Source organism: Dyella japonica DSM 16301 (assembly GCF_001010355.1).
In the GTDB taxonomy this organism is placed as follows: Bacteria; Pseudomonadota; Gammaproteobacteria; order Xanthomonadales; family Rhodanobacteraceae; genus Dyella; species Dyella japonica.
Window position 1 is genome coordinate 1 of the sequence record NZ_JPLA01000022.1, and the last position, 57671, is coordinate 57671.

General features: G+C 59.1%; 33 protein-coding genes, 1 tRNA gene and 3 pseudogenes. 22 read left to right on the plus strand and 15 right to left on the minus strand.

Annotation, left to right across the window (positions count from 1 at the left end):
- The 6 genes and pseudogenes from Y882_RS08180 to Y882_RS08205 form a co-directional block, all read left to right on the plus strand.
- The coding region (locus Y882_RS08180) for a YadA family autotransporter adhesin (RefSeq protein WP_046971426.1) at window positions 1–1563 on the plus strand (1563 nt) is incomplete at its 5' end.
- Window positions 1564–1631: 68 nt separating this feature from the next.
- Window positions 1632–2690, plus strand: a complete 1059-nt coding sequence (locus tag Y882_RS08185) for an OmpA family protein (RefSeq protein WP_046971503.1) — start codon at window positions 1632–1634, stop codon at window positions 2688–2690.
- A 238-nt stretch (window positions 2691–2928) separates the two neighbouring features.
- Complete coding sequence (locus tag Y882_RS08190) at window positions 2929–3177, plus strand: GlsB/YeaQ/YmgE family stress response membrane protein (RefSeq protein ID WP_046971427.1); 249 nt, start codon at window positions 2929–2931, stop codon at window positions 3175–3177.
- A gap of 13 nt (window positions 3178–3190) precedes the next feature.
- Window positions 3191–3673 carry a hypothetical protein gene (locus Y882_RS08195; protein WP_046971428.1) on the plus strand — a complete coding sequence of 161 codons (483 nt, stop codon included), beginning with the start codon at window positions 3191–3193 and terminating at the stop codon, window positions 3671–3673.
- Window positions 3674–4059: 386 nt separating this feature from the next.
- On the plus strand, window positions 4060–4758 hold the full coding sequence (gene aqpZ, locus Y882_RS08200; RefSeq protein ID WP_211259147.1) for an aquaporin Z: 699 nt from the start codon (window positions 4060–4062) through the stop codon (window positions 4756–4758).
- Window positions 4759–4948: 190 nt separating this feature from the next.
- Window positions 4949–5221 (plus strand): annotated as a pseudogene (locus Y882_RS08205) (IS3 family transposase); the annotation flags it as partial.
- A gap of 78 nt (window positions 5222–5299) precedes the next feature.
- Here Y882_RS08205 and Y882_RS08210 read toward each other — a convergent pair.
- Entirely contained in the window at window positions 5300–6043 is a 744-nt protein-coding gene (locus tag Y882_RS08210) for an FkbM family methyltransferase (protein WP_082121010.1), read from the minus strand.
- Between the two features lie 18 nt (window positions 6044–6061).
- On the minus strand, window positions 6062–8524 hold the full coding sequence (locus Y882_RS08215) for a hypothetical protein (RefSeq protein WP_156171366.1): 2463 nt from the start codon (window positions 8522–8524) through the stop codon (window positions 6062–6064).
- A gap of 1239 nt (window positions 8525–9763) precedes the next feature.
- Between Y882_RS08215 and Y882_RS08220 the strand changes: the two genes are divergently transcribed.
- Window positions 9764–10447, plus strand: a complete 684-nt coding sequence (locus Y882_RS08220; protein ID WP_052949796.1) for a hypothetical protein — start codon at window positions 9764–9766, stop codon at window positions 10445–10447.
- Between the two features lie 5 nt (window positions 10448–10452).
- On the plus strand, window positions 10453–10593 hold the full coding sequence (locus tag Y882_RS19980; RefSeq protein WP_156171367.1) for a hypothetical protein: 141 nt from the start codon (window positions 10453–10455) through the stop codon (window positions 10591–10593).
- Window positions 10594–10786: 193 nt separating this feature from the next.
- Here Y882_RS19980 and Y882_RS20955 read toward each other — a convergent pair whose 3' ends face one another.
- Window positions 10787–11068 carry a bactofilin family protein gene (locus tag Y882_RS20955; RefSeq protein ID WP_162207405.1) on the minus strand — a complete coding sequence of 94 codons (282 nt, stop codon included), beginning with the start codon at window positions 11066–11068 and terminating at the stop codon, window positions 10787–10789.
- Here Y882_RS20955 and Y882_RS19985 point away from each other — a divergent pair.
- From Y882_RS19985 to Y882_RS08240, 3 genes are all read left to right on the plus strand, one after another.
- Window positions 11049–11135, plus strand: a tRNA-Thr gene (locus tag Y882_RS19985). The two genes, Y882_RS20955 and Y882_RS19985, sit on opposite strands and share 20 nt — an antisense overlap.
- Before the next feature lie 1812 nt (window positions 11136–12947).
- Window positions 12948–13604, plus strand: a complete 657-nt coding sequence (locus tag Y882_RS08230; protein ID WP_046971433.1) for a hypothetical protein — start codon at window positions 12948–12950, stop codon at window positions 13602–13604.
- A gap of 816 nt (window positions 13605–14420) precedes the next feature.
- Window positions 14421–15332 (plus strand): hypothetical protein, encoded by a 912-nt coding sequence (locus Y882_RS08240; RefSeq protein WP_046971435.1) that lies wholly within the window; start codon window positions 14421–14423, stop codon window positions 15330–15332.
- A 187-nt stretch (window positions 15333–15519) separates the two neighbouring features.
- Here Y882_RS08240 and Y882_RS20960 read toward each other — a convergent pair whose 3' ends face one another.
- From Y882_RS20960 to Y882_RS19990, 3 genes are read right to left on the minus strand one after another with little or no spacing between them, the layout of a single operon-like run.
- Window positions 15520–15720, minus strand: coding sequence for a pyocin activator PrtN family protein (locus tag Y882_RS20960; RefSeq protein ID WP_156171368.1), 201 nt, complete (start codon window positions 15718–15720; stop codon window positions 15520–15522).
- Window positions 15717–15842 (minus strand): hypothetical protein, encoded by a 126-nt coding sequence (locus tag Y882_RS20965; RefSeq protein WP_425479423.1) that lies wholly within the window; start codon window positions 15840–15842, stop codon window positions 15717–15719. The genes Y882_RS20960 and Y882_RS20965 overlap by 4 nt, the downstream gene beginning before the upstream one ends.
- Window positions 15843–15846: 4 nt before the next feature.
- A complete protein-coding gene (locus Y882_RS19990; RefSeq protein ID WP_156171369.1) occupies window positions 15847–16302 on the minus strand; it encodes a hypothetical protein in 456 nt (151 codons plus the stop codon).
- A gap of 762 nt (window positions 16303–17064) precedes the next feature.
- On the opposite strand from Y882_RS19990, the gene Y882_RS08250 reads away from it, so the two are divergent.
- On the plus strand, window positions 17065–18120 hold the full coding sequence (locus Y882_RS08250) for a site-specific integrase (RefSeq protein WP_052949798.1): 1056 nt from the start codon (window positions 17065–17067) through the stop codon (window positions 18118–18120).
- 65 nt (window positions 18121–18185) lie between these two features.
- Here the strand turns inward: Y882_RS08250 and Y882_RS08255 are convergent, their stop codons facing one another.
- On the minus strand, window positions 18186–18335 hold the full coding sequence (locus Y882_RS08255; RefSeq protein WP_156171370.1) for a hypothetical protein: 150 nt from the start codon (window positions 18333–18335) through the stop codon (window positions 18186–18188).
- A gap of 312 nt (window positions 18336–18647) precedes the next feature.
- On the opposite strand from Y882_RS08255, the gene Y882_RS08260 reads away from it, so the two are divergent.
- Window positions 18648–19208 (plus strand): Tc toxin subunit A-related protein, encoded by a 561-nt coding sequence (locus Y882_RS08260; protein WP_046971438.1) that lies wholly within the window; start codon window positions 18648–18650, stop codon window positions 19206–19208.
- Between the two features lie 133 nt (window positions 19209–19341).
- On the opposite strand, the gene Y882_RS08265 is transcribed toward Y882_RS08260, so the two are convergent.
- From Y882_RS08265 to Y882_RS08285, 5 genes are read right to left on the minus strand one after another with little or no spacing between them, the layout of a single operon-like run.
- Window positions 19342–19821 (minus strand): hypothetical protein, encoded by a 480-nt coding sequence (locus Y882_RS08265; protein WP_046971439.1) that lies wholly within the window; start codon window positions 19819–19821, stop codon window positions 19342–19344.
- A gap of 2 nt (window positions 19822–19823) precedes the next feature.
- On the minus strand, window positions 19824–20321 hold the full coding sequence (locus Y882_RS08270) for a hypothetical protein (RefSeq protein ID WP_046971440.1): 498 nt from the start codon (window positions 20319–20321) through the stop codon (window positions 19824–19826).
- 15 nt (window positions 20322–20336) lie between these two features.
- The gene (locus tag Y882_RS08275; protein WP_052949800.1) at window positions 20337–20840 is read right to left on the minus strand and encodes an HAD domain-containing protein; all 504 of its coding nucleotides are present in this window, start codon (window positions 20838–20840) and stop codon (window positions 20337–20339) included.
- Between the two features lies 1 nt (window position 20841).
- Entirely contained in the window at window positions 20842–21171 is a 330-nt protein-coding gene (locus tag Y882_RS08280) for a hypothetical protein (RefSeq protein ID WP_156171371.1), read from the minus strand.
- A gap of 7 nt (window positions 21172–21178) precedes the next feature.
- Entirely contained in the window at window positions 21179–21643 is a 465-nt protein-coding gene (locus Y882_RS08285; RefSeq protein ID WP_046971442.1) for a hypothetical protein, read from the minus strand.
- Between the two features lie 357 nt (window positions 21644–22000).
- Here Y882_RS08285 and Y882_RS08290 point away from each other — a divergent pair, with 357 nt between their 5' ends.
- The 4 genes from Y882_RS08290 (at window position 22001) to Y882_RS08305 (ending at window position 29091) form a co-directional block, all read left to right on the plus strand.
- Window positions 22001–22807: a hypothetical protein gene (locus tag Y882_RS08290; protein ID WP_156171372.1), complete on the plus strand. Its 807-nt coding sequence runs from the start codon at window positions 22001–22003 to the stop codon at window positions 22805–22807.
- Window positions 22808–23058: 251 nt separating this feature from the next.
- Entirely contained in the window at window positions 23059–24612 is a 1554-nt protein-coding gene (locus tag Y882_RS08295) for a class I SAM-dependent DNA methyltransferase (RefSeq protein ID WP_046971444.1), read from the plus strand.
- Window positions 24602–25960: a restriction endonuclease subunit S gene (locus Y882_RS19225; RefSeq protein WP_082121013.1), complete on the plus strand. Its 1359-nt coding sequence runs from the start codon at window positions 24602–24604 to the stop codon at window positions 25958–25960. The genes Y882_RS08295 and Y882_RS19225 overlap by 11 nt, the downstream gene beginning before the upstream one ends.
- On the plus strand, window positions 25957–29091 hold the full coding sequence (locus tag Y882_RS08305; protein WP_046971445.1) for a type I restriction endonuclease subunit R: 3135 nt from the start codon (window positions 25957–25959) through the stop codon (window positions 29089–29091). Before Y882_RS19225 ends, Y882_RS08305 begins: the two co-directional genes overlap by 4 nt.
- 200 nt (window positions 29092–29291) lie before the next feature.
- Here the strand turns inward: Y882_RS08305 and Y882_RS08310 are convergent, their stop codons facing one another.
- Both Y882_RS08310 and Y882_RS20775 read right to left on the minus strand, forming a co-directional pair.
- The gene (locus tag Y882_RS08310) at window positions 29292–30266 is read right to left on the minus strand and encodes a site-specific integrase (RefSeq protein WP_244466294.1); all 975 of its coding nucleotides are present in this window, start codon (window positions 30264–30266) and stop codon (window positions 29292–29294) included.
- 2020 nt (window positions 30267–32286) lie between these two features.
- A pseudogene (locus Y882_RS20775) lies at window positions 32287–32518 on the minus strand (IS110 family transposase); the annotation flags it as partial.
- A 1025-nt stretch (window positions 32519–33543) separates the two neighbouring features.
- On the opposite strand from Y882_RS20775, the pseudogene Y882_RS20970 reads away from it, so the two are divergent.
- A pseudogene (locus Y882_RS20970) lies at window positions 33544–33663 on the plus strand (ESPR domain-containing protein); the annotation flags it as partial.
- A 150-nt stretch (window positions 33664–33813) separates the two neighbouring features.
- Window positions 33814–45906: an autotransporter-associated beta strand repeat-containing protein gene (locus tag Y882_RS20005; protein WP_244466296.1), complete on the plus strand. Its 12093-nt coding sequence runs from the start codon at window positions 33814–33816 to the stop codon at window positions 45904–45906.
- Between the two features lie 715 nt (window positions 45907–46621).
- On the opposite strand, the gene Y882_RS20975 is transcribed toward Y882_RS20005, so the two are convergent.
- Window positions 46622–46939, minus strand: a complete 318-nt coding sequence (locus Y882_RS20975; protein ID WP_211259148.1) for an NUDIX hydrolase — start codon at window positions 46937–46939, stop codon at window positions 46622–46624.
- Between the two features lie 358 nt (window positions 46940–47297).
- Between Y882_RS20975 and Y882_RS08325 the strand changes: the two genes are divergently transcribed.
- From Y882_RS08325 to Y882_RS18830, 3 genes are all read left to right on the plus strand, one after another.
- Complete coding sequence (locus Y882_RS08325; RefSeq protein ID WP_046971447.1) at window positions 47298–47573, plus strand: hypothetical protein; 276 nt, start codon at window positions 47298–47300, stop codon at window positions 47571–47573.
- A gap of 27 nt (window positions 47574–47600) precedes the next feature.
- Entirely contained in the window at window positions 47601–55190 is a 7590-nt protein-coding gene (locus Y882_RS18825) for an autotransporter-associated beta strand repeat-containing protein (RefSeq protein WP_211259149.1), read from the plus strand.
- 780 nt (window positions 55191–55970) lie between these two features.
- Complete coding sequence (locus tag Y882_RS18830) at window positions 55971–56825, plus strand: YdaU family protein (RefSeq protein WP_052949803.1); 855 nt, start codon at window positions 55971–55973, stop codon at window positions 56823–56825.
- Window positions 56826–57671 lie beyond the last annotated feature (846 nt).

Consider the following 57671-nt stretch of genomic DNA (forward strand, 5'->3'; position numbering starts at 1 on the left):
AGCGCCGGTATCAACGCCAAGCTGGCCGACGCCATCAACGGCAAGGACGGCAAGGACGGCATCGATGGCCTGAACGCCAAGATGGCCGATGCGGTCATGTACGACACGCCGGTGCACGACAAGGTCACCTTCAACAAGGGCGGCACCGCCGTGGTGCTGGACAACGTGGCCAATGGCAACGTGGCGGCCGGTTCGCAGCAGGCGGTGACCGGTGACCAGCTGTTCCAGACGGAGCAGAAGATCAGCTCGGGCGAGATCGGTCTGGTGCAGCAGGCGGCGAAGGGTGCCAACCTGACCGTGGGCAAGGCCACCGACGGTACGGCGGTGGACTTCAAGGGCACGGCGGGTGATCGCAAGCTCACTGGTGTGGCCAAGGGCACGGAGAACAATGACGCCGTCAACGTGTCACAGCTCAAGGACACGGGCCTCATCGATGAACAGGGTAACTCCAAGGCGGTGGTGACCTACGACGATGCTGACAAGTCCGCTATCACGCTGGGTGGTCTGGGTGCCGACGGCAAGCCGTCGACCAAGCCGGTGAAGATCAAGAACGTGGCCGATGCCACCGAGGGCGACGAAGCGGTTAATCTGGGCCAGCTCAAGGATGCCGGCCTCTTCGACAAGGATGGCAAGGCACTCGATGCCGTGGTCTATGACGCAGGCTCCAACAAGGCTTCCGTCACGCTTGGTGGCGCCAACGGCACCGTGCTGAACAACGTGGCCGATGGCCGCATCGAAGCCGGCAGCCGTCAGGCCATCAACGGTGGTCAGATTGCGGCGATCCGTGACGCTCTGCAGGGTCAGATCACCAACATCGACGGTCGCGTGACCAAGATGGAGCAATATGGCACGGGCGGTGGTTCGGCACCGTACATTGCAGCCAACGGTGCGCCGACGCCGCTCAAGGCGGATGCGGGTACCACCCCGGGCGTGGCGGTGGGCTACAACACCGTTGCCAGCGGCGACCAGGCCTCGGCGATTGGCGATAGCGCGGTGGCTTCGGGTGCCAACTCGGTGGCCTTGGGCAATAGCTCGGTGGCCAATCGTGACAACTCGGTCTCGGTTGGCTCGCAGGGCCACGAGCGCCAGGTGACCAACGTGCAGGCGGCAACGCAGGAAACCGATGCGGTGAATCTGTCGCAGCTCAAGGGTGTAGCCACCACCCTTGGCGGTGGCGCCACGGTTGACAGCAGCGGCAACGTCACGGCGCCGACCTACAGCGTGGGCGGCCAGAGCTACTCGACCGTGGGTGACGCCTTGAGCGGTATAGACAGCAAGTTGAACGATAGCTTCGATCAGCTCAACTCCCGTATCCATCAGGTAAACCGTCAGGCCAACCGGGGTATCGCTTCGTCGGCGGCGTTGATCAACAACATGCCGTACATGCCAGGTCGCACGACCATCAATGCGGGTGCCGCCAACTACCGTGGCGAATCGGCATTGGGCGTCGGTATCTCGCGTTGGAATGAAACTGGTCGTGTCAACTTTAACGCCGGCGTGTCGGCAGCGAAGGGCGACGCTCCGATCTTCCGCGTGGGCGTGGGCGTGGTGCTCGGCGACTAAGTTCGCTCAGTCGCATGGATGAATCGCGGGGCCACGTGCCCCGCGATTCGCTAGAGAAGGAACAAACAGTGAAACGTTATCTATTGACAGCGGGGCTGGTTGGCCTGCTAGGAGGCTGCGCGAGCCACTCCGCACGCGACAGCCTGAATATTCAAGATCCAACGGTCTTGCAGGCGGGTTTTGATGCGCAGCAAGGCATGGCTGCGGGGGCGCCAACCAAAGAGTGGCTGGATCAGTACGGCCACATGGACGCAGGCACCATGTTGCCCCGACTTCAAGAGCGATGGAACGCATTGGGGCCCAAGGACAACAGCTATGCCCGCGCCAAGGCGCAATGCTGGATTGACACCACCAAAGACGAAAGGGCGAAGCACAACCAATGGGGATTCGTGCAGGAGGCCATGGGAGAGGCGGATCGTCTCATCACGGGTATGGAGTCCGGTAAGGACAATAGCCGTGACAACACCAAACTTCGCACGGCCGCCATCATTCGCCCCGATCTGTGGAAGCAACTGAGGTCCGACGAAAGAAGCGTCAAGGACGAGGACGACTGTGGGCAGGTGGAGCGCATACTCGCCTGCCAGGAAGTTGAGCTAATGCATGCCGGGCACGATGCATGGCGGCGCAGTTTTGATGCGGCGGAATCTCGTGCAAACAAGGTCAAGCAAACGCTCGATGGTGTCACTTCGACGGTCAGGTCGTGTTCGGCCAAGAAGACGGGGGGCGCCGACGTAGCCAGGGCAGTCAGCATCAAGCACTTCAAGGTCGACGCGCTGTTCCGCTTCAACAGCGGCGACGAGGCGGGATTATTGCCCGAAGGCCGCGCTGAGCTTGATCGCTATTCGCGCGAACTTGGCGGCAAGGTCAGTAGCATCGACCGCGTTGAAGTGATTGGCTACACGGACCGGCTGGGTGGCCCGGCATACAACCAGAGCCTGTCCAATCGCCGCGCCGAAACCGTGGAGAGGTATCTGCAGAAACAACTTGCCACGCCGCTTCCAATCACGCATCGTGGCGAAGGTGCGAGCAATCCGATGGTGAGCTGTACCGATCGAAATCGGGATGCATTGATCAAGTGCCTGGCACCGAATCGTCGCGTAGATGTCCACGTGTACAGTGCGGAGTAGCAGATAACGCCTCAACGTAGCCATAGTCGAAGAAATTGGAAAAAAAGAAGCCCAGTCGTCGCAAGACGCCTGGGCTTCTCTCGTTGTGGAGTCAACCGTAACCAAACACGAATTTGCGGTTACACCTTCCCGCTTCGCATTGGTCGCGCCGAGGGTGCCCTTTTAGGAAACCGCTGATATCGCTGCACAGATGCAATCCGTAACATTAACGACTTCATCGTAGCTGGGAGTTGAAGTGATGCATCTCATCTGGACCATTTTTATCGGTTTCATTGCAGGGCTTGTTGCGCGATGGATCACACCAGGGCGCGGCGCGTCCGGCTTTTCAATTACGGCAATCCTGGGTATTTCGGGAGCGTTTCTGGCGACGCTCGCGGGTCAGGCACTGCACTTTTATCAGCCTGGCGAATCCACTGGATTTATCGGCGCAGTGATTGGCGCGGTGATCCTTCTCGCCGTTTTCCATCTGGTTGCAAAAAAGAACTGAAAGGGACATCACCATGGGCTTGATGGATACGTTGTTGCAGCAAGTCACCGGCGCCATGAGTGCCGACTCGGTGGAGCATCTTCAGAACGCCCCCACCGGCACATTGGGCCAATGCATCACTGCTATGTTTCACTCGGACCAGACGCCGCCGTTCGCCGACATGGTAGGCCAGTTGTTCGGTCAGTCCAACGATGCCCAGCGCGCCGGCATGTTGAACCAACTGCTGGCCGCGGCAGGGCCGGCACTGCTTGCACAGGCGGGCGGTGCGTTGGGAGCGTCGTTACCGCCCGGCACGACCGAGCTCACGCCCGAGCAGGCCAGTCAGTTCAGCGCGACAGATGTGCATGCCATGGCCGCCCAGGTGCAGCAGGCGAACCCCGGCGTGGTCGAGGCAATCGGGCATTTCTACTCAGAGCACCCCGCGCTGATCAAGACTCTGGGAAGCGCTGCGCTGGCCATAGGCCTGGCCAAGCTGCGCGAACATCAGCAGGCCTGATCCAGAACTCTCCCCTTGACTGAGTAACTCTCTGGGTGCTCGCAGAGGAAGTTGCATCTCAGTGCACCAGGACGCGCCAATGGACAAGCGCGTGAGCGCACCGCGGCGATTTGCGCTCACGAAAAAGGGATTGGTCTGATAGCAAGCGATAAGTCAAGTCGCTATGTTGCCTGTCTTCTCGGGGACGCTTGACGATCCGGCCCCTTTGGAAACGCAATGGCTCCGAGCAAATCCTTGTCAGGTGACACGATCGGGCGTGGCGCTTCTGTGCGGCTGGAAGGAAGCATGGGGCACGCTTATCTCGCCAACGACTAGTTGGAGGCGAAGCGCGTGATTCAGCACTGTAATTCCCAACATGAATATCAAAATGACTAAGGGGTAGTTGCGTGAATTTGGTTAAACGACTAAGTGCCGAGTTCATCGGTACCTTTTGGCTGGTGTTTGGTGGTTGTGGCAGTGCGTTGTTGGCGGCGGCTTTTCCCGCGTTAGGTATCGGTTTTGTCGGTGTGTCGCTCGCGTTCGGCTTGACCGTGCTCAGCATGGCTTATGCGGTGGGTCATATTTCGGGCGGTCACTTCAATCCGGCCGTGACGGTGGGTCTATACGTCGGCGGCCGTTTCCCCGCCAAGGACGTTTTGCCGTACATCGTTTCGCAGGTCGTCGCCGCCGTCGTAGCGGCCCTGGTGCTGTATGTCATTGCCAGTGGCAAGGCTGAGTTTGACCCGTATGCGGGCTTCGCGGCCAACGGCTACGGCGCGCATTCGCCCGGTAGCTATGACTTGATGGCCTGTGCCTTGGTCGAGTTTGTGCTTACCGCGTTCTTCTTGATCGTGATTCACGGTGCCACAGATCAGCGTGCACCTGCGGGATTTGGTCCGCTGGCCATTGGACTCAGCCTGACCCTGATTCACCTCACCAGCATTCCGGTTACCAACACGTCCGTGAATCCGGCACGCAGTATCGGCGTGGCCCTGATTCAAGGTGGGTGGGCGCTCGATCAGCTGTGGCTATTCTTGTTGGTGCCGCTGGCCGGTGGTGTCCTCGGTGGCCTTATCTATCGGCACATGCTGGAAAGCCAGCGCTAGGCCGCTCCCGAGACTTCCATTCCCCATGCTCTGGCTTGTCCGACGTTCACGCGAGGGTGATACGTTCTTCGCGTGAGCGCCAATTTTTCTCTGTGGAAAGCGCTCGCGATTATATTCGGTGTTGTTGCGAGCATGACTAGGCGAAGCGATGGGCGTTGTGACGCGTTTGTCGTCATTGGTGTCGCCCGGTCGCGAACACGTGTTGGAGGTTTGCATGAGCCGTCGCGGCAACTGCTGGGAACGTGACGGCCGCCATCGGGGGCATGACTCCGTGGCGGGATCGTTCTTCAGCAGCCTAAGGAAGGAGCGTGTGCGAGGGCGCGTCTACGGCTGTCGCGAGGATGCGCGCGGTGGCGTGTTCGATTACATCGAAGTTTTCTACAACCGGCAATTTCGTCATGAGCATCTGGGTGGCCTAGCGCCAATGATGTTCGAGGCGGCTAACTTAAGATCCAGCGCCTAACCATGTACGAAAGTGTGCGTGCCAGCAGTAAAGATGACATTGAGCGAAAGAAAAGCCTGCAAATGCAGGCTTTTTTTATCAGATCTCGTGTAGATGTTCGAACGCCAGTCTACCTTCAATCGGTGCTGCGATGACGTTCTGGAATGCGCGGCCGGGAAAGATGTTGTCGCCGAGGTCGGCATAGTTGCTCTTGTTGAACAAATAGGGCATGTGCGACCAGCAACGATAGCCAAGATCCTTGATGGCCTTGATTTCGCCGAAGGAATGTTCGGCGGTGCCAAGGCGGAGGTAGATCACGGGACGATGCTTGCGCACGATATCGTCGGCGCCTGCAAGAACCGCCTCGACTGTCCCAGGCTGATTTATCTTGAGCAGATGCAGCGCCTCCAGCCCGAGGCTGTCCACGTTGGCGATGCGGACGCGTTCGTCGCTTGCCTCGTCAATGCCCGAAATCAATTCGGTGAGTTGCGTGAGGCCACTTTGGCGACCCAGCCACACCGGCAGGGTATGGACATTGAGAAGACCGTTGAGGGCGAGGTTGGCGCACAGCTGCTGGAAGACGAGGCGGCGCGGTTCGGCAGTGTGCACTTCACCCTTCGCACCTACTGCGCGCGACAGCCAAAGCGTGTGTGCACCGTACTCCGCACCAAATTCGACAATGGTTTGCCCCTCTTCGACGAAGGTGCTGAGCAGGTCAAGTTCTTGCTCCATCCATTCGCCAAGCTCGGTGAGCGAGCGAACGACGAGGCTATCGGCGCTAATGGCGTTGATTACGCCATAGCGTGTGTTCCACATGCGTTGAGATGTTTTGGCGGCGTTCATCAGGTGTCTCCAGGGATATCAGTGGTTATAGGTGGCTATTGCGCAAGTTGTCTGACCCGTGCTCTGCAGGGTGCGTATGCACTGATTCAGTCGTTTCCATTGCGGTTGATTCTGTACGGGTAGGCCCGCTTCACCGCGCAAGGTCTCCTGCCAAATGCTCAGCAGTCGGGCGTCGCGGCAGCCAGCATCCCAGGCTGCATCGCACAGGGTGACGGCTTCGGCATGGCGACCTGCCGTGAAGAAGGACGTTGCCGCCAGGTGCAAGGCTTCTGCGTCGCTCGGTGACATGGCAATCAAGCGGTTGGCGAGCGACACCAGCAGGTCACGCTCCTCCTGCGATGCAGAAACGGTGTCGAACCTGATGAGTCGTGCCGTGATGCCACACGTCAGCGCATGCGCCAGGTTGTTGTCTTTCGCGTCGATGGACATATCGGCGAGACGAATCGCCTGTTCCAGTGCCACAAGGCGCTCCCGCCCATCAACCAACTTGGCCCGCGCGATGGCTATTTCGGCGCGTTCGAGTGCGATGGTTTCAACGGTCAGCAGGGACGACCGCGCGTCGGTCAACAAGGTACTTGCATCATCCAGCGTTTGCAGCGCAGCGCCGATTGGCTCGTGAGAAGAACGCATGCGAAGGTAGTAGGCGCGCGCGAAATGGATGGAGCCAATGTCATCTGGTGCAAGTGACTCGATACGTACGAACAGCGGCTCCATTTCCTCCAGCTTGGCGCGAGCGGGACGCTCACTGAGCATGGCTGCCCATTCGCGTAGTACCTGAATCCATGACAGCAGCGGCTGCATGGAATGTGCTTTCGCCAGCATCAGTTGATAGGTGTCGCGAAGCTGACGCAGACGCATAAGACGCGCCGCGGCATTGCATCGACGAAGGCGCACAAGCTCCACATCGATCACGCGCGCCAGCCACGTATCGACCATGTTGGGGGCGGCGTTGTTGAGTGCGTAAGTCAGGGCTTCGGTGGCGCGCGCAAGTAGTTCATCGACGGCGCGGCCCTTTGCGCTTTCGGCGCGGGCCATCCACAACGAAGCTAGCAAGCAGAGCCTGTCGTCGTCGAGCGCGTGCTCGCGACTTCCAGACAGCAACCGCAGAGCTTTTTCTAGAAGCAGGGCGCGTTCTGGCAACGGCGCGAGTAGGGCTCGCTGATAGAGGGCATGTGCATGCTCCGTCACGAGCTGGTCGTCGGCGGCGCGCTGCTCTCCCATATCGCCACCCATGAGGCGCAGTGCGGCATCAAGACTCTCCGCACGGGCTTGGCCCTCCAGATGATCAGCCATGAACAAGTAGCAGCGAACCAACGCGTCGCCGAGCATCGATTCGCGATCAGGCTCTGCTTTCGCGGCACGCTGGAAAGCCGCAACGGCCTGTGAGACAGCTTCCACAGGGTTCTGCCCGTTATCGCGTGCGATGCGCCACCAGCACCAGCCGATGACGGTCCATGCCTCGCCGGACACGTATTTAGCAAGCATGATCGGCGCCATTGCTTCAAGCGCCTTCTTCGGATAGCCCGCCGTCAGTTGCTTTTTGGCCTCAGACACCGCCTGGTCGGCATCGCGTGGTGCTTTGCCATCGGCGGGCTTTTGCTCGTTTTCAGGGCGCGGAAATTCAGTACGGCTGGCGTAGGGGGTGCAAGCGGTACCGGGGGCAACAGAGTTTCCCGCGCCTGAAACGATTGCGTTACCAGGTGTCGATGCCAACGCCTCAAGCCGCCGCGTTCGATAGTCCGTCGTGAGTGGCTTCTTGTCCTCAGCTAGAGGCTGCTCGTTATCTCGCGGCGCAGTGTGATGGGCCGATCTGCGCCGTGATTCTGGTTCCAACGATGCGCAACGGCTGGCGTGGTCCGTGTTCGCGATATCTCGGACGGTTTCACTAACCGATGGCTCAATATCCTCGGCTTCAGACGCTGCGTTCGCGCCCACATTTGTGGAAAAGGGCGTGTGGCCGCCCGCAACTGCATTTGCTGTCGCAGTGATGTCAGTCTCGGCTACCCCCGACTCTGCAGCACAATCGGCCACTGTTCTTTGTTCTTTGAATTCGCCATCCTGTTCGAACAAGCGCGAGATCTTACTGGCGTGAAGAAACGCGCCTTTCTGAAGTGAGAACTCCACTTTCGGCGGGGGAGGGCTCATCTGCCCGTGGCGACCATCGGTCGCGGGCTTGGAAGACTGCGTACCGGCCACGTGGATCCAGTCGCAAACCTCCACGCGACCGATCACCCACGGTTCACGAGGCCTCGCTCGCTCAGTGCCAAAGAACGGTGTATTCGCGCCTGGCCATGTGCCGCGGTACCGCCAGTCTTTCCAGCCAATGATCGTGTGGGCGGGCAGAGCTGCTTCGCGCGCGCGACCGCGGCGGCGGGCCATGACGAGGAGAACGATCATCGCGATCACTATGACGAACGCGATCGAAATCTTCCCGGGTTGCCAGTAGGTGGGATTCGACACGGCATGCGCTTGTATCGTCATGGAGACGGTCGCGCTGGGGGCCAATTGCGCTTGCGCCACGATCTCCGTGGAATCGCTAGGCACGATAGGTGCCTCAGACTGGGTACTTTGGGTGGGCATTGACGAATTAACGGTCTCCCTGGACTCCCTCGTATCAGGCGACATGGATGCGGTGCCGTGAACTGCCATGTGGATCGGTATCGTTGATCTGTCCTTATCCGACGGGCGTGGCGGCAGGCTTGCTCGCCCTACCTTCGCTCGTGTATGTCCTCCATCCGGGGCCATGGCCGAAAGAGACATGTTCGTGGGTGATAGAGAGCGAGGTGCATCATGGATCGCACCGGACGCAAGAGGGGCTTGCTGTCTGGTCACGTGGCGACACGAAGCCATCGACAGACTTGCAAACACCATACTGATCGAGCGCATGGATGACGTCGCCTGGGTGGACGCCCTATCAGGGTAGGCGCGCGCTGTGCCGGATGCATTGCTCCTAATGGTATGTCCAAGCGTGTCAAGGACGCGCGCTGGCGAAAGGTGAAGTTGACATTTCGCGCGAGCATCTTTTCCCGGCGCTGTGTGCGAGACATTCAAACTGGTCATGTCGTCGCTCCCAGATACTGAAAAGTAGCAAAGATAGGCCGCCGGCGACACGCTGGGAATGAGAAAATTCGGAAAGGACAGGCGATTCCAGGCTTAAGCGCTTTCCAATGGCAGATGAGTCAGGACGAGCGCGTTTCCAGCGGAAGATCAGCCTGGAAGCAATGCAGGGAGCCAGGGACTGACGCGCCGAATGGCGGCGTGCCTCGCGTCGGTTGATCATCAACCTGGATGATCATCAGGTTGGACGAATCACGAATCCGCACCATTGGGCAGGCACGCGCTATTTTGGATGGCACTCGTCCCCTGACTTGGCTGCTGCAGACCGGCACGCGCGTAACGGGTGGATAGTCTCCGTGCTGGTGCGGTCGGGCTACCGGCAGGTCAAGCGATCCGACCGCGGCTTGGCCTAGCGCTACTTGCAGCTCTTGAGTGGCTTCAGCCGCGCGCAAGTCACGCGTGCAGTGCAGCGTTTGATGCTTGCTGATTGTAAATAGGACTTGTCTGATAGGGGCGGCCAGGCGGACAGAGAGCACTGTCCAACGGGAAGTGAGCCTGGACGAGCGCGTTTCCAGTGGAAGATGAGCCTGGTGGCAAGCTAGGAAGCCAAGGATTGACGCGCCGATGGGCGGCGTGCCTCGGGTCGGTTGATCATCAACCAGGATGATCATCAGTTTGGACGAATCACGAATCCGCACCATCGAGCAGGTGCGCGCCGTTCTTGACGGCACAGGCACGCTTGACCTGGCCCCGGCTGGAGACCGGTACACCCGTTATGGGTGGATGGCCACCGTCTTGGCGCGCCTGAGCTACCGGCAGCTCAAGCGGTCCGGCCGTGGTTGGGTCCGACGCTTCTTGCAGCACCTGAGTGGCTTCAGCCGTGCGCAAGTCGGTCGCGCCATGCAGCGATGGCTGACATCTAAGCCGTTATGCCTCGCCCGTCGCAGGCCATCGAACGCCTTCGCGCGGCGATACACCGAGGCGGACCTGGACGCCTTGGCGGAGGTCGAACAAGAATACGGACGGCTGTCAGGCCTGGCAACGGTCGTCGTCTTGCGGCGCATGTACCGAGAGCATGGAGACGAGCGGTTCGTGCGCCTGCAGCACGTGTCCTCGTCACACCTATACAATCTGCGCCGCTCAGCTTCCTATCAGCTGCGGCATACCGTGCGGACCAAGACCCGGTCGAACCGCAAGGCGGCAGCTATTGCCGTGCGCCGCGCGCCGGCGCCGGACAATCGGCCCGGCTTCATCCGGATCGACAGTGTCCACCAGGGCGACTTCCGCGGCCGCTGGGGCGTGTATCACATCAACGCGGTTGACTGCGCCACCCAGTGCAGGTCGTGACCACCGTGCCGTCACTCAAGCGCGAACACGTCCTGCCGACGCTGCGCGCAATGCTGGCCCAGTTTCCGTTCGAGATACGCGGGTTCCACTCGGACGGCGGCAGCGAGTACGTCAACAATGAGGTAGCCGCCATGCTCGAACAGTAGCACATCGCCTTTACTCTCTCGCGCCACGGCGCTGAAATGACAACGCCCTGGTTGAGGCTAAGAACGGTGTCGTGGCACGCCGCCAGTTCGGTTACACCTATGTCCCGTCTGAGCGGGCCGAGCAGGGCTGCGTTTCCGGGTGATGCACCTCGATTCGACGCGTGGTCGACTAACTCTATGTCTAGAGTTACAGCTATTTGTCAGGCGACGCCGGCCGATCGTTTACAGCCCCGCTGACCACATGGTAAAGCCTTCCGTCCAGAGGAGCGCCCGTGGCTACGATCAAAGTGCGGTAGTACACATCTCCGATGATTCGCGCCGGCGCACCGAGGTCCAAGCACTCATTGCAGTTCATATCCCCGAGGACCCTTCCGCTAAAGACGTCGCGCGGCACTCGAATGCTTCCCTCGACCGCTCCAGATTCACCGATAGTCAAAATCGTTCCATCCTCTTCAGCCGAAACCGTGCCAGTCACTTTGCCGTCGAGATGGATCGCACCGGTAATGCGTAGGTCGTAGGTTTGATTCCTATTTCCGGCACCATATTCTTAAGTTAAAACAGCGCTTTACGCCTTGCGGTGTATTGCGCTGTTTTGCTTTGGATTGCGCGAAATTGTGGCTCAGGTGCACCAAATTTGTACCAGCCTTGGAGTCGAGGGCGCGTTGGTGCACCGAGGCCAACGCACGCTTGCACACCCTTGCGCAGTTTTGAGCAGCTGGCTATCTTGGTGCTACGCGCTGGTAGTGGCTCCGTGAGCCATGAGCCCGGCATTTCGCCAAGCTAAAGCGGAAAGGCTTGGAGAAAGAAGAATGGGTCGCCTACAGCGACCGCCCGAGACCCGAGCGGGTCGAGAGCACGAGGCAACGGTCATGATGAGGCCGATTGCTCCGCCGCCGGGATAGCGAGCGAACGAGGGGAATTGCACTCCTGCCTATATCGTCTCAGGCACTACCTCGCGAGACGGAATGCATAGGCTACCGCGGACTCATCGCCAAATGTCGTGCCCCGCACGACGTTGCTTTAAGGCTGCGCGATGTCCAAGATACAAGATTTGCTCACGGTTGATGATTTGGCGGCGCTTTTGCATCGAGCCCCGGCCACGATTGTCACGGCACGCACTCGATACCCACATTCACTCCCTCCTGCGTGCAAGGTGCCCGGGACGCGGCGAGTGCTTTGGCGTAGGTCTGATGTCGAAGCGTGGCTTGCGCACCATGTTTCGTCGTCGCCGATATCACCATCCAGTGTTGCCTCTCCTGGCACCTCCCGTCGTGGCCGGCCGACCAAGGCTGAGCAACGTCAGCGCATGATTCGCGGACTGGAGGGGCGTTCCGATGGCTGAGAACAAGGATCGCAATCCTCTCATCGAGTTCAGACAGGTTGGGGACCGGAGTGGAGGGTTCACGATGCTGTGGCATCACGAACTCTGGAGTGACCCCTATAAGCGTGTTTCGAATCGACTGGACACTCTCGGCGCTTGGTGGGTCCTGCGGTCACTGCCACCCCAATGGAAAATGCGTGAGCGACAAATGTGCCAAATGCTGGGTCTCGGCGTTGGGAGATTGCGTCGCATAGCGGCGGAACTGGAGGGCTCAGGACGACTTAGTAGAGAGAAGGTCCGGGACAAGCAGGGGCGATTCCTGAACACCTCGTGGACCCTCTTTTGCGGTGAGCTATCGTCAGAATCATCCAAGCCGGCTTTGCGCCACGCGTCAAATTTCCCAGCGATGGATAACTCGCCGATGGACAACCCATCGTTGGATCGCCCAGCTACCGCAGATGCCCCCCCCTTTAATAAGACTGATAAAGGCTCTAAGACTGAAACTACTACTACTGAGGTGTCTCCAGGTCTGCAGTTACCACCATCGCTCGATCCCGATCAAAGAGCCGTAGTAGGAGAGATGTTGGGTGGGTCCGGCTTAGAGCAGGTCATGCAACAGCAAATCGCGGACGAGCTTGGATATTCGATGGAGCAGCCCCGGGGAGTTGCTCGGCCTGCTGCTTACACTGCAAAGCTTATCGAACGAGCGTTAGGCGGAGAATTCAACCCTGACGGGGCGCTGATATTCGCCGCGGAGCGGCGCAGATCGATAGCGATGGAAGAGCAGCGGAGAAGCGATGCTGAGCGACGGCGACGGGCAGAAGAAGAGCGCATCGCGAAGCTCAATGATCCAGCTGCCCAGGCACGAATGGACGCTGCGGTAGCCCTAGCAGCCAAGACGCTTGGAATCCGAAGGGAAGGATAGACAGACTTCATGATCTAGTCTGATCATGAGGGTGATTTTCGTAGTGGAGTCGGTGCGAGTAGTAGCTCGCACCGACGCCTGATCAAAACTGCTCATAAGGAAGCGATCATGGCTCACGACATTTTGCCGGAGTCACTGCTAGTCGATTTGATTTGGGAAGTCAGTGGCATTGATTGGGACGATCCGCACGAAACAGATGGGGGGCGGGCAGAACTTGCAAGACTCGCGGACCAGCTTCGCGCGCCGATCAATCGGGTATTGACCGCCATTGTGGAAAGCTCCTGGGAAAAGGGAGTGTCCCCCGATGTGACAGACCTTTTCAAACATGACGTCGCTGCTGCCTTGGAGCCCATTCGGCTAATGAATACGCTCCCAGTAGAGGTCCAGCGACAATTGATGCTGGAATTCGCCACCGTATTGAACGGTCCACGTCCGCCCACGCATCCACCGGGCTGGCTACGTGGACTGGTCGATGCCGCGCGCCGTGGAAGCTACTGGCCTCGACAAATCCCGGTCCGTGAAGCTTCAGGCGGTGTCGTTGAGGAAATGCGAGCACAGCGCCGTCAGAAACTTTCACGAAGCGCGAGAAAGTTTTTTCCGAGATCGTCGAAGCGAGCCGTCCGATACGTGGCAGATAGCAGGCGGTCGAGGATCGATCGAGTCATGACGGCTATGGCCCAAGGTGCAGTCGAGTTGGCCGGGAGCGACATAACTTATCGTGCCTATATGAAGTTTCTTGTCGACGTTGAGGGTGGGGTGGAGTAGTCCCTGGTACTTTTCAGCCCCCAGGTGAACGATGCCCGGGGATTGGATACCCACTTCTTGCTGGAGTTGCAGGCCGGGGTGCTACCAATGATCCAAAGCGCTTGTTTGCAAGCATTCAAGGGCAAGGCTGTAGCAGGCATGCTGCCGCCTGAGAGTGCACCAGCCGCAGGGCGTGGCCAGAGAGGTTGGTTTCCGCGACTTCCCTGGTGACGAACTTCCTGTGAGCTGCTTCCGCGTTCAGTCGGTGGCCCTGACCCAACCCTTGGAATGGAACGATTTCAGGCTTCTCACCGTCAAGGTTGCGAGTCGGTACGAGATGCGGGCACCCAGGGGCGGTGGAGATTTCTCGGAGCAGAAGTGGACCAAGCAGGGCGAAGGTTTCACGCTCAGGCTCAATTCGATGTTCTCCGGAACCCCTAAGGTCTGCTTCTGACTGCGGACTCAACCGGTCATTCGTAACGCCTCAATCCCGCTCGTCCAACGGCTGTGCGGTAAAATATTAATCATGCGTAACCTCAATCGAAATGACTTTAGTCTATTGACGGCGTCTATGATGGGTCGACCGATCTAATAAATCCTTATTTGGCTTGTGGTTAGGTCGGCAAGCAAATTTTCCTAGCACTTTTGTTGCACTTCGCGTTTTCAGCGAGCCGGTGAACGGCGCCTCGAGGCGGGGTGGATGCTGAGCAATTTCGTATCGTTCGTGGTCCACCTAAAGCCGGCGAAAGCCAGGCCTGCCTAAGTCATACAGCCTAGTTTTAAGCTCAAGGTCTGCTGATAGCATCGGCTCGTTCAGTCGTGTCTGAGGAGTGCACGATGAGCGTGAATTTCGGGGCGGTCGGGGGAGTCACCACGGTTTTTGGCGCTTTGGCCGCCATTGCGTGGGCCTTCTACAACACCCTTGGCCGGCAGCACAGCGACCGCTTCGGTCAAGTGCTTGGCGCGCTAGTTGCCGTGACGTTGGCTGGGGCTGCTGTATGGGTTGCCTATGCAGTGACCTCGCCGCGAAATGTTGGCTCAGAGGTTGATCACCGACAGTCGCAAAAAACCACCGCGCCCGTCACAGAGGGTGCTGACCACGGAACTTCAACTTCCGTGTCCCCGGCGAGTACTGCTCATTCCGTTTCCAACACTGATCCGGTACCGCAAGTTCCACCGCCTCGGACGAGTGCGCTGGCTGCTTCAACGACTTCAGCGGTCGTTCCCGAGGCACACACGGATGCGGTCGAACGCTTCGACTGTGGTGACGTTGGCACTTTCGAGTTTGACCAAGATGCCTATACGGTCTGGCAGCCGTCCGATAGAAATGCCAGCGTAGCCGACGCAGTTCCCTACGCTACGGAGATCGTGGGGGATAACGGAGACAGTCGTGAGTTTCAGTTTTGGATTTGGTCCCAGGACTCACTGCGCAGCTACTTCATGCGGGGAGGCATCGGCTCCCCGCACCGAGGTATCCGTGTTGCCTGGGACGTAGCCATGCGGTTGAACCACTACGAGGATCTCGTCGTCCAGGTGAAGCGTCAAGCTGGCCCCTCCACCGGAGCGCTGCAGAATGTGAAGGCGCATCGGCAGGAATACGGCATTGACTACTTTGGCGTGTTGTCTCGGCTCGTGGAGTACTACGTCGCTCACACCGAGGGCGTTGGCGGTAAAGTGGAAGTGACCGAACCTCTATTTCACGGTCGGTCGTGCATCCAAGTGGCAGTACGGCCGGCAGTAGGGCACTGATGGTTTCGGCATGCGGCAGAATTCTGCCGGCGCGTCCAGCAAGGCTACCGTGAAAATCATCATCGCGGCATGTCTATGGACGTCGTACGCGGTTGTTGAGGTGCCGAACAGCTGAGCAGAAGGAACCGCTTAGTTTTGACCGCCGTGAATGCGAACCCTGTCATCGGTTGCCTCCGCCTTGAGTCTGTCAAGGTATTCGGCGAGCGTCGAAGCATCTAACAGCCAGGGGGGACTTCTGGCTTCCTGCTCGAAATGCGGGCACCGGCAGCGTTTGCCGGTTTGCTCGTTTCGCTGCCTCTTCGGGCGCCAGGCCAAATAGGTGCGCGCACTTGTCGAGAGGAATGTGGCTGGTGCCATATTCGGCCATCAGAGCAAAAAATGTATTCATGAGTTCCGTCTCGTTTCGCTGCTCTCGTTCCACCAGGTCGAGCGAGTGCGCCACTGCTCGCGCATATCCCCCCGCAACTGTTCCGCAGCGCGATCACCGCGCTTGGCGTCGACGCGTCGCACCAGGTCATCGACCGCCGCGCACGTGGGGGAGTGTGTGCACGCCCATACCTCCGAAAACCAAGGGGAGGGTCGCGTATTCGTTGAGAAAGGCGAGGCCGAACTCAAAGAAACCTCCCATGCCTTCCGGTTTGGCCGATTCCCATAGGGAGTTGAAGGCATTCGTGTTGGTCGGGAGGCGGAAGGGAAATTTTGGGTCCGCCACCAATTCAACGGTTCGCAGCGTGCCGTATCTTGGCTGAAGATAGTTCGCATGCACCTGAATGGTGGTGAGTGGGTGGACACGGAGACGCTTCCCAGTGACTTGTGCGATACGGGCCTTGGCATAGCCGGGTGTCCTGGCACCCTTCTGGACATGGGTAAAGTAGACATTGACGAATGGCTCCCCTGTGCCCTTGCAGCGCCCCTTCTTAAGGACGAGGTATCCGCCATCTTGAGGGCGCTGTGTTGGTCTTGGTGGCATCCTGCGGTCTCCGTCATCTTGCCTGCCTACCCGAGGGTCCCTATGTTCCCTCAGCTGCCAATGGGCAGGGATACGGGCCCGCCCAGCGCCATGATATCGGGAAGGAAGGTTTTGACGGCCGGATAGTGGGCCACATTTGGTCCAGTCTGAGCGGCAAGATGGCCCGATTGGGCCCATGGGCAGTCACGCCGGGCCACCGTTGGCCCAGCGCAATGGCGTTGCCGAAGTAATTGGGCGGCCGTTGACTCAGTCGGATCGCCGAGCTGGGCCGGATTTGGACCACAAACTTTCATGCTGGGTCACCGTTGACCCAGCGCAATGACGTAGCCGAATTAAGTGGGCCACCGTTGACCCAGTCAAGTCGTCAAGCGGGGTCAGATTTGGCCCACGAACGTGACGCTGGGCCAACGTTGGCCCAAGGCAATGACGTTGCCGAAATATGTGGGCCATTGTTGACCCAGTCGAATCGTCAAGTTGGGCCAGATTTGGCCCACCAATGTTCAAACTGGGTCAACGTTGGCCCAGCGCAACGACATCATCGAAGTAAGTGGGCCACGGTTGACCCATTCGCTTCCATTTCTGCGTGAAATGTTTTCGCAGATGATTCGTTCGGTGCCAGATGAAGAGCGTTACTTATGCGAGTTCTACAAGCATAAGTAACGTGGGGAGCAGATATGATTCTTCGGCACCAAAAATGCTTTCAGAAAACGAGTATGTTCTATCGTCAGCGGACATGGCCAAGTACGAAACCAGGCAGGAGCTATGGCAGCGAATCGGACTGCGAAAACAGCTGACGACTATCGGCGCCGGGTAGATCAGATTCGCCGTCAGGTGGCTAAACCACTTGGCGTCAAAAACCCACGATTGGTGTCACTTCTGACGCTCGTTGAACACTTGATTGATCGTCGGGAGGCAAGTCGGGATCTGGCTTCGAAATCGGTCAGGTCCGCCGGACGGGAGCTATTCCGCCATCTGGAGAAGAAGGCCATTTCGCGTGGTACTTGGCGCCAATACAAGAGCTCGCTTCTGTTTGTGCTCGAAGAAGAGCGCGAGGCGGCGATCGAGGGTGTTGTGGCTGAGGAATTGGACGAGGCGATCGCGAGGCTACGAGCGGAGAGCCAATCAGGCTGCCTGAAACAGAGTGATCGGACGTCAGGTCAGAAGGCGAAAGCCTTTTCTTCTGCAGATTTCGAGATCGTTGCCAACTATTTGGAGTCGCGTATTGGCGGCAAACGTGGTCACCGACATGCCAATGCGTTGCTGACCTTTTTGAGGGCGAATCGACTGGTAGGACTGCGCCCTGCCGAGTGGGAGTCGGCCGGTCTTGTCGACCTCCAAGGTGGTCTTGCCCTCAGAGTCGGTAATGCGAAGCACACCAATGGCCGAGCCAACGGGTCGCACCGTCACCTTCTTTTGGATGGGCTATCGCCGGAGCAGATCGGCCACCTAGACGAGATGCTGCGCATGCTCGTGAACTTTGAGAGCGATCCTGAGTATGACTTCGATCGCCATATGCACCAGCTTCGCTTGTATATGGGCAAGGTGGTGCGGCGCTGCCTTGGCAAGCGCAAGCGCTACCCATCCATGTATAGCTTTCGGCATCAGTTTGTGGCCAATGCGAAGTCTGGATCACGCTCGCAAGAGGAAATCGCTGCCTTGATGGGCCATGGCAGCAATGCGACGGCAAGCCAGCACTACGGCCGCAGGGTCGTAGGTGAGGGCGACGTGGGCGTTACTGCCCTGGCTAGCGAAGTGGCTACAGTTCGGCATAACCCCAAAGCCACCGGCCATCGGCCGGCACTGCGCCTGACTCGTTGAGCTCAAAACCAAAATCGAGTTATTGGACGCACAAATCGCTTCCAATGCCCACATGCCCCAAAGGCTCAGGTACGCGGCTCGCAAAGCCTCTGCGTCGACTTTGAGGTGGTGACGCCGCGATTGAAGTTCTGGGTGCCGATGCTGGCCGTGTTGAGCTTCTGCAGCACGCGGCTCAGGTCCGCGTGCGTGGCGGTGGGCCGGCGATGCGCTTGCACGGAGTGCCGGCACCGCGAGCGCTTCAGCATTCAAGTTCGACCACAGAGCTAGGTACCAGATCCTTTACTCTCTGCGTCATCAATTTGCCGCAGACGCAAAAGCCGTTGGGTGTTCGAGGGCTGAGATTGCGGCCGTGGTGGGCCACGGAGTTGAGGAGACCGCGACCACGCAATATGGGCGAAAGGGCAGTGGGAGGGGGCCGATGAAGGTCAAGCCAGTAGCAGTAGAAGTTGCTGCCGTTCGTCACGATAAAAGGATCGGACAGCGGCTGAGCCGCGCTGTGCCTGCTTGAGGCCGCGATTATCTGGCTGTTGCTGAATCGGGAACGTTACCTGCCATTCGAGGGCGCCGGCGTTATCAGCGCGTTGTCTTTAAAGCTGCTCGGTCAGCCACCGTCGTTCGATTACGACACGATGGCCGACGTTGTGCTCACCGTCCGCTATACCGCACGACCGGACGGAGATCGCGCGGAAGCCGAAATGAGCGCCACACAGTGGCTAAAAACGCACGCTGCACGAGTCTTTTCGATGAGGCAAGAGTTCGGCGCTGAATGGGCGGGGTTTAAGCGTCCGCGTTCGGAAGGTGACGGCCCCGCAGTCTTGAAATTCTCGCTCACGCCCGATCAGTTCCCTTTCCGGATGGAGGCGGTTACCGACAAGCCGAAGCGCTTGCACCTGTTCTTTTCAGGAAATGCCGATGGAGATGTCGAGCTGCGACGAAACGGCACCAAACTGGGCAAGACCGCCTTGGTGAACGAGATGACTTTCGCGTCGAACGACCTGCAGGTGAGTGGGGAGTACGAACTGCAATTCGACTCCAACATACTTGAGGATCTGTGGCTTGTAGTCGATTGGCAAGCCGAGGACGCATAAGTGGATATCTGCCACGATGTGACCTCGGTTGGGCATTGCCGCAAAGCCGCCGGCCATCGGCTGGCACGGCGCTTGACTCGCTGAGCACAAAGCCAAAATTGAGTTGCGGGGCGCGCATGCCGCGCCCCAATGCTCATATACCACAGAGGCTCAGACAGGCGGACCGCAGGGCGTGCGCGTCGACAAGTGCATGGTGACGACGCGCCTGCTCTTCGGGATGACTTCCCCACCATCGGACCATAGGTTCACGCATGTCTTCGAAAAATTGCCAGCGTAAGTCCGCCGGAACCGGCTCGTCGGGCTTGGACGTTTGAAAGCCATTGATGACGTATTGGCACAAGGCGCGATCGGCGCCGAAGTCGTAGCAAATCCGGGGGCGCTCCACGCTGGCTAGGAACTTACGAAGCTGGCGCGTCATCACCGCCTCGCTCATGGCCGTGGGTCCCCGATCGAGCAGCGGATAAACCACGGTCTTCACCCACGGCGTCGGGTCGACAGGCAAAGGATCGCGCTCGGCGTAGAAAACGTGCTGGAGATCCAAGCTGACAAGAGCCAGCGAAACCAAATCCGAGGCGAGTACGTCCGCCCACTCGCAATCTAAGAATAGATCCACGACTACGTCCTCCCTGTGCTGTTGCGATCCATCCACGCCAGCCAGCCCGCACGATGCGCTAGGGCGTCGTGCAGGGCGTGATGCCACGGATGGGCGGGATGCCCGTGGTAGCGAGCCACTGCCGTGTCGTACACGGTCGTATCAATCAGCGTGCGAAGGTCATAGAGCACCGGGTTCACGTTGGCCGGCAGGGTGCCGCCCATGGCCATCAGTAGCAGGTCGCGGTCGATGGCCGAATCACTGGCCAACTGCACACGACGTGGCAATACCTGAAACCAGGCGTGCAGCCGGTGGCCAAGCTCCGGCCGGGTGCAGAGCGCCCCAGCGTCTTCGCCCAAGTGTGGCAGCACGTTGGCCACGACGAAGTGGTTGCACGAGGTACGCAAGAAGTCGGTGCGCTCCAGATAGATCGAGCGCTGCCCATCCTCGGTGACCATGCCAACGCTCACCAGCTCGCGCCGGTATTCGTCGGTGTATTCGGTATCGAGAAAGATCAACATAGCGGCGCAGGTCTGTCAGCGGTTCTTGGACATCCGGGCCAACCGATGTTCGAGCGTCATCCGGACATCAGGTTCGCTCAACCCGAGGATTGGGTTGCACGTAATCAGGTGACGTTTGGCTTCCAGTGGCCAGCCTTCGGCATCGTCATCGATCGCCAGCCAGTCTTCAGGCATGCGGTGGCGGACGTCTTTGATGATCTGTTCGTACCGGGTCGAGTGATTCAACCACCAAAAGAGCAGTTCATCGTCCCCGGTCATTTTGCTGTGCCACGTCGCGCCAATGACCCGACTTCGCAACCCTTCGGGAAGTCGATCCGCGGCGTATTGAAAGCCTTTGACTCTTACCCAGCTTGTCGACAACACAATCTTGAAGTCGGGGTAGGGCGACAAAATGCTTTCGAGTCGCGATGCGTACTCGAATAGCGTGCCCACGCCGCGGAGAACGGCTCGGTTGCGTTGGTCGAGATAGACGTCGTAGTGGTGAAGGACGCCATCAAAATCGAGGTAGATGATCACCACGTCAGAGTCCCAGCCGGCTCAGGTAGGGGTACTCCTCGGCTGGAATATGCCGAGAGCTTTGCTCAGCGATTTCAATGATTTCATCTGCCCTTGCATCCGTCCCGTCCGCACAGATTCTTAACTCCTTGTGCTTTTCCTTGACGTCAGTGATGGTCACAGTGAGTCCTGTGGCTCGGATGTGCTCAAGCAGTTCTTTGCTGAATTCGTGGAGCAGTGGAGCCCAGCTGTCCGGGCAAGCAAATGCAAATTGGGCGCCGTAGAGCTCGGGATAAGCCGCGCAGAGGTGCTTGCTGTTTTCCTCGTTCATAAAAGCCGCCTGTTCTGGAATCACGGTGAGCTCAGGTCGAGGAGCGCCGTAACTCCTGCGACATGGCCGTGGCAGGCAGTCGCAGGGCCAACAGCCTTGCCGCCCAAATCCAAAGCAGCAATCCAAATCCATAAAGCGGCAGCAGGAACAGGCCATAGAAAAGCAGCTTGAACGCTTCGACCTTTTGCTGTGACACCAGACGACAGCTTTGTTCGACAGCTTCTGTTGTGCGGCCCTCACTTTGGACGGCATAGAGCACATGTCGCTTGACGCTCCCAAGGAATCGAGGAAAGCGGACTTCGGTGAAGAAGAAAGTTTGGGTCCCGCGATTCCGGAGTAGGGAGTCGAGGACGGGTAACGTCATCACGCCCTCGCAGTAGCCGTCGCTTCCGCTTTCGGTGTTGAAGCGCAGATACGAGTAATGCCTGGCGCCGTTCTGGTTTTCCTCAATAGAACCCCAGCTAGCCAGATGACCGGTGATTGTGCGGAGTGCCATTTCACGCCCCTAATTCACAGCTGTCCCATTGGTTGACGCGATCACTGGCATGGTCGCGTGAGTTCCCTGGTGCGAACCAGGTGATCGGCAATTTATCACCATCATTACAATCAAAACAATCATTGATATTGACGGGTTCGTGGTTGGTTCAGGCAGACGAGGTTGAAGGCAGGGATTACACTGATGGTATTGATCGCTTTGAGGTGGTTTATGGGAGGCGCCGGCAGCGCACGTGGCGAAGGACCAACGGCCGGGCCTGACTCGGGTCTTCCGCCCCTGACGCTTCGTTCGAGATCCGACCATCTATTGGTGGTCGTCTCAGGGCGCCTGTCTCGGTCCGGACACTCGCCACTCCAGGTGGCCATTCCTCAAGAGCTTCTCGGCCGCCTGCGGTTCGAAACCATCGGCAGCACTAATCAGGTCCTTATCGCTCTTGTTCGCCAAGCCATTGCCTGGCTGGACGGCAACGGCCTAACGTTGCTCGCCGATGTCCATGAAGGGCCTGTCCCAGCGTCGCTGACGGCGACCAGGGCCATCCCAGGTCATCTCGTGGGGCAGGCGAAGCAGGATTTCATCCAGTCCCTGGATGACCTTTGGCCCAATGCCCGCCTTAGTTCAGTGCCGCGGGACGGACATTTGCTTGCCGTCCAGATGGAGCGACAACCCAGAGCGGACGCTCAGCTCACTCAGATTTCCATTCCCAACGAAGTCCTGATACGCCTGCAGCGCGATGGTGTTGGTGCAGTCAGTCAGTTGGTTATTTCGCTCGCTCGCTATGCCATTCGTCGATTGGACAACGAGAAGCTTTCTTTGGATGTCGCAGCAGAATCAGCAGCTCAACCGATCTCAACGGATGAGCCAAATGCGAAGCAATCTACTGGTGGCTTTAATGGGGCTCCCCAAGCGGCGGAGGGTATGACAGTCGCGGCTTTGATGAACGCGCTCTCAAAGCTCCCCAAAGACGCGTATGTCGCGTTCGGCGAAGGTGACAGACGCTGGTGGGATATAGACCGAGTGGAATTGGCTAATGATCATGCGTGCCAGCGCCCCCCGGGGCGTCAGAAAATCCCCACAGAACAAGGTGCGGCTGTTGTATTGCTCCGGGGAAGCCCATCTGACGTCTACGAATTTGACGCCAGCGAGATCGACGACATTGGGGACTAGGTCGGGCTGGCGAAAGTACTGTACTAGCTGGCAAGAAGAGCCGATGGTGATAGGTGTTGTAGAAAAAGCCGAGACTCAAGCCCGCTGCCAAACGTCCGATTTAGTGACCAGAAGATCAAACTGGTGAGCAAAAAGTGCTGATGGTGATGGTGTTGGTTGTAAAGCAGCCTGCATAGGCTGACAAAGCCACACTCATGAAGACAAAGTTCAAACATGCTGTCCAGTAACGCACACGGAAAAGCGAAAAGCTAATGATCGAAGATATCAAAAAGACACTCTGGGCCGCTGCCGACAAGCTGCGCGCCAACATGGACGCCGCCGAGTACAAGCACATCGTGCTGGGTCTCATCTTTCTCAAATACATCTCCGATACGTTTGCTGGGTGCCGTGCGGAGCTGACCAAGCGTTTCGCTGACGAAAACGACGAATACTTTCTGCACGACGCCGACGAGAAAACCTTCGCCGACGAGCTCGAAGATCGCGATTACTACAAGGCCGTCAACGTCTTCTGGGTGCCAGAGAACGCGCGCTGGGAAAATTTGCGAAACGCCGCCAAGCAGACCGACATTGGCAAGCGCATCGACGAAGCCTTGGCTGACATCGAAACCGAAAACCCCAAGCTCAAGGGCATCCTCGACAAGCGCTACGCCCGTGCTCAGTTGCCAGATGGCAAGCTCGGCGAGCTGGTGGACCTCGTCTCCACCATTGGCTTCGGCGAGAACGCCAGTCAGGCGCGCGACGTGCTGGGGCAGGTCTACGAATACTTCCTTGGCCAGTTCGCCAGCGCTGAGGGTAAAAAGGGCGGACAGTTCTATACGCCGGCCTCCATCGTGAAAACGCTGGTCGCGGTGCTTGCTCCGCACCATGGCAAGGTCTACGACCCCTGCTGTGGCTCGGGTGGCATGTTCGTGCAGTCGGAGAAATTCATCGAAGCCCACGGCGGCAAGCTTGGTGATGTATCCATCTACGGGCAGGAATCCAACCCCACCACGTGGCGATTGGCGGCGATGAACCTCGCTCTTCGCGGCATCGACTACAACCTAGGCAAAGAGCCCGCCGATACGTTCGTGCGCAACCAGCACCCGGACCTGCGCGCCGACTTCGTGCTGGCTAATCCTCCGTTCAACGTTAGCGATTGGTGGCACGGCAGTCTGGAAGGTGACCCTCGCTGGGTCTACGGCACACCGCCGCAGGGCAATGCCAACTACGCGTGGCTACAGCACATGCTGTATCACCTCAAAGCCAACGGTCGCGCGGGCATTGTGCTCGCAAACGGCTCGATGAGTTCCAGCCAGAACTCCGAAGGTGACATTCGCCGCGCCATGGTGGATGCCGACGTGGTGGAGATCATGGTGGCCTTGCCCAGTCAGCTCTTCTTCAATACCCAGATTCCCGCCTGCCTATGGTTCCTCGCCAAAGAAAAGACCGCGCGCAAGGGCGAGGTGCTGTTCATCGACGCTCGTAAGGTCGGTACGATGATTAGCCGTGTTCAGGCTGAACTCACTGACGAAACTATTGAGCACATCGCTGGCACCGTGGCGGCTTGGCGCAGTGAAGAGGGCGCTAGCGACTATGCGGACATTCCCGGCTACTGTCGCTCGGTTAAGGTTGTCGAGATTGGCGAACACGGCCACGTGTTGACGCCAGGGCGCTACGTCGGTGCCGAGGAAGTCGAGGACGACGACGAAGCCTTTGGGGAGAAGATGCAGAAGCTCACCGAGAAGCTTGGCGAGCAAATGGCCAAGGGCGCGGAGCTGGACCAGTTGATTCGGCAGAAGCTGGGGGGGCTGGGGTATGAGTTCTGATAGCCCCGCATGCGTTGAACTTCGTCAACGGGTTCCGCCGAGTTGGGATGTTCAACCACTATACGCCGTTACCGATTTCCAGGAGGGGCCGGGAATCCTTGCAAAGGACTTCAAGGATTCTGGAGTCCCACTCCTGCGCCTAAGAAACATTGAGGGCTCAACGGTGCAGTTGGCCGGTTGCAACTATCTCGATGAAGAAAGGGTGGCTTCAAAGTGGAAGCACTTTGAACTCAAGCAGGGTGACCTCCTTATAAGTACCAGTGCCTCACTTGGCCGAGTCAGTGTTGTTGGGGCTGAAGCAGTCGGGGCTGTCGCCTACACGGGGATTATTCGATTTCGCAGCAACAGCGGATTCTTACACCATGAGTACCTGCGGGCATTCCTATCCTCCCGCGCTTTTGTTGAACAGGCTGAAAGGATGGCGACCGGAAGCGTCATCAAGCATTTCGGTCCGTCGCACTTGCGACAGATGGCAATCACGTTGCCAAGCCTACGAGAGCAAGTGCAGATAGCGGAGCTGTTTGATGCACTCGACGAACGCATCATGGTCCTGCGCGAAACCAATGCCACCCTGGAAGCCATCTCGAAGGCGCTGTTCAAGTCCTGGTTCGTCGATTTTGACCCCGTCCGCGCCAAGCAGGAAGGCCGCGCACCTGAAGGCATGGACGAAGGTACGGCCGCATTGTTTCCGGATGGATTTGAGGAGTCGGGGCTAGGGTTGGTGCCGAAGGGGTGGCGGGCTGGGTCCGTGTATTCGTTGGCGAATTTCATCAATGGTGCGTCGTACAAGGCCTTCGAGCCGAATGCAGAACGCCGTGGCCTGCCGATTGTAAAAATCGCAGAGTTGAAATCTGGGATAACTGCTCAGACGGCATTTTCTGATTTGGAAATGCCCGAGAAGTACCAATTGAATTCGGGCGATATCTTGTTTTCTTGGTCAGGAAATCCAGGCACGTCGATTGATACTTTTGTTTGGTCGCATGATCAAGCGTTGCTAAATCAACATATCTTCAAGGTCGTGCCAAGTACCATTGAAGATAGGTCATTCGTCCTTCTAGCGTTGAAGCACCTCAAGCCTGTTTTTACCGAGCTTGCTCGCAACAAGCAAACGACTGGGTTGGGACATGTCACAGTGGCTGACTTGAAAAGACTGCAAGTCGTTAAACCGGATTCGGGCCTTTTGGCGGTTTGGAACGAAGTCATATCTACAATCGTTGACCAAGCCTTTGCGGCGATGCAGCAGGCCCATACCCTTTCCGCCCTGCGCGACTCCCTGCTACCTCGTCTAATTTCCGGCCAACTCCGCCTCGCCGAAACCGAAGCCGTCGTTGCCTTAGGGCCCACATGACCGAAGACCAACTCGAGCAGGAGGCACTGAGCTGGCTGGCCGACGTCGGCTATACGTGTCTGTTCGGACCTGATCTCGCACCAGAGGGAGTCGACGTCGAACGGGCTGACTATCGGCAGGTGCTCTTGCCTGAACGTCTGCGCAGTGCGATAGCTCGCCTCAATCCGTCCATTCCGCTGCAGGCGAGGGAAGACGCCTTGCGGCAGGTGCAGGACATGGGCATCCCAGTCTTGCTATCGGCTAACCGCCGTTTCCACCAGTTGTTGGTGGGTGGCGTGCCGGTGCAATACCAAAAGGACGGCGAGACGCGCGGCGATTTCGTGCGCCTCGTCGACTGGGCGAATCCAGGTGCCAACGAGTGGCTGGCGGTGAACCAGTACGCCATCAAGGGTGCACAGCATTCCCGTCGCCCTGATGTTATCTTGTTCGTCAACGGCCTGCCGTTAGTGGTGCTGGAGTTGAAGAACCCAGCCGACCAGAACGCGGATATTTGGAAAGCCTACGACCAAATCCAGACATATAAGGAACAGATTCCAGACATCTTCCAGTACAACGAAGTGCTGGTGATATCCGATGGCTCTCAGGCGCGCTTGGGCTCGCTTTCTGCTGATGCCGAACGTTTTATGCAATGGCGTACCATGGATGGCGTTACGCTCGATCCGTTTGGTCAGTTCAACGAGCTGGAGACATTGGTTCGTGGTCTGTTGGCACCTGCCTACCTGCTCGACTACCTGCGCTTCTTTGTGTTGTTCGAGGATGACGGCAAGCTGGTGAAGAAGATCGCAGGCTACCATCAGTTCCATGCCGTGCGCGCTGCAATTCAGCAGGCGGTGTCGGCGTCGAGACCCGGCGCAAATCACAAGGGCGGTGTGGTGTGGCACACGCAAGGCAGCGGCAAGAGCATCACCATGACCTGTTTTGCCGCGCGGGTGATGCAGGAGGCGGCAATGGAGAACCCGACTATTGTCGTCATCACGGACCGTAACGACCTGGACGGGCAGCTATTTGGCGTCTTTTCGCTGGCGAAGGACTTACTGCGCGAGCAACCGGTGCAGGCGACCACCCGGCAAGACCTGCGCGCCAAGCTAGGCAACCGACCTTCGGGTGGCATTGTGTTCGCCACCATCCAGAAGTTCATGCCGGGCGAAGACGAGGACAGCTTTCCCATGCTGTCGGATCGTACGAATATCGTGGTGATTGCCGACGAAGCCCACCGGACGCAATACGGTTTTGAAGCGCAGGTGAAAGCGCTCAAGGCGCCACGGACGGCTGCCATCGACGGCCAGATGCAGCAGGTCGCAGAGCCAACTGTGGTTTACCAGGTGGGCTATGCCCAGCACCTGCGCGACGCGTTGCCCAACGCCACCTTTGTGGCGTTTACCGGTACGCCGGTATCAAGTGAGGACCGTGACACACGCGCCGTGTTCGGCGACTACATCCATGTCTACGACATGCAACAGGCTAACGAGGATGGCGCCACCGTTGCCATCTACTTTGAGTCGCGCCTGGCCAAGATTGCGCTAAAGGCTGATGAATTGCCGCATATTGATGCGGAAGTGGACGAACTGGCCGAGGATGACGAGGAAGGTCAGCAAGCAAAGCTCAAGAGTCGTTGGGCTGCGCTGGAAAAAGTGGTTGGCTCGGAACCCCGCGTGGCTGCTGTAGCGTCCAATCTCGTGGCGCATTTTGAGGAGCGCAGTAAGGCACAGAGCGGCAAGGCTATGGTGGTGGCGATGAGTCGCGATATCTGCGTCCATCTCTACGATGAAATCATCAAGCTGCGCCCGGATTGGCATGATCCGGACCCGGAAAAAGGCGCCATCAAGATCGTCATGACTGGTTCGGCCAGCGACAAGGCGCTGCTGCGACCCCATATCTACAGCGGCCAGGTTAAGAAGCGCCTGGAGAAGCGCTTCAAGGATCCGATCGATCCATTGCGCATAGTGATCGTGCGCGACATGTGGCTCACCGGTTTCGACGCGCCTTGCGTGCACACGCTGTACGTAGACAAGCCCATGAAGGGCCACAACTTGATGCAGGCAATCGCCCGCGTCAACCGCGTCTTCAAGGACAAGGAGGGTGGTTTGGTTGTCGATTACATCGGCATCGCCAATGAACTTAAGAGCGCATTGAAGGAGTACACCGCCAGCAACGGCCGTGGCCGCCCCACAGTCAATGCCGCCGAAGCGTTTGCCGTGCTGGAGGAAAGACTCGACGTGCTTCGCGGTATGCTACATGGCTACGACTACAGCAACTTCCTTACTGGCGGACACCGCTGTTTAGCGGGCGCGGCCAATCACGTTCTCGGCGTGAAAGATGGCAAGAAGCGCTTTGCCGATACGGCCCTCGCCATGAGCAAGGCGTTCAGTCTTTGCTGTACCTTGGACGAAGCCAAGGCAGTTCGCGAGGAAGTGGCCTTTATGCAGGCGGTAAAGGTCATCCTCACCAAGCGCGAGTTAAGCGACAAGAAGAAGACAAACGAGGAGCGCGAGCTTGCTGTCCGTCAAATCATTAGCTCCGCGGTGGTGTCCGACAAGGTTGTTGACGTATTCGAAGCGGTAGGTCTAGACAAACCCAATATCGGCATCCTCGACGATGCCTTCCTCGCCGAAGTGCGGAACCTACCGGAGCGGAACTTGGCAGTCGAGTTGCTCGAGCGTCTGCTTGAAGGTGAGATCAAAAGTCGCTTTGCCGGGAATGTGGTGCAAGAGAAGAAATTCTCCGAACTACTCGCGAACGTTGTGACGCGCTACCAGAACCGAGCCATCGAAACGGCCCAGGTAATTGAAGAGCTGATCGACATGGCCAAAAAGTTCCGAGCTGCCGCGAGCCGTGGCGAGGGACTGGGCCTTAGTGAAGACGAGATCCGGTTCTACGACGCACTGGCCAATAACGAGTCCGCGGTGCGTGAATTGTCGGACGAGATGCTTAAGAAGATCGCCCACGAATTGACCGATAACTTGCGCCAGTACATCACCGTGGACTGGTCCGCTCGCGAGAGCGTGCGCGCCAAACTACGACTAATGGTCAAGCGCATTCTACGCAAATACAAATATCCGCCGGATCAACAGGATGGAGCTGTGGAACTAGTGCTTCGGCAGGCCGAAGCGCTTGGAGAGGCTTGGGCCTGAAGTAGCTCAAGCCGTCTTGGGTAGACCTTTGCTCGTAGTAAAGAACCAGATTTTCTATATTTAGACACAGAGGGGGGAGTGGCTCGACTAGGGGGGGTGTACCGTTTGCTGAAGGGCAAGCAGTTGTGTACACAGCACCGTTCAATGATGCGCAATGGAACTGAGTCGACATTACACCGTTGTCCCGGCGCGGTACCCTTTCACCCTAACCGTTTCGCCAGTTCTCCAACGTCGGGGTGGTAATAGCGAAGCAACATTCGGGTATCGCGGCGCCCCGTGATCTTTGCAAGTTTGTGGAGCTGGGACTTTGATGCCAGGCGTGACGTCGCCTCATGTCTCAGATCATGAAACCGTAAATCGCGGAGGAACGCAGGAAGAGGGCGCGTCATGCTTGCCTTGCATTGGTCTTCGTACGCGGTTCGGTCGCGACGAAGGGCCTGCTCAAAGGCTTGAGGGATTCCGTCAGGGTGAACCGTCAATACCGGACCATTCAAGGCTGATGGGACAGCTGGCATCTTGCGCCTGCCTGCCGCGCTCTTCCCCGGCGGCGGCGCGGCAAGAGAGTGCACGGCAACTTGTGAGAGCGGTACCTCTCGGGAGTTGCCATTCTTGGTTTCCGGGAGGTATGCAACGCGGCGATCAAGGGCGATGTGCTCCCAGCGGAACGCGGCGATTTCGCTGGGCCGCATCGCTGTCTCGACAGCGAGGGTGATGACCGTCGGCAAAAGGTGGGATTCGCTGGCCGCGATGACGAGTTCAAGCTCGTTTGCTGTTCGATCATCTCGGCGGCGGTTAGGGGCATCAGCACCAACTCGCCGTGTCCTGGCATTTGCCACGGTTGGTTTGCATAGATCCACAGGAATTGAGAGGATCTCCATCTGCCATTCTCTTCTGGTGGATGTTGAAGAGGTGCGAAAGTCTAGCGAGGCGCCGCAACTCGGTCGCAGGGGCCAAACCGTCGTCGAGCCAGCTGTCCCGTTGCCGCGCAATATCTCCACTTCGATAGTTGCCACGATGCGGACAGCCAATGAAGTCTGGCGCCAAAGGTGCAGCACCGACTTCTCACGTATGGCCCCCTTCAGGGCCGGGATGATCTCGGTCTCGTAGCGATCAAGCAATGAGTGTAGGGTGGTGCTCTCCGCCTCGCTACGATCGAGCCATACACCGCGGTTCATCCCGGACTGGATCGTGGCGGCCAGGCCTCCGCACCCGCCTTGGCGTCGAAGGTCTTGGTCTGTGATGGCCATCCAGGTCGCCTAATCTGTGCTTCCCACGAATACCGGCCGCGCTTCCGAAAGGTAGCCATGCCACGGCCTCGTCGTTGGTGTGGCAATTATGTGGCATCAAAGTCATTTAATCATATAAATTGTTGATTAAAATAACTTCAATAACGCATTCGTAAACGGGGGCGCCGCTGACCGTAACGCCTTGTGCAAGAAAACTGATGCGTGGCGCCGCCGGCTGGTCGGGCCTCCTTTGCTTACGACTGAACATGGCGATCTGTGGATAAGTGGAGGGGGCAGTGATGCTGAAATCTAGCGTTCGCCGGTCAGATATTTATGCATGGAGGCGAGACTTGACACAAAAATAAGGTTGATGAAATTCGTTACCGCCAAGAGCCACCACGAGTAGCGGAGCGTCGTAGAAGAATCTGCGGCTGACCACTATGAATACGATCGCCGAAATGAGCGCCATTAAAATGATGGCCCGCGGCGTTCCATAGCGCACGGCGGCACCGCAGCCCGCGCGTTGCTCAATTACTCGTTGGGCTACAAGATGGCAATGTGGGTAGATAACGTGGCGAGCTTTCATGCATGTCTGAAGCCGAATCGGCAGAAGAGGCCTGGGTCCAAGCGTCCCAAAAAAGCGCGAACCGGAACGTGAAGCAACCGCGAGGCAAATTGGCACGGTACCAATAGTGCGCAGAGGGAAACATCAGGCGCGTCGGATTTTTCGGGCACTCGGATGGAACCTCCAATTCCGGCCATTGAAAACTGTGTCTATTGGTGGAGTACGCCATGGTACTCGTGTGACGATCAATCCCATGCGGGCAGACCGTCATCTCAGAGCCGCCAATGTGGGCACAAGTTTGACCGCCCTGGGGTTGAGGCGACGCCGAGCAAGGTCCGATCGCAGGCCCTGCTCAGAGAACACGAGCATTTCGAGCTCGCCCTCAGGCAGGCGAGGTTACACTACCTTTTGATGCGCCACAGGATCACTCATTTGCATGCCACTCACGCTGGTATACCGCGGATACGCGGGCGACTTGCATGGCGATGAACCACCGTCGACCAACCCAACTCGTCGTGCGTACGGGTCGGCTGCGCACGTGAAAGCCGGCTGTCACGCCTTGGCCTCCGTCCGGATCGTGAGCCATGGCCACACCTTATCCCTCTGATGGTTCGATGTCGGGATTGTCACGTCGGCGACTCGCGTGGCCAACAAAGCGAATCCGAAAGGAGGATCCTTCTCGTTGCTGTCTCCGTCACAAGCTTCCTCGCTGGCATGAGGTTTGCCGGCCGTTCCCCAGCCTTTAACGCCGTCTTCAGTCCGGCCGCCTGCGCGGCGAGTACTTGGTGCGTTTGCGGGGCATGGGTGTCCGCCGTGCTCTCACACGGGCGGGACGGCAGCCAGCGCGTGTTGCATGTCACTCTTGTCATTGGCTCGCCCGTTCGCCACAACTCAGCCTGGGTATCGGCGGCGATCGGTTTCGCGTCGCGTCATGATGTTTAGGAGCCGGCACAGACATCCTTGGCTACAGCCGCGCTCCCTTTCCGTCAGTTTGGCTGGTAAAACTTGCCCGTACATGCCAGCCTTTCGTTGTACCCGGCAACGAAGGTCAACGGTTCTCCACTGAGCCAGGCCGACTCGACCGCACACACAGTGAAACATAGACCACATGCCTTGCAGCCACATACACCATCACAGCCTGGTGGGCACGTCGATTCGCACAGGCACGGAATGCGTTCGACCGGGTGAACGTCTCTGAATACGTAAAACCCGCCGGTGCCCGGATAACGGTGGCGGCCCTCGTCGGAAGGCTGGCCCGTAAGGGTGGGCGCGTCGAAAGTGTCTGAATTGCTCATGGTGGGGCCAATGTCGTACATCGTAGTAGTTTACTGCCTGACGACAATCGCGAGTGCCAAAGACCGCTTGAATCAGACGTCTCCTAGCAGGCAGGTGGGAGTTACTCGCGCGCACGCGGTGCATGGCCTGAAGATCTTGTTGCGCAATGCTCTTTACGCTCACAAAGCGCATGCTCCGTCGACTCATCGCCTCGGAGATCGCCTCCGCATCCCTGGTATCACTCTTAATTGTTCTTTACATACGGCTTCACACACTACAGCGTGATCAACTTCACCTCGTAGCCCGGCGCCCGTAGCTGGCGTGCCCAATGGTGCGCACTGCTGCACGCCTCCATCCCGATCTCGCAGCCCGGCGCGGCCACCTCTTACACAGCGCTCAGCCAACGATCTCGCGGCAGGCGACGACGCCAAATCGGTTGCTCTTGTCGATCAACCCCGTGGACCTGGAAAACCTGTTTGGCAACGTCTACTCCCACGCGCGTGAGCTTCATGGGTGGACTCCTCTTCGCCGACGACTGGTTCCAATCGCGTCCAGTCTGGCATTCGATGCCGAAGACGGAAAGGAGTCCATCTCATCCGCTCTGAGGGCCCCTTGTCATCAATATGAACAATGGATATGGACCGGAGAATTCCGGCTAGCCCCATGACTTGTAATTAGAGGCTGCGACACTAGCCAACAGGCATACGGCAAAAATGCGTACTGCAAGAGTACTGTTCATCCTTAACTTGTCTAAGAATGGAGATAACAAGAGCGCGCGCATTCATGGGTGGTGATCGAAGCTGCAAATTTACTGCGTAGTTTTACCTAGAGACGAGTTGCGCCGAGAGGCGCGCCAGGCATGCAATACCCCCAATACAGCATGGCCGCATCATTGAAATACGCAATTTTACGCACTCATCCTTGGTAATTATTCCGACGATCAAGAGCCACGTACCGTGCTGTGATACCTGCGCCTCACATCTCGGTGGAGGCTCTTAACAGCAGGGTACGCGTTTCGATCCAATCGTTGGGCAGCAGACTTCCTCAAGCGGCGAGTCGCAAGTGGCACATTGATGAACGCGGATGGCCAATGATGACTTTGGCAAACACATGAGTCTCACCATCCTGGAGAACATACTTGTCGCCACGATATGTCGATGGCGCGAACAAGGCTGCGTGATCATATAGATCATGAAATGGTTGGCAACCCGCATTGGCCGGCTTCACATGCCGAACAAAGAATTGCCTTTTGATTTTCAGCGAAGTCATCGCGTCCGTTGTGCGAGTAACTGAGGTTGCATAGGCGCCAGGCGGAAAGTTGAAACTTGCTCCACCGTAGCGTGCCGGAGCACCCCTGGTTCCCATATTCAAGGAGCGGGGATTGGCATGAACAGGGTCTATCTCATCGTATGGAGTCGCGTTCGCCAAGGCTGGATTGTGGCAAGCGAATTGGCTAGGCATCGCGGAAAGACAGGCTCCTCCGCTACATCCTGTCATTCTCGAAACGAGAGGAGGCTAGCAAGTGAAGACATAAGGCGCACTCCAATTGTGGGCGCCACCTGTCTTCGCCGATCCGGCGGCCTGATGCGTTCACCCAAACGCGTTGACAGTGATCGGCTTGGTTTGGTGCACCGATGTGTCCTATGTGCCTTCTCCTTGCTGTTGGCTGACTCGGTCATGCCGGCCAGGGCCCAAACGGCTCTGGCCGCGGGACAGGACATTTATACCAACGGTCTCAATCTTGGTTTGTACAACCTACAACTTGGGGGCGATGTCACTTGGCTGACGAACTTTGACGTCAACTCGGTAGCCAGAAGCAACATCACTATCGATGGGGCCGGCCATGTCATCACCGTTGGGCCGTCGAGCGGCCAGCGAATGCTGAGCCTCTATCAAAACAACACCAACATCGCCATCACCAATGCCACGATCACTTCGCAGCCGTTTACCGGTCCACGGAATGGCTTGTTTTTGTTCAATAGCTCCAACGTTACGACCAATTTGAATCTGACCGGATCGACCATTCAAAACATTGGCCCTACCGATTTCAACACTTACGCCTCGGCGGATTACGGGCCGTTTGTTTCGATGCGAGGTGGTGCGAACTCGGTGTTGAACATCAACGGCGGCGCGACGGGTGTCACGTTCACGGGCAACCATGGACTGGCTGACCAGCCTGGCGTCATCGGTCTCTATGGAAGCAATACCCTCAATTTCACCGGCAACGTGACGTTCAACGGGAACTGGACGGCCAATTACGGTGGTGCACTGACCATCTACGAAGCCACCGGCGAAACGATGAATTTCGCCGGGCCGACGGTCTTCAGTAGCAACCATTCCTCTGTATTTGGAGGCGCCATAGATTTCTGGGGTGGCGCTTCAACGCTGACCTTCAACGCTCCAGTGACATTCAGTGGCAACTATGTCTACGGCGGCACCACGTTTTCCGCCACCTATCCCAATCACGTAACTGACCAGCACAGCAGAGGCGGTGCGGTCAATATCGGTTACCTCAGCCCGGGCAGCGGCAGCGTCAATCTGGTGACCAACAGCACAGCGCTGTTTGACGGTAACTTCGTCATCGAAACCAAAAGCGGACGTAACGCTCTCGGCGGCGCAGTGAGCGCTTACGGCAACGGCAGCAGCTACAACTACTTCATGAATTTTAATGGTCCAACGACCTTCAGCAACAACTACGTTTATTCAACGACAGGATCGGGTTTTGGTGGCGCGGTCTATTACGACTCGGGATCTGCCGCTGTACTTAATCTTGGCCCCGGCTCCAGCGTCATCAATAACTACGCCGAGACGCTCGGCGGCGCGATTTATCTGCAAACCGGCACCATCAATCTGAAGGCAGATGGCGGTGACATTACGTTTCAAGGTAATCGCCAGGGTGCCTCCTTTACATCCATCGCGGGTGGGTTGTATGCACCAGTGGTTGGCTCGGGCACACCCAATGCCATATATCTGAACAGCACAGGCAGTCTGAATCTGGATGCCACCGTCGGCAATTTCATCCAGTTCTATGACCCGATTGCCTCGACTGCTGGCGCGTCCGTTACCGTCAACAAGACCGGTGCAGGTACGGTCATTTTTCATGGAAACAGCAGCAACCCCGGTGACCCGACTTATAACTCGACCGTGCTGACCAATACCAACGTCAACGGCGGCACCTTCGCGTTCACCGATGGGGTTTCCTATGGAGGAACGAGTTCCGGCGTGTTCACCGTCAATAACGGTGGAACGGTGCAGGGAGACGATGGAAGCACGTTGCTTTCCGGGACCATCGCCGTCAATGCCGGTGGCACCGTTGCAACGAATGGAGGCATTTTCAACCTCAATGCAGGCACTGGCGGCATCACTTCCACGGCGGGTCGCTTTACCGGGTTTGGCAGCATCACCGCACCGAGTATTTCGTTGAGCAGCTCGGCCGCCAATATTTCCACAGCTGATGTCGCTGGCGGCAACACACTGTCACTCAACACTGTACTGACCAATGCTGGCGGATTGAACAAGACAGGTGCAGGCACACTTGTACTGACGGGGGCCAATACGTTTACCGGCGGCACGACAATCAGCGGTGGCGCGTTGTCTGTTTCCAGTGACGCCAATCTTGGCGGTGCAGCGGGAGGACTGGCGTTCAATGGCGGCACGTTGTTGACGACGACGGGTATTTCCAGCGCGCGCCCGGTCAATTTGATCGGAAACGGCACGATCGATAACGGAGGTAATGCGGACACCTTCTCTGGCGTGTTTAGTGGCGCAGGCTCACTGACATCGTTGGGGGCGGGCACGTTGGTGCTCGCCGGCGACAGCACCTATACGGGCGGTACGACGATCAGCGCCGGCACGTTGCAGCTCGGTAACGGCGGCACCACTGGAAGCATCGTCGGCAACGTCACCGATAACGCGGCGCTGGTAGTCAATCGCAGCGGGAACCTGATGCTGACCGGCATCATCTCGGGCACGGGCACCTTCGCGCAATCAGGGCCCGGAACCGTGATCCTTACCGGTGACAACACCTATACCGGCAACACGTTGATAAGTGCTGGCACGCTGCAACTGGGCAGCAACGGTACCAGCGGCAGCATTGCCGGCCCGATCACCGACAATGCGGCCCTGGTGATCAAACGCAGCGACAGCGTGACGCTGCCTGGCGCGATTTCTGGCACAGGATCGTTCACCCAATCAGGGGCCGGCTCCACCATTTTCACTGGCAACAATACCTACGCGGGCGGCACAACGATCAGTACGGGTACGTTGCAAATCGGCGCGGGAGGCACCACGGGTAGCGTTGCTGGGGATGTCACGGACAATGCTGCGCTGGTTTTCAATCGAAGCGATGCGTTGACCTATGCAGGGATCGTCAGCAGTTCGGGCACGCTGACGCAGGCGGGCACTGGCACACTTACGTTGAGTGGTGCCAATAGCTACCGAGGCGGCACGTTCCTCAATGCCGGTGTATTGAGCGTGAGCAGTGATGGCAACCTGGGTGCGACCAGCGGTTCACTCACGTTCAATGGTGGCACCTTGCAATTGGGTGCAAGTTTCAACACCGCAGCCACTCGCGCGGTTGCCCTCAATGGCAACGGCACAATCGACACCAACGGGTTTTCCGGCACGGTTCCCGTAGGCATCAGCGGTGCAGGCGGTCTGACCAAACTCGGTGCCGGTACGTTGACGCTGACCGGCAACAGTATTTATACGGGCGACACCGTCATCAGCGCAGGCACCTTGCAGCTGGGCAATGGCGGTAACGCTGCCAGCGTGGCGAGTGCGATCGTCGACAACGCAGCGCTCGTCATCAATCAAAGCAATATCGTGACGTTGCCAGGTGTCATTTCGGGCACGGGCACGCTGACGCAAGTGGGCACGGGTGACACGATCCTCACCGGCAACAGCACCTACAGCGGAGCGACCACCATCAGTGCCGGCAAGTTGCAGCTTGGCAACGGCGGCACGAATGGGAGCATCACCGGTCCCATCGTCGACAACGCTGCACTGGCTATCGACCGCAGTGACAGCGTGACGATGCCTGGAGCGATTTCCGGCACGGGCACGCTGACACAATCGGGTTCGGGAACCCTGATACTCACCGGCGCGGATACGTACACGGGCGCGACCGCAGTAAACGCCGGTACGTTGCGCGTCAACGGCTCCATCGCCAGCCCGACCACGACGGTGGCGAACGGGGCGACGCTGGGTGGCAGCGGCACCATCGGTGGCGCGGTAACGATTCAAACCGGCGCTCACCTGTCACCTGGCAACAGCCCTGGCACCCTGACCGTCAATGGCAATCTGGTCTTGATGGGCGGTTCGTTCCTCGATTACGAACTGGGCCAGGCGGGTGTCGTCGGTGGACCGCTCAATGACCTGACGTCGGTGGGCGGCAATCTGACACTAGGCGGTTCGCTCAATGTCAGCGTGTCCTCCGGTGGCACGTTTGGCCCCGGCGTCTATCGCCTGATCAGCTACGCCGGCACGCTTACCAACAACGGCCTTGGCTTCGGCACGGTGCCCGCGGGCTTCACGCCGAATGTGGATCTGCTCGTGCAGACGGCGGTGCCGCAGCAAGTGAACCTGATCAATGCACAAGGTCTGGGGCCGTTGACGTTTTGGGATGGCGGCAACCAGGCATTGGCGAACAACAACGTGGTGAACGGCGGTGCGGGTACCTGGGTGACCTCGGTCAGCGATACGTCGTGGACCGACAGCGCCGGTGCAGTGAATGGATCATGGCAGCCCAATGGCTTCGCCATCTTTCAGGGCACACCGGGCACGGTGACCGTCGACAACAGCGCGGGTGCGGTCACCTTCAGCGGTGCTCAATTCGCGGTGAATGGCTACACCATCACTGGCCAGCCACTCACCACGACGACTGCCGATACCATCGTACGCGTGGGTGACGGCACGGGTGCGGGCGCGGCGATGACCGCGACGATCGGCTCGGTCATTCAGGGCAGCGGTGGTATTGACAAGACCGATCTTGGCACGCTCGTACTCAGCGGTGCCAACACCTACACCGGTGGAACGACGGTAGCCAGCGGCACACTGTCTATCGCCAGCAATGCCAACCTGGGCAATGCGGCGGGGGCGCTCACCTTCAACGGCGGCACGCTTCTGACCACCGCCGGTCTTGCGTCGGCACGCACGGTGAATTTGGCGGGTAGCGGCACGATCGACAATGGTGGCAACAGCGATACATTTTCCTCCGTGATCGGCGGTAGCGGTGCATTGACCTCAGCCGGAGCAGGCACGCTGATTCTTTCCGCCGACAACACCTATACAGGTGGCACGACAATCAGTGCCGGTACGCTGCAGCTTGGCAGCGGTGGCACGACAGGCAACGTGGTGGGCAATGTCGTCGACAACGGCTCGCTGGTGTTCAACCATTCCAACGCGCTGACTTACGCCGGTGTGATCAGCGGTAGCGGCACCATGACGAAGGGGGGCGCCGGTGCGTTGACGCTCACCAATGCCAACACCTACACCGGCGGTACCACGATTGCCTCGGGCGCAGGTGTGCTGCAGATCGGCAATGGTGGCACTACGGGCAGCATTGCGGGCAATGTGACTTTCGCGGGGTCTAGCGCTACCAACATCGCGACGCTTACCTTCAACCGATCAGACGATATGACGTTTGCAGGCTCGGTCAGCGGCTTCGGGGTGATCAACAAGATCAACACCAACAACCTGACGTTGAGCGGCGACGTCAGCACCACTTACGCTGTCGCTAACGCGATCAACGTGCAAAGCGGCACACTGACGGTCACGGGAACCCTGGGAGCGACAAGCGCCAATGGTGCTACCACCGTCGCCAGCGGCGCGACGCTGAATATCGGCAATGGTGGAACGACCGGCATGGTGACGGCGGGAAACATTGTCGACAATGGTGCTGTTTTCATCAATCGCGGCGACAATGTGTCTCTGAACACCCTGATCGGCGGTACGGGCGCCCTCACCAAGCTCGGCACCAACGTCGTCACGCTGACACAGAACGATACTTACACCGGGCTCACCACGATCGCTTCCGGAACGCTCCAACTGGGTGCGGTATCCACCTCAGGCGGCGTCACCGGCAATATCCTGGACAACGGCATCCTCGTCTATAACCGAAATGCCTCGGCCACCTATGGCGGCACGATAAGCGGCACCGGCTCGGTAGTGAAGCAGGGAGCCAATACCTGGACGCTCACCGGCGCCAATACGTATACCGGTGGCACGACGATCGCCAGCGGGACGCTGTCCATCGCCAGTGACAACAATATGGGTGATGCGTCCGGTACGCTGACCTTTACGAGTGGCACACTGCTGACCACGGCGGGCATGACCAGCGCCCGTACCGTCAATATGACGGGCAACGGCACCATCAACAATGGTGGCAACCTGGATACATTTTCTGGTTTGTTCAGTGGGGCGGGGGCGCTTACATCCACCGGTGCTGGTACGACCATCCTCACGGCCAATAACACCTATACCGGTAGCACGACGATCGCCGCAGGCACGTTGCAACTCGGCAATGGCGGCACCAGCGGCAGCGTGGCCGGCAATATCACCGACAACAGTGCCTTGGTGTACAACCGCAGCGATGCGTTCATCTACAACGGTATCGTCAGCGGCAGTGGCGGCCTGACTGTGGCGACAGGCAGGCTCGCGCTCGCGGGTAATAACAGCTTTACCGGCGCTTCCACGATCAATGCCGGTGCGACACTGCAAGTGGGCAACAGCGGCGCTTCCGGTAGCGTGGTCGGCAGCATCGTCGATAACGGTCAACTCTTGTTCCAACGCAGCGGTGCATATACCTACGCCGGTGCGATTAGCGGCAGCGGAACCCTGATGCAGGCCGGAACTGGCACGACGATCCTCACCGGTACGAGCACGTATACCGGTGCGACTAATGTGAACGCAGGAACGCTACGTGTGAACGGTTCCATTGCCAGTCCGCTGACCACCGTATTCAGTGGTGCGACGTTGGGTGGCTCGGGCACCTTGGGTGGCAACGTGACAGTGCAGGACGGTGGCCACCTCGCACCGGGCAATAGTCCCGGCACGCTCACCATTACCGGCAATCTGTCGCTGTCGAACGGCTCGATACTCGATTACGAGCTGGGCAAAGCCGGTGTTCCAGGTGGGCCGCTGAATGACCTCACGGTGGTGAATGGCAATCTGCAGCTCGATGGCGTCCTCAACGTGACTGCGTCATCGGGCGGTACGTTTGGTCCGGGTGTGTATCGGGTAATCAACTACGCCGGCACACTGACCAATAATGGCCTCGATTTTGGCACGGTACCCGCCGGCTTCACGCCAAACGTTGATCTGTTGGTGCAAACGGTTGTGCCGCATCAAGTGAACCTGATCAATACACAGGCATTGGGGCCGCTCACGTTCTGGGATGGCAACGACACTGCGCTGTTCAACAACAACGTGGTCAATGGTGGCACTGGCACATGGCTGGCTTCGGCCGGTGACGCGTCGTGGACCGACAGCACGGGCGCGGTGAATGCGTCGTGGCAGCCCAACGGGTTTGCGATCTTTCAGGGTACGCCGGGCACGGTGACAGTGGACAACAGTGCCGCCCCGGTCACCTTCAGCGGTGCCCAGTTCGTGGTGAATGGATACACCCTTGCCGGCCAGCCGCTGACGACCAACACGGCAGACACCATCATTCGCGTGGGCGACGGCACGGCAAGCGGCCTGGGCATGTCCGCCATCGTGGCCAACGTCATTCAGGGCAGCGGCGGTCTGGATAAGACGGATCTTGGCACACTGATCCTTACCGCAGACAACACGTACACGGGCGGCACCACGATCAATAGCGGCGTGCTGCAGATCGGTAATGGAGGGTTGTCGGGTAGTGTGACGGGCAACATCGTCAATAATGGCACGCTGACGTATTACCGCTCTGACAACGGGGACACGCCCTACATCATCAGCACGCCGATTTCGGGTCAGGGTTCGATCGTGTTCAAGGGCAACGGAGTGAGTAACGAGTCCGCCTATGAGGTGGACACGGCCAACAGCGGCTTCAACCAGAACGTGATCGTCGAGTCGGGAGCCCGCCTCTCCCTTCAGTTCAAAAGCGCCGGCACGGGCAATGGCATCGTGGTGGAAGACGGCGGAGGCATCTGGCTGGCCAAAGGAGCGGATTACGCCAATCCCATCGCCATCTCCGGAAACGGCTGGCTTGAGCCTTCGGGGCAATTGGGCGCCATTCGTATCGCGGACAACTCGACAGCGAGCGGCCCGATCTTCTTGAACGGCAATGCACGTATCGACGCCCCCTTTGCGCATGATACGGGAACTTTCAGCGGTGTTATCGATGATCTCGGCCGTAGTTTCCAATTGGAGAAGGCTGGGCCTGGTATGGTGACATTCACCGGGAACAACACATATACCGGTGGAACGCTGCTTTCAGAGGGCACGTTGCAGATTGGCAACGGCGGTACCAGCGGCAGCGTCGTGGGCAACCTCATCGACCAGGGTACGCTCGTGTTCAACCGCAGTGATGCAGCGAGTTTTGCCGGCATCATCAGCGGAACGGGCACCGTCACGCAGAGCGGCACGGGTACGCTCACATTTACCGGAAACAACACGTATACCGGAACGACGACCGTCGATCCGGGCACACTGCTGATCAACGGCAACCAGACCGCCGCTAACGGGGCGGTCAACGTGGATTCGGGGGCCACGCTGGGCGGCTCTGGCACGACAGGCGGCAATGTCACCGTCGCTGATGGTGGCCATCTGCTTGGATCGCAGGGGCTGGTCTTCTCGATGAATCAGTTGGCCTTGAATCCGATGTCGCAAGTGGATATCAACGTGACGGCGCCGGGCACCATTGGCCTATTCAACATCAATGGCAATGGCGGCGGCACTGGTGCGGGCAATCTCGTGCTTGACGGCAGCCTCAACATTACGGCCACGGGCACGTTGGGTCCGGGTGTTTACCGGGTAATGAACTACTCCGGCGCGTTGACCGACAACCGCCTTGCCTTCGGCACGGTGCCATCCGGATTCACGCCAAACGTCGATTTGTTCATTCAGACGTCGGTGGCGCAGCAGGTCAATCTGGTCAATGCGCAGGGCGTGGGGCCGCTGAATTTCTGGGACGGCAGTAATCCCGCATTGTTCAACAACAACCAGATCAACGGCGGGTCCGGTGTGTGGCAAGCACAGATTCTGGCCGGGCAGGTCATCGACAACTGGACAGATGTCGCGGGCGCGGTGAACGCACAGTGGCTGGCAAATGGGTTCGCCATCTTCCAGGCCACACCCGGGATCGTGACCGTCAATAACGGTGCCGGTGCGGTGACATTCAGCGGCGCCCAGTTTGCTACGGATGGCTATACGGTGACCGGCGAGCCCCTCACCACTACTACGGCCGACACGATCATTCGCGTCGGTGACGGCACGGCGCTGGGGGCGGGCATGACTGCGACGATCGGTGCCGTCATCCAGGGCAGTGGTGGTCTGCACAAGACCGATCTCGGCACGCTGGCGCTATCGGGTGCCAACACGTACAGCGGTGGTACGACCGTGGGTGGTGGCGTGTTGTCCATCGCCAGCGACTCCAACCTGGGTGCCGCCAATACCGCGCTCACGCTCGATGGCGGCACGCTATTGACGACCAGTGCCATCGACACGCCGCGCGCGGTGACCGTGGGCAGCAGCAATGGAGGATTCGATAATGGTGGGAATGTCGATACGTTGAGCAGCGCGATCACGGGCCCGGGTGCACTCAGGTTTGCCGGCAGCGGTACCACGACACTTCTATCCGACAACACGTATGCCGGTGGCACGACCATTGCGGGTGGCACGCTCGTGCTCGGCAATGGTGGCGCTACGGGCAGCGTGGTTGGCGACATCGCCGACAACGGCGCGCTGGTGCTCAATCGCAGCGGCGCCACCGCCTACGGTGGAGTCATCAGCGGTACGGGTTCCCTAACGACGCAAACAGGCACGGTGACGCTCAGTGGTGCCAACAGCTACGCGGGTGCCACCACGGTCAATGCCGGGACGTTGCTTATCAATGGCACCCAGAGTGCGGCGACGGGGGCGGTTTTCGTAGGCGCGGGTGCCGCACTGGGTGGCGTGGGTGCGACAGGCGGCAACGTGAGCGTGGCCGACAACGGACGTCTGATAGGCGTGCAAGGACAGACGTTGACCATGAACTCGCTCACGCTGAACCCGCTCTCGCATCTGGACGTGTCGCTTGCAGACCCGAGCCCCCAGGCACTGTTCAACGTTAACGGTAACGCGGGTGGAAGCGGTGCAGGCAATCTGGTGCTCGGCGGTGTGCTCGACATCACGGCGACGGGCGCCTTTGGGCCCGGCCTCTACCGTCTGATCAACTACACCGGCGCATTGATCAACAACGGTCTGACCTTTGGCACCGTGCCAACGAATTTCACGCCGAACATCGATCTGCTTTTGCAGACCTCAGTAGCGCAACAGGTCAACCTCGTCAACACCAAGGGCGCGCTGCTATCGTTCTGGGACGGTAACGACAACACGCTGTTCGATAACGGCCAAGTCAACGGTGGTAGCGGTACATGGCTGGCCACGACGGGCGAGTCATGGACCGATAGCGCGGGTGCGGTCAATGGCGCATGGCTGAAGAACGGTTTTGCCATCTTCCAGGGCACTCCCGGTACCGTCACAGTGGACAACAGCGCTGGCGATGTCACTTTCAGCGGCGCGCAGTTCGCCTTGAACGGCTACACCATTACGGGCGCACCGTTGACCACCGGGGAACTCGACACGGTCATCCGCGTCGGTGACGGTACGGCAGCTGGTGCGTCGATGACAGCAACTATCAACGCCGCGATTCAGGGCAGCGGTGGTCTCAGGAAGACCGATCTGGGCACGCTCGCGCTCGGTGGCGCCAACAGCTATACCGGCGGCACGACGATCGATGCAGGCACGCTCAGCATCGGCTCCGACGCCAATCTCGGCGACCCGGCCGGTTCGTTGACTTTCAACGGCGGCACGCTGCTTCTCACCGGGCCGGTCACAACAGCGCGAAGTGTGGTGCTCAACGCAGATAGCACGATCAACACGCAAAGTGACAAGAACAAATTCACCCATGCCATCACTGGCGCAGGTGGTTTGACCAAACAAGGCAGTGGCGCATTGATATTCGATGGCGCAGCGACCTATGGCGGTAGCACTGAGGTGGCGGCCGGTACGCTCGTTGTCGGCGATGCCAGTCATTCGCAGGCCGTGCTGGGTGGTGGCGGTGGTACCGTCACCGTAGACGCCAATGCGGCACTCGGTGGCTACGGCAGGGTGCAAGCCTCGGTGCTCAACAACGGCACCGTGGGAGTCGGCAATGCGTTGCCAGTGCTTGCCAACGGTCCGGATGCGACGTTCACCATTGCCGGCCCGCTGGATAATCGCGGCACGGTCTCCATGATCAACGGTGTTGCGGGCGATCGGCTGGTGGTCAGCGGTGGCGCTTACGTATCCGATGGTGGCCAACTCCAGGTCGAATCCGTGCTCAACGATGGCGGGGCGAGTGGTCAGACCGATCAGTTGGTCGCCGATGCCGTCGTGCTGGGTAGCGGTGGCCCGACACGCGTGAATGTGCAGAGCGTGGGCGCGCCGCCTGCACTGCTGACGACGGGGGATGGCATCAAGGTGGTCGATGTCGGGAACGCCGGAACTTCGGCACCCGGCGCCTTTACGCTGGGTAATCGCGTGGTGACTGGTCCTTACGAATATCAGTTGTTTCAGGGCGGAGTGACTAACCCAGGCGATGGCGACTGGTACCTTCGTGACGTGGCGCCATCACCTCAGCCACCCGCACCGCCCGTGCCGATCGTACGCCCCGAAGTGGGCACGTATCTCGATAACCAGTTTGCAGCTAGTCGCATGTTCGTCGGCACCTTGCACGATCGGCAGGGCGATCCAGACACAGTGTTCGGCGACGCCAGTGATATCGGCCCAGCGTGGCTGCGCCTGGATGGTGGGGGCACCCACTATCACTCGGTCAACGACCTCCTGCACACCAACGGTAATGACGTGCTGTTGATGGGGGGCGTGGATCTGTATCACAGCCACTTCGCTGATCGCAGCGACGCTCTGCGTGTCGGCGTGATGATGGGGTATGGCCGCAGCACTTCCAATTCCAGTGCGGCGTTCAACCCTGCCCAATCGTCGGGTCGGGTCAATGGCTACAACGTTGGAGCGTATGGCACCTGGTTCGCACACCCTGACGAACGGATAGGAGCGTACGTCGATACGTGGGCGCAATATTCGGATTTCAGTAACCGCGTGGAGGGCTCTCGTGGCTATACGATCCATTACGATTCGCACGCATGGACGGCCTCCGTGGAGGGTGGCTATACATGGCGTTTCGGCAACGTTTTTCTCCAGCCGCAAGCCCAACTGGTTCATCTGGACTACAACGCCGATCATCTGCTTGATCACGCACAGACGGCTATTCGCGAAACCGGGTCGGACCATTGGATAGGGCGCCTTGGCCTGCGTGTCTTTGGTCCCACCGATTCCGGCTTGAGCCCTTACGCAGAAGCAAACTGGTGGCACAGCGATTCCCGTGCGGCCATCAGCTTCGATCAGCTCGTGGTGACATCCGGTGTGCCCAGAAGCTACGGCGAGGTCAACGTGGGCTTGCAAGGCATTCTCGCGAAAAACTGGGCCACCTGGTCCGCGGTGGGTGCCGAGTGGGGCAGTGACCATTATCGACATTTCCAGGCCAGCATCGGGGTGAAATATCAGTGGTGACACCAGCTGAAGGTCGGTTACGGCTACATGGGTCGCCTAGCTAAGTCCGGATATCGCCATTTTCGAAAGCAGCCTTCTGTTGCTACTACCTATATCTACCCACCCACGCCGGGCTGATTCTCGTGCCCCAATACGCGAACGGCCTTGCACAGAAGCTTCAATATGGAGCACCGCCTCGGTCGCTATAGGTAAGTAATCTGCACGCCCCTGAGAATTGGAGCAGCTAGGCCTTGTCGGCCTGAAAAGACGGCGTTTCCACGGGGCCAGTAGGGCGTCCTGTTGCGTCAGCGCCAGAATGGCGAGGGGCCGCCGAGTGACGATCTGATCGGGTGACGCGCTTTGAAGTCCGCGCGTTCGCAGCGGCTGATAGCGGTTACCACTTTGCATCGAAAGTACGGCATGCCAGTCCCACCAAACGTCGACTTTGATTTCCCGAGCTGGGCAATTGGACGTCACCCAGGCCGAATTTTACCGTTCATCCCGGGCCTAACGCGGGGAGGAGGTCAGATGCCAGATAGCTCTACTTCTTAGGCGTCTACGGTTCGGGGGAGCTTACGTGTGCGACCGCATATGCTGTTGCACGAAATTTTACTGCTTTGTAGCTACGTCCATCTGATAGCAGCAAGCGCCGCAGGGACCGGTTATGCAGTGCGCCTCTTGTTGGGACCTAAGTGAGGCAGCAATTCGACGAAGATTCTGTCCCTAGTGAGGGGAGCTATGGGCATCGGCCCCGCTCACCCGCATCTACCCAGCTCGCCTCAGCAATCTCGGCGAAGGGAACGACGATGGCAGAGTATGGTGCGCTGAATACTATCGCACGGACAATCCAGCCAGGCTCCTGAACGGCCCAATCCTCACACTCACCCAGAAAGACCAAGTCGGCGATAGCCGATTGCACGCCCAGCTCCTCGTGCAGTTTCCTAACAACTGCTTCGGCAGCCGTTTCGCCTAGTGCGATCTTTCCGCCTAGCTGAATAAAGGTATCTGTGTCGCGCTTGCGAACTAGGAGAGCTCGGCCGTCGCTGCGCCGCATTAGTGCGACCGCGATTTGGATGATGCCGTTACTAATCGAGCATGTCCGACCAGGGTTCCTGTTAAGTCCGCTCTGCGTTGCGACTTCAGCCGGTGAACGCAACAGACCTTAGGCGCGCAGTTGTGAGGACTGTCATACTTGGCTGCGCACCAGCAGAAAGCAGTCATCACTGAGAGGCTTCTCCGCCACGTGTTAAATTATTCACGTTGACATCCTTAGGGAAGCCCTGATTTGCTGGCGAAGGTGTGTGTCTAGGAAACTCTGGCCGGTCCAAGCGGACATTTCAACTTAGCCTTGACAGGGGGGGGCGGGGCACGCGCTATTATGAGGTGACAGGGGCCTCACTGACGGGATCGCAATGGCGGATCCGCTGCCGACGACCCTCCAGCGCAAAGCGTTGGGCGCCCTCCTGACGGCCGCCTTCGGTGAGTTGCGCTACCTGCGCGGCGAGCAAGCGCACGATCTGGCCGAGGCCCTTCGCCCCCTACCCACCGACATGGACTTCTACGGAGCCTGGAGCGTGCACGGCACCCGTCTGCGCTTGCAGCATTACCGCGCGAAGTATGCGGCGCACGCGGGCTTCGACTACGTGGGTGCCTTCGACGCCATTTTTCCGCCGAATCTATGGTCCTAGCCAAACTGGTCAGGGCGATGGCGCACCTTGTCCCCCGCCGAAACGACTGTCGTTCAGACACGTCTGGTCCAGTGCAGGTTTTTGTATCAACGGGATTCGCACTTCCATCACAAAAGCGATGTTATCTGGCGGATTCGAGGAAGGCGTCGAATACCAATTCGAGTGGGCCGGCCACACATGACACCGGTAGCCAGTCATACTTTTCATCCTCTGGCCGGCGCCATTAGGGCGTTGTTATGTCGTTCGCTATCCACATTACCCTGCCGAATGGTGGTAATAGCCGGTAGCTGTCTTGGCATCCCTGGCGTTGCTCTCGCGAACTGCGTGCTTCAGCCCGACGGGCTCACCGTTATCTGCGACACCTCGGCGCCTAATCCTTTTCCCAACAGCATCGCCGCCATTTCAGGCGGTGCCGGCACAGTGCTCATTCCTACGAATGGCGCCACGGTGACGATCCGGGCAGGCGCCGGCCTAACGCCGAGCGGCGCTGCCGTTCAGGTGCAGAACAACAGCACGATCACCAACGCGGGCTCGATCACCACCAACTTCGTCAACGCCTACGGCATGTGGGCCGGCGACCCCAACAACTCAACCAGTACCACCGCCGGTTACGGCAACACGCTTGAGAATGACGGCAGCATCTCCACCAGCGGCAGCAACTCGGTGGGCCTGTTTGCGCGCACATACAACATGACAACAGGCAATACGCTGATCAATCGCGGAACCATCAACACGTATGGCAGCATCTCCGGGACCGGTACGCGGGCCTCGTCAGCAGGCATCCGCTCGGAAAGCCTCGCACCCAGTACCATCCTCAACACCGGCACGGTGGCCGCGCATGGCGCCTACGCGACCATCGGTACGTCGGGTGAAATAGCCGTTGGCGGCAATGGAATGTCGATGGCCGGACCGGGCACCTTCACCAATGCCGCCGGCGCAAGCGTCAGCAGCGACAATGCCTATGGTTTCTACGCCAATGGCGCCAATGCGAAAGGCATCACCGTAATCAACGCTGGCACGATTCGCGGCGCCCTTGGTGCGATCGTGTTCAGTCCGGGGTTGTCGAACAACACCGTGGTGCTGCAGCAGGGCTCTGCGCTCACGGGCTCGGTGGACGGCGGCGCTGGCGGCACCAACAACACGCTGGTTTTCGACGGGCTGAAGTCGAATGCGTTCGTCAATACGATTGTGAACTGGCCCATGATCGCGTTGCGCAACATTGTTGCCCTGACGTTTACTGCACCCAGCTACGCGCTGACCAATCTAACGCTGGACGCCGGCACCGCTGCGACGTTTGCTACGCCTCAGTTGACGATCACCGGAACTCTTGTCGACAACGGCGCGCTCACTTTCGCCAGCGCGAGCAGCCTAGGCATCGCTGCACCCATCCAGGGCAGCGGCTCGCTCACCCAGAGTGGCAGCGGTACGCTGACGCTTTCGGGTGTCGGTAGCTATACCGGCAACACGTTGGTCACGGCAGGAATCCTGCGTGCAGGGGTGGCAGGTGTGATGGCACCATCCAGCGCGTTCACCGTCAACGCGGGCGCGACGCTTGATCTCGGTGGCAGCAACCAAGCGACCGGCTCGCTATCGGGCGCAGGCGCCGTCACTTTGGGTGCCGGCACGCTCACTACCGGCGGATTGGGTACGTCGACGTTGTTCAGTGGTGTCATTAGCGGTAGTGGTGGCCTGACCAAGTCCGGCGGCGGCGTGCTTACGCTCAGCGGAACCAATACCTACACGGGTGCGACGACGATCAATCAGGGCGTGCTTGCCTTCTCCACCCCCAACAACCTGGGCACGCTGGGAAATCCAATCGTGTTCAATGGTGGCACGCTTCGCTATCTGGCCGGAGCGTTCGGCTTTATCGGCCGCTCGGTTTCGGTACTCGCTGGCGGTGCCACGGTGGACAGCGACGGCTTCTCCACGGAATTTCGTGGCGTCGCCAGCGGTGTCGGTGGGCTCACAAAGATCGGCGCCGGCACCATCGCGATCACCGGGGCCAATATCTATACCGGCGGCACCACCATCAACGGCGGTGCCTTGCAGATCGGTCTCGCCGGGCCCACGGGCAGCATCGTTGGCAATGTCGTCGACAATGCGTCGCTGATATTCGACCGCACCAACACGTTGACATTTCCGGGTGTCATCAGCGGTACCGGGGCGGTATCACAGATTGGCAGCGGCACCACGATCCTCACGGGTGCCAACACTTACACCGGCGGTACCACGATTTCCTCCGGAACGCTGCAACTGGGCAGTGGAGGAAGTACCGGCAGTGTCGCGGGCAACATCTCCGACAATGCCGTGCTCTCCTTCGACCGAGGCGACGCGTTGACTTACGGCGGCATGGTGAGTGGCAGCGGAGGCCTGTTGCAATCGGGAACCGGCACGCTGCTCCTTACCGGTGCGAGTACCTACACTGGCGCCACCGACATCAATGCCGGCACGTTGCGGGTCAACGGCTCTAACGCCAGCCCCCTTACCACCGTATTCAGCGGCGCTACGCTTGGTGGTAGCGGCACTATCGGCGGGTCGGTGACTATCCAGAATGGCGGCCACATTTCACCCGGCAACAGCCCCGGCACGTTGACGATGAGTGGCAACCTGTTGCTGTCGCCCGGTTCGGTGCTCGACTACGATGTGGGCCAGGCGAATGTTCCGGGTGGGCCGCTAAACGACCTGCTCAATGTCGGAGGCAATTTGCAACTGGATGGCACCCTCAATCTCACGCGCGCGCCGGGTGGCACGTTTGGCCCAGGCGTTTACCGGTTGATCAACTACAGCGGCACGCTGACCAACAACGGCCTCGCCTTCGGCACCGTGCCGGCGGTCTCTACGTCGAATGTCGATTTGCTGGTGCAAACGGCCGTGCCACAGCAGGTGAATCTGGTCAACGCGCAGGCGCTGGGGCCGCTCACTTTTTGGGACGGCAGTAACAGTGCGCTCTTCGACAACGATCAGGTCAATGGCGGCGCGGGAATATGGTTGGCGTCGGCGAGCAATGCGTCTTGGGCCGATGTCCATGGCGCAGTGAATGCGCCATGGACGTCGAATGGCTTTGCCATCTTCCAGGGTACGCCGGGCACAGTAACCGTTGACAACAGCGCCGGTGCGGTGACGGTCGCAGGCGCGCAGTTCACTGTGAATGGCTACTCAATCACGGGTGCACCGCTGACAACGGGCACCGCCGACACCATCGTGCGAGTAGGCGACGGCACATCGGCAGGGGCAAGCATGACTGCGACGATCGACGCCGATATCCAGGGCGCCGGCGGCCTCGACAAGACCGACTTGGGCACGCTCATCGTCACTGCCGACAACACCTACACGGGTGGCACGACGATCAGCGGCGGTGTGCTGCAACTTGGCAACGGAGGCACCAGCGGAAGTGTCGTCGGCAACATCACGAACAACGCGTCGCTGGTGTTCAATCGCGGTGATGTCGTGACCTACGCAGGGATCGTGACTAGTACAGGTGCACTCACGCAGGCGGGACCGGGGACCACCATCCTGACCGGCGAAAATACATACACCGGGGTCACCAACATCTCGGCGGGCACGCTCCAGCTTGGCAATGGTGGAAGCACGGGAAGCCTTGTCGGTCCTGTCGTGGACAACGCGGCGCTGGTGATCAGTCACGGAAACAGCGTGACGCTGCCGGGCATGATTTCGGGCACCGGTACGCTGACACAATCAGGTTCCGGCACCGCTATCCTCACCGGCGACAATACGTACACGGGCAGCACCACGATCCGCAGCGGCATCTTGCAGCTCGGCAATGGCGGAATAACCGGAAGTGTCGCGGGCAACATCTCCGACAATGCAACACTTGTCTTCGATCGCAGTGATGCGCTGACCTACGGCGGCGTGGTAAGTGGCAGCGGAACGCTTACGCAATCGGGCTCTGGCACACTGCTGCTCACCGGTGCGAACACATACGCCGGCACCACCAACGTCAACGCCGGTATGCTGCGGGTCAATGGTTTCATCGCCAGTCCACTTGCCACCGTATTAGACGGCGCTGCGCTCGGTGGCAGCGGCACAATAGGCGGATCGGTGACGATCCAGAACGGTGGTCACCTCGCTCCAGGCAATAGTCCCGGTACGCTGACCATCGGGGGAGATCTCTTGTTGTCGAGCGGCTCGATGCTCGACTACGAACTGGGCCAGGCGAATGTGCCGGGCGGAGCGCTCAACGACCTCACGTCCGTTGGCGGCAACATCGTGCTCGACGGCTCGCTGAATGTGACTGTGTCCGCCGGTGGCACCTTTGGCCCTGGCGTGTACAGGCTGATCAATTACACCGGCACGCTGGCCGACAACGGCCTTGCCTTCGGCACCGTGCCAGCCGGCTTCACGCCGAATGTTGATCTGCTGGTGCAAACCGCCGTGCCGCAGCAGGTAAACCTGGTCAATACGCAGGCGCTGGGGGCGCTCACTTTCTGGGATGGCAACAACAGCGCGCTATTCAATAACCGGCAAGTCAATGGCGGCTCCGGCACGTGGCTGGCATCGGCCTCTGACGCGTCGTGGGCGGATAGCACTGGCGTGGCGAACGCGTCGTGGCCAGCAGATGGTTTTGCCATCTTCCAGGGCATACCAGGCACGGTGACTGTGGACAACAGCTCGGGTGCGGTGACGTTGAGCGGCGTGCAGTTCACGGTGAATGGCTACACGATCACCGGCGCCCCCCTCAAGACGAACACGACCGACACCATCGTGCGTGTGGGCGACGGTACGCTCGCGGGCACAGGGATGAGCGCGACGATCGGCGCCGTGATCCAGGGCACTGGCGGCCTTGACAAGACCGACCTTGGCACGCTCATTCTCGCTGCCGACAACACTTATACGGGTGGCACGACCATCAGCAGCGGCGTGCTGCAGCTTGGCAACAATGGCACCAGCGGAAGTGTCATCGGCAACATCACGAACAATGCATCGCTCGTGTTCAATCGCAGTGACGCTGCGACTTACGCCGGCATCGTGAGCGGTATTGGTGAACTGACGCAGGCAGGAAGCGGCACCACCGTCCTGACCGGCCATAGCACATACACCGGGCTTACCACGATTTCCGCAGGCATCTTGCAGTTGGGTGATGGCGGTGCGACGGGCTCCATCGCGGGGCCGGTAACGGACAATGCATCGCTGGTGATCAATCACGCCAACCTGGTCACGTTGCCTGGCACGATTTCCGGCACCGGCTCGCTCATTCAGCAGGGTCAGGGAACCACGGTGCTTGCCGCGGACAATACTTATGTCGGCGGCACGACCATCGCGGCAGGTACGCTGCAGTTGGGCAACGGAGGTACCAGCGGCAGCATAGCCGGCAACATCATTGACAATGCCACGCTTGTCTTCGACCGCAACGACACGGTGACCTACGGCGGCGTGGTCAGCGGCAGCGGGACCCTGACCCAAGCGGGCACAGGTACGCTGGTGCTCAGTGGCGATAACAGCTACACAGGCGTCACAACCATCGCGAGCGGCGTGCTTCAGATTGGCGATGGCGGAAGCACGGGGTCGATCGCCGGCCCCATGGTGAACAACGGCGGCCTGCAGTTCAATCGTGGTGACAGCCTGAACTACGCTGGCACCATCAGCGGTAGCGGCTGGGTACGCCAGTTCGGTAGCGGCACGACGACGTTGACTGGCACCAACAGCTTCACCGGCGGAACCTTCGTCGACGCCGGCACGCTGGCGGTTGGTGCCGACAACAATCTTGGCGATCCATCCGGCGCAGTGACCTTGAACGGTGGCACCTTGCAGCTGAATGCCGCCTTCGACAGCGTGCGCAGCCTGGTGTTCGACGCTGCAGGCGGCACTATCGCAACGACCAATCGCAACAAGTTTTCCGGATCTGTGACCGGCATAGGCGGACTGACCAAGACCGGTGCCGGTGTGCTGGTCTTCAACACCACCGCCAACTTCGCCGGCCCCACGCGTGTGGCCGCCGGTACTTTGGCGGTGGGCGATGCGGCGCACGCCAGCGCGCAATTGGCCGGTGGCGGATACGTCAACGTGGATCTCGGCGCGGCGTTCGGCGGCTATGGCAGCGTGACGGGAGATGTCGACAACGCTGGCACGCTGGGTGTCGGCAACGCCTTGCCGGCGTTTGCCCATGGCCCGGATGCGACATTCACCATCAACGGCCAGCTGGTGAACACCGGTGTGATCACCATGAACAACGGCGTCGCTGGCGATCAGCTTCGTGTGGCCGGCACGTATGCCGCCAGCGGCGGCGAGCTGGACGCGGATGCTGTCTTGAACGAGGGGGGTGCCACTGCTGCATCCGATCGCCTTGCAGCCAGCGCCGTGACACTGGCCGGTGCTCCCACTCGTATCGTGGTGCAGTCAGTTGGCGGCAATGGCGCGGTGACCACTGGCGATGGTATTCCGCTGGTGAGCGTGCCTGACGCTTCCGCCGCGGGCGCCTTCGTGCTGGGCGGTCGCGTGGTGGCGGGCCCGTACGAATACCTGTTGTATCAAGGTGGCGTTGCCGACCCGACCAACGGCTGGTGGTATCTGCGCTCGTCGGTGGGACCCACGCTACCGGCGCCGATCATTCCCCCAGGTTCGCCAGCTCTATCAGGGACTCCCCCGTCATCAGCGCTCCCCGGTCCACCGGGACCGCAGCCAGTGTCTTCTGAAAATCTGCCGATCGGACAACCCATCTTCCGGCCAGAAGTCGGTGCGTATCTGGTCAATCGCCATGCCGCGACGAACATGCTGCTGCTAACACTGCATGATCGTCAGGGCGACCCCCAGTACGGCTCGTCGGCGCAAGATTCGGACAGTGCCATGGGCAAGCTGTGGTTTCGCGTGCTAGGCGAGTCAAACCGCGTCGATGCGGCGGGCGGGCTGTTAGAAACTCGAGGCGACAGCGCGTTGTTCCAGTTCGGTGGAGACGTCGGTAACTGGAATCTACTGAGCGACAACGACCGCCTTCATGTGGGCGGCATGCTGGCGCGTGGCAATGCGAACGCCGATGCATCCGCCTCATTCAATCCCTCTAGCGCCCATGGGCATACGGACGGCACAGTCACAGGCGCTTATGCCACCTGGTTCGCTCATGACGAACAGCGAATCGGTGCCTACCTGGATGCGTGGATGCAGTATGGCTGGTTCGACAACACGATACGCAGCGACATGTTGCCTTCTGTCGACTATCACTCACGCAGCTGGGAGGCATCGTTGGAGTATGGCTACGGCGTGGGCATCGGCGCGCATTGGGTGGTCGAGCCGGAGGCACAGGTTGTGTATACCGACTACCGCGCCGATCGTATCGTTGACAGCAGCCGTACCCGCGTGCAGTCACTCGATGGCGGCCTCACGCTCGGGCGCCTGGGCGTTCGCCTGTACCCGCAACTATCCTCTGACTATGCCTTGCGCCCCTTCCTGGAAATGAACTGGTGGCACGGCGGCGCGGCCAGCGAGATCGCCTTCAACGGCATCCCCGTGGCCGACGCTGTACCGGACAATCGCTACCAGGTGAAAGCAGGCTTCCAGGCCTTGGTAGGCGAAGGCTGGGTGGTCTGGGCCAGCATTGACAACGAATGGGGTCATGACGCCTATCGGCGCGCAGCGGGTCAGATGGGTGTGAAATATAGTTGGTAGAGAGGACATGTCTTGTATTGCGAGTGTAATGACGTCCGCTTGCAACCCGAAGTGGACCTCTCGGGGGCGGCCGAAAATAGGCAATAGCAGCAAGGAGAGCAACACCAGTACGTTGTTCAGACTCTACCGAAATGTTGTTGATCCATCACCGAAATCTGCATACGCGTACACGTACTGCGTATACGCGTAGACGTAGTTACCATGCAGTTCCGCTACAGGTAGCTTTGTTTTCGCATCGGGTCGCGATGCGTATTGGAGCAAATTTTGTGCAAAGCAAAATGATTGAGCCGATGAAGATTAGCCTTCAGCGGATAGGTGAATTAACTGGCGAATCGGTATCGGTTATCTACGACGCGATCAACGCAGGTCATCTAAGGACCTTTCTGGTCGGTCGCCGCCGCTTCGCGCGGCCAGAAGCTATTCGGGCATGGGTGGACCATCTTGAGGCGCAGAGCGATTCGGGGCGGCCGGTGTGTTATCGGCGACGTGAGGTGAGTCGTTGCTGTCCTACGGTGCACTCCGATGAGTGATGTATCCGTAGGTCGACGGAAGCTATCCCGAGGTGCTCGCAAATGCCGCAACCGGCCGTTGCTGTTGATCTCGCAGAAGTACATTGATCCAAATGGAAATTGGCATCGACCACCCGGGATTTGTGAGCAATACCTAAATGTCTGGGCCGCCGTGGTCCGCCCAGCCATGGCCGAGCCCATTTAATAATGCGCGTTTGTGCGGTACGCGATGTATCGAAGTTTCGACCCCACAAGATGTGGTGTCGATCTTATGAACTTCTATAAGCATCATTTGGGTGATTACTCCAAAGCGACCTCACACCTTTCGTTCGTCGAGGACGCTGCATACAGCAAGCTTCTCCGCAAGTACTACAGCAAAGAGAAGCCCATTCCGGGTGCACTCAATGCCGCCCAGCGTCTGGTAGGGGCGCGAGCCCGTCACGAGAGAATGGCTGTCGAGACGGTGCTCAAGGAGTTCTTTCAGTACGACGGGGAGCGGAATGTCTGGCGCAATAAGCGAGCCGACGAAGAGATTTCCAAGGCCAATGCCCAGGCGGAGACGAATCGGCGTATCGCTGAGGAGCGCGAGGCGTCGCGGCGTCGAAGGAACGAAGTCGATGATCGAGTGGTTTCGAGCGGCGAAATGGGTAAGTCATTCAACGAGCTCGGCACGAACCGTGAACCTAGCCAGACGCCAGACTCCATAAGCCACATCTCCAAGACAGGAAAGCCAGAGCACTCGCACGCATCAGCACTTTTGGAGGTGTCGACCGAGGCCGGGCGTGCGTGTGCGCTTCTCCGTCAAGCCGGTTGTAGGAGAGTCAATCCAAGCAATCCAAAGCTCCTCGCTGCACTTAATGAGGGGGTGACCCCGGAAACGATCCGTGACACCTACCTCGAACGCCCTGACGCCGCTGCCCCGTTTGCGTGGGCCATTGCCACTGCTCGTAATCGTCAAGCCCAATGCGCGACGGAAGAAACTGTCCCCACGCCGACACGAGTCACCGGTGCGGCACCGATGAGCAAAACCCTGCAGGCACTCCATGAACTCGAAGCGCACAAAAATGGTACCCGAGTGGATCAAGCGGGAAATCGGCTCCGGATTACAGAAGTTGGTTCTGCTTAGCCTCGAACGAACTCCCGCGATGGACGTTCTTTCCGGTGGAACATTGCCCGCCTGTGCAGAGGCAATCTCCTATGGGCGAGAGTTTGACGAGGAGCGTGACGTTCCGAGGTTCAGGACCGCGTTTCTGAGGCTTCAGGCGACATGTAGACAGTGGCCCGTTCCGCGCGATTTTATTGAAGCGCTTCCTAGCCACGAAAGGGTAGTCAAACCTAAGCGAATCGATAGCGATGCGGCGCGTAGCGGTCGAATGCAATCCATCAAAGATGCCTCTGAAAGGATTGAGTCTGGTGGCTCGCAGTACCCGGCAAGTAATCATTCGATCGGGTTTTGAAGACGGCCTTGGTGCTGACATTAAGAGGGCGCGATATGAAGCGGGTAGGCCGCTGGCATCGGTGAGTGGGCCAGCGTTAGCCCAACAGAAGTACAGAGCATCGATGAGTGGGCCAGCGTCTGCCCAGCAGCGGTACGCAGCATCCTTCAGTGGGCCAATGATGGCCCACTGACACGTACCGAGGCATTGAGAGGGGTGATTGTGCGAAGTGCCATTCCATGCCCCTTATTCACAAACTGCCCATGGGTTGACGCGGTCACTGACGTGGTCGCGTGAATTCCTTGATGCGAACCTAGCGGCCCTCAAACTATCACCATCAATACAATTAAAACAATCATTGGTATTGATGGATTGCGATTTGGTTCAGGCGGACGCAGAAGACGGCAGAGATTACACTGATGGTATTGATGGCTTTGGAGTGAGTTATGGAGGGCGTCGACATTGTCAATGGCGAAGCACTTGCGGCCGGGCCTTACTCGGGTGCTCCTTTCCTGACGACTCGCCCGCGGTCCGAT

Coding starts and splice junctions, on each gene's coding strand:
- Y882_RS08310 (WP_244466294.1), bottom strand. CDS start 30,266: ATGAACCGCGGTGTATGGCTCGATCGTAGCGAGGCGGAGAGCACCACC.
- Y882_RS08230 (WP_046971433.1), top strand. CDS start 12,948: ATGGCTCACGACATTTTGCCGGAGTCACTGCTAGTCGATTTGATTTGG.
- Y882_RS08250 (WP_052949798.1), top strand. CDS start 17,065: ATGGCAGCGAATCGGACTGCGAAAACAGCTGACGACTATCGGCGCCGG.
- Y882_RS08285 (WP_046971442.1), bottom strand. CDS start 21,643: ATGGCACTCCGCACAATCACCGGTCATCTGGCTAGCTGGGGTTCTATT.
- Y882_RS08240 (WP_046971435.1), top strand. CDS start 14,421: ATGAGCGTGAATTTCGGGGCGGTCGGGGGAGTCACCACGGTTTTTGGC.
- Y882_RS08305 (WP_046971445.1), top strand. CDS start 25,957: ATGACCGAAGACCAACTCGAGCAGGAGGCACTGAGCTGGCTGGCCGAC.
- Y882_RS20960 (WP_156171368.1), bottom strand. CDS start 15,720: ATGAATACATTTTTTGCTCTGATGGCCGAATATGGCACCAGCCACATT.
- Y882_RS08295 (WP_046971444.1), top strand. CDS start 23,059: ATGATCGAAGATATCAAAAAGACACTCTGGGCCGCTGCCGACAAGCTG.
- Y882_RS18830 (WP_052949803.1), top strand. CDS start 55,971: ATGAACTTCTATAAGCATCATTTGGGTGATTACTCCAAAGCGACCTCA.
- Y882_RS08270 (WP_046971440.1), bottom strand. CDS start 20,321: ATGTTGATCTTTCTCGATACCGAATACACCGACGAATACCGGCGCGAG.
- Y882_RS08190 (WP_046971427.1), top strand. CDS start 2,929: ATGCATCTCATCTGGACCATTTTTATCGGTTTCATTGCAGGGCTTGTT.
- Y882_RS08220 (WP_052949796.1), top strand. CDS start 9,764: ATGATCATCAGTTTGGACGAATCACGAATCCGCACCATCGAGCAGGTG.
- Y882_RS08210 (WP_082121010.1), bottom strand. CDS start 6,043: ATGAACGCCGCCAAAACATCTCAACGCATGTGGAACACACGCTATGGC.
- Y882_RS19990 (WP_156171369.1), bottom strand. CDS start 16,302: ATGCCACCAAGACCAACACAGCGCCCTCAAGATGGCGGATACCTCGTC.
- Y882_RS08195 (WP_046971428.1), top strand. CDS start 3,191: ATGGGCTTGATGGATACGTTGTTGCAGCAAGTCACCGGCGCCATGAGT.
- Y882_RS08325 (WP_046971447.1), top strand. CDS start 47,298: ATGGCGGATCCGCTGCCGACGACCCTCCAGCGCAAAGCGTTGGGCGCC.
- Y882_RS20975 (WP_211259148.1), bottom strand. CDS start 46,939: ATGCGGCGCAGCGACGGCCGAGCTCTCCTAGTTCGCAAGCGCGACACA.
- Y882_RS08215 (WP_156171366.1), bottom strand. CDS start 8,524: ATGACGATACAAGCGCATGCCGTGTCGAATCCCACCTACTGGCAACCC.
- Y882_RS19225 (WP_082121013.1), top strand. CDS start 24,602: ATGAGTTCTGATAGCCCCGCATGCGTTGAACTTCGTCAACGGGTTCCG.